This is a genomic window from Mobiluncus sp., from assembly GCF_985070215.1.
Map to the genome: position 1 here is coordinate 1 of NZ_CFKZQR010000014.1, position 41,912 is coordinate 41,912.

At 54.2% G+C, this 41,912-nt stretch carries 39 protein-coding genes; 31 read left to right on the forward strand and 8 right to left on the reverse strand.

The window, feature by feature from the left end:
• Positions 1 to 100 precede the first annotated feature (100 nt).
• Together AC5LBQ_RS04355 and AC5LBQ_RS04360 are read right to left on the reverse strand one after the other, a co-directional pair.
• Complete coding sequence (locus tag AC5LBQ_RS04355) at positions 101 to 994, reverse strand: FGGY family carbohydrate kinase (RefSeq protein WP_493264730.1); 894 nt, start codon at positions 992 to 994, stop codon at positions 101 to 103.
• A 64-nt stretch (positions 995 to 1,058) separates the two neighbouring features.
• The gene (locus AC5LBQ_RS04360) at positions 1,059 to 2,033 is read right to left on the reverse strand and encodes a phosphoglycerate dehydrogenase (RefSeq protein WP_491680616.1); all 975 of its coding nucleotides are present in this window, start codon (positions 2,031 to 2,033) and stop codon (positions 1,059 to 1,061) included.
• Between the two features lie 294 nt (positions 2,034 to 2,327).
• On the opposite strand from AC5LBQ_RS04360, the gene AC5LBQ_RS04365 reads away from it, so the two are divergent.
• The 4 genes from AC5LBQ_RS04365 to gnd are packed head-to-tail and all read left to right on the forward strand — an operon-like array spanning position 2,328 to position 7,041.
• Positions 2,328 to 3,734 carry a GntP family permease gene (locus AC5LBQ_RS04365; protein ID WP_295028398.1) on the forward strand — a complete coding sequence of 469 codons (1,407 nt, stop codon included), beginning with the start codon at positions 2,328 to 2,330 and terminating at the stop codon, positions 3,732 to 3,734.
• 20 nt (positions 3,735 to 3,754) lie between these two features.
• On the forward strand, positions 3,755 to 4,522 hold the full coding sequence (locus AC5LBQ_RS04370; protein ID WP_295028396.1) for an SDR family oxidoreductase: 768 nt from the start codon (positions 3,755 to 3,757) through the stop codon (positions 4,520 to 4,522).
• Between the two features lie 32 nt (positions 4,523 to 4,554).
• A complete protein-coding gene (locus AC5LBQ_RS04375) occupies positions 4,555 to 5,595 on the forward strand; it encodes a zinc-binding dehydrogenase (RefSeq protein WP_295028395.1) in 1,041 nt (346 codons plus the stop codon).
• 6 nt (positions 5,596 to 5,601) lie between these two features.
• The gene (gnd, locus tag AC5LBQ_RS04380) at positions 5,602 to 7,041 is read left to right on the forward strand and encodes an NADP-dependent phosphogluconate dehydrogenase (RefSeq protein WP_491680615.1); all 1,440 of its coding nucleotides are present in this window, start codon (positions 5,602 to 5,604) and stop codon (positions 7,039 to 7,041) included.
• Positions 7,042 to 7,105: 64 nt separating this feature from the next.
• Here the strand turns inward: gnd and AC5LBQ_RS04385 are convergent, their stop codons facing one another.
• The gene (locus tag AC5LBQ_RS04385) at positions 7,106 to 7,732 is read right to left on the reverse strand and encodes a bifunctional 4-hydroxy-2-oxoglutarate aldolase/2-dehydro-3-deoxy-phosphogluconate aldolase (RefSeq protein WP_295028391.1); all 627 of its coding nucleotides are present in this window, start codon (positions 7,730 to 7,732) and stop codon (positions 7,106 to 7,108) included.
• A gap of 1,545 nt (positions 7,733 to 9,277) precedes the next feature.
• On the opposite strand from AC5LBQ_RS04385, the gene AC5LBQ_RS04390 reads away from it, so the two are divergent.
• On the forward strand, positions 9,278 to 9,901 hold the full coding sequence (locus AC5LBQ_RS04390; RefSeq protein ID WP_493264731.1) for a DUF3800 domain-containing protein: 624 nt from the start codon (positions 9,278 to 9,280) through the stop codon (positions 9,899 to 9,901).
• Positions 9,902 to 10,151: 250 nt separating this feature from the next.
• On the opposite strand, the gene AC5LBQ_RS04395 is transcribed toward AC5LBQ_RS04390, so the two are convergent.
• The gene (locus AC5LBQ_RS04395) at positions 10,152 to 10,568 is read right to left on the reverse strand and encodes a helix-turn-helix domain-containing protein (protein ID WP_493264732.1); all 417 of its coding nucleotides are present in this window, start codon (positions 10,566 to 10,568) and stop codon (positions 10,152 to 10,154) included.
• Positions 10,569 to 10,647: 79 nt separating this feature from the next.
• Between AC5LBQ_RS04395 and AC5LBQ_RS04400 the strand changes: the two genes are divergently transcribed.
• From AC5LBQ_RS04400 to AC5LBQ_RS04495, 20 genes are all read left to right on the forward strand, one after another.
• Positions 10,648 to 10,944, forward strand: coding sequence for a helix-turn-helix domain-containing protein (locus tag AC5LBQ_RS04400; RefSeq protein ID WP_493264733.1), 297 nt, complete (start codon positions 10,648 to 10,650; stop codon positions 10,942 to 10,944).
• A 436-nt stretch (positions 10,945 to 11,380) separates the two neighbouring features.
• Complete coding sequence (locus AC5LBQ_RS04405; RefSeq protein WP_493264734.1) at positions 11,381 to 11,596, forward strand: helix-turn-helix domain-containing protein; 216 nt, start codon at positions 11,381 to 11,383, stop codon at positions 11,594 to 11,596.
• The gene (locus AC5LBQ_RS04410; protein WP_295028377.1) at positions 11,589 to 11,789 is read left to right on the forward strand and encodes a helix-turn-helix domain-containing protein; all 201 of its coding nucleotides are present in this window, start codon (positions 11,589 to 11,591) and stop codon (positions 11,787 to 11,789) included. Before AC5LBQ_RS04405 ends, AC5LBQ_RS04410 begins: the two co-directional genes overlap by 8 nt.
• Before the next feature lie 9 nt (positions 11,790 to 11,798).
• Positions 11,799 to 12,800 carry a hypothetical protein gene (locus tag AC5LBQ_RS04415; RefSeq protein ID WP_493264735.1) on the forward strand — a complete coding sequence of 334 codons (1,002 nt, stop codon included), beginning with the start codon at positions 11,799 to 11,801 and terminating at the stop codon, positions 12,798 to 12,800.
• Entirely contained in the window at positions 12,775 to 13,854 is a 1,080-nt protein-coding gene (locus AC5LBQ_RS04420; protein ID WP_493264736.1) for a bifunctional DNA primase/polymerase, read from the forward strand. Before AC5LBQ_RS04415 ends, AC5LBQ_RS04420 begins: the two co-directional genes overlap by 26 nt.
• A gap of 91 nt (positions 13,855 to 13,945) precedes the next feature.
• On the forward strand, positions 13,946 to 14,710 hold the full coding sequence (locus AC5LBQ_RS04425; protein ID WP_493264737.1) for a hypothetical protein: 765 nt from the start codon (positions 13,946 to 13,948) through the stop codon (positions 14,708 to 14,710).
• 97 nt (positions 14,711 to 14,807) lie between these two features.
• Positions 14,808 to 15,434, forward strand: coding sequence for a hypothetical protein (locus tag AC5LBQ_RS04430; RefSeq protein ID WP_493264738.1), 627 nt, complete (start codon positions 14,808 to 14,810; stop codon positions 15,432 to 15,434).
• An 80-nt stretch (positions 15,435 to 15,514) separates the two neighbouring features.
• Positions 15,515 to 16,462 (forward strand): LAPAL motif-containing putative phage structural protein, encoded by a 948-nt coding sequence (locus tag AC5LBQ_RS04435; RefSeq protein WP_493264739.1) that lies wholly within the window; start codon positions 15,515 to 15,517, stop codon positions 16,460 to 16,462.
• A gap of 327 nt (positions 16,463 to 16,789) precedes the next feature.
• Positions 16,790 to 17,110 (forward strand): hypothetical protein, encoded by a 321-nt coding sequence (locus AC5LBQ_RS04440; RefSeq protein WP_493264740.1) that lies wholly within the window; start codon positions 16,790 to 16,792, stop codon positions 17,108 to 17,110.
• Positions 17,111 to 17,121: 11 nt separating this feature from the next.
• A complete protein-coding gene (locus AC5LBQ_RS04445) occupies positions 17,122 to 17,562 on the forward strand; it encodes a hypothetical protein (protein WP_493264741.1) in 441 nt (146 codons plus the stop codon).
• 306 nt (positions 17,563 to 17,868) lie between these two features.
• The gene (locus AC5LBQ_RS04450; RefSeq protein ID WP_493264742.1) at positions 17,869 to 19,419 is read left to right on the forward strand and encodes a cell wall-binding repeat-containing protein; all 1,551 of its coding nucleotides are present in this window, start codon (positions 17,869 to 17,871) and stop codon (positions 19,417 to 19,419) included.
• Positions 19,420 to 19,726: 307 nt separating this feature from the next.
• Complete coding sequence (locus AC5LBQ_RS04455; RefSeq protein ID WP_493264743.1) at positions 19,727 to 24,397, forward strand: hypothetical protein; 4,671 nt, start codon at positions 19,727 to 19,729, stop codon at positions 24,395 to 24,397.
• Between the two features lie 422 nt (positions 24,398 to 24,819).
• Positions 24,820 to 26,067 (forward strand): M23 family metallopeptidase, encoded by a 1,248-nt coding sequence (locus AC5LBQ_RS04460; protein ID WP_295026379.1) that lies wholly within the window; start codon positions 24,820 to 24,822, stop codon positions 26,065 to 26,067.
• Positions 26,068 to 26,121: 54 nt separating this feature from the next.
• Entirely contained in the window at positions 26,122 to 27,003 is an 882-nt protein-coding gene (locus tag AC5LBQ_RS04465; protein ID WP_295026377.1) for a hypothetical protein, read from the forward strand.
• A 12-nt stretch (positions 27,004 to 27,015) separates the two neighbouring features.
• Entirely contained in the window at positions 27,016 to 28,542 is a 1,527-nt protein-coding gene (locus AC5LBQ_RS04470; RefSeq protein ID WP_295026375.1) for a hypothetical protein, read from the forward strand.
• Entirely contained in the window at positions 28,539 to 28,820 is a 282-nt protein-coding gene (locus tag AC5LBQ_RS04475) for a hypothetical protein (RefSeq protein WP_295026373.1), read from the forward strand. The genes AC5LBQ_RS04470 and AC5LBQ_RS04475 overlap by 4 nt, the downstream gene beginning before the upstream one ends.
• 97 nt (positions 28,821 to 28,917) lie before the next feature.
• Entirely contained in the window at positions 28,918 to 29,289 is a 372-nt protein-coding gene (locus AC5LBQ_RS04480; RefSeq protein ID WP_295026371.1) for a DUF6112 family protein, read from the forward strand.
• Complete coding sequence (locus AC5LBQ_RS04485; protein ID WP_366125154.1) at positions 29,282 to 30,754, forward strand: SCO6880 family protein; 1,473 nt, start codon at positions 29,282 to 29,284, stop codon at positions 30,752 to 30,754. The genes AC5LBQ_RS04480 and AC5LBQ_RS04485 overlap by 8 nt, the downstream gene beginning before the upstream one ends.
• A gap of 11 nt (positions 30,755 to 30,765) precedes the next feature.
• Positions 30,766 to 32,319 carry a putative type IV secretion/conjugal transfer ATPase gene (locus tag AC5LBQ_RS04490; protein WP_493264744.1) on the forward strand — a complete coding sequence of 518 codons (1,554 nt, stop codon included), beginning with the start codon at positions 30,766 to 30,768 and terminating at the stop codon, positions 32,317 to 32,319.
• A complete protein-coding gene (locus AC5LBQ_RS04495) occupies positions 32,316 to 34,034 on the forward strand; it encodes a type IV secretory system conjugative DNA transfer family protein (protein WP_493264745.1) in 1,719 nt (572 codons plus the stop codon). The genes AC5LBQ_RS04490 and AC5LBQ_RS04495 overlap by 4 nt, the downstream gene beginning before the upstream one ends.
• A gap of 54 nt (positions 34,035 to 34,088) precedes the next feature.
• Here the strand turns inward: AC5LBQ_RS04495 and relB are convergent, their stop codons facing one another.
• The gene (gene relB / locus AC5LBQ_RS04500) at positions 34,089 to 34,337 is read right to left on the reverse strand and encodes a type II toxin-antitoxin system RelB family antitoxin (protein ID WP_493264746.1); all 249 of its coding nucleotides are present in this window, start codon (positions 34,335 to 34,337) and stop codon (positions 34,089 to 34,091) included.
• Positions 34,338 to 34,468: 131 nt separating this feature from the next.
• Between relB and AC5LBQ_RS04505 the strand changes: the two genes are divergently transcribed.
• The 6 genes from AC5LBQ_RS04505 (at position 34,469) to AC5LBQ_RS04530 (ending at position 39,154) form a co-directional block, all read left to right on the forward strand.
• Positions 34,469 to 34,765 carry a glutaredoxin family protein gene (locus tag AC5LBQ_RS04505; RefSeq protein WP_493264747.1) on the forward strand — a complete coding sequence of 99 codons (297 nt, stop codon included), beginning with the start codon at positions 34,469 to 34,471 and terminating at the stop codon, positions 34,763 to 34,765.
• Positions 34,762 to 35,142: a toxin-antitoxin system YwqK family antitoxin gene (locus tag AC5LBQ_RS04510; RefSeq protein WP_295026361.1), complete on the forward strand. Its 381-nt coding sequence runs from the start codon at positions 34,762 to 34,764 to the stop codon at positions 35,140 to 35,142. Before AC5LBQ_RS04505 ends, AC5LBQ_RS04510 begins: the two co-directional genes overlap by 4 nt.
• 98 nt (positions 35,143 to 35,240) lie before the next feature.
• The gene (locus tag AC5LBQ_RS04515; RefSeq protein ID WP_493264748.1) at positions 35,241 to 36,779 is read left to right on the forward strand and encodes an ArdC-like ssDNA-binding domain-containing protein; all 1,539 of its coding nucleotides are present in this window, start codon (positions 35,241 to 35,243) and stop codon (positions 36,777 to 36,779) included.
• A 145-nt stretch (positions 36,780 to 36,924) separates the two neighbouring features.
• Positions 36,925 to 37,614 carry a hypothetical protein gene (locus AC5LBQ_RS04520; protein ID WP_493264749.1) on the forward strand — a complete coding sequence of 230 codons (690 nt, stop codon included), beginning with the start codon at positions 36,925 to 36,927 and terminating at the stop codon, positions 37,612 to 37,614.
• 119 nt (positions 37,615 to 37,733) lie between these two features.
• Complete coding sequence (locus AC5LBQ_RS04525; protein WP_295026355.1) at positions 37,734 to 38,306, forward strand: DNA-binding protein; 573 nt, start codon at positions 37,734 to 37,736, stop codon at positions 38,304 to 38,306.
• On the forward strand, positions 38,303 to 39,154 hold the full coding sequence (locus AC5LBQ_RS04530) for a Fic family protein (protein ID WP_295026353.1): 852 nt from the start codon (positions 38,303 to 38,305) through the stop codon (positions 39,152 to 39,154). Before AC5LBQ_RS04525 ends, AC5LBQ_RS04530 begins: the two co-directional genes overlap by 4 nt.
• Before the next feature lie 104 nt (positions 39,155 to 39,258).
• Here AC5LBQ_RS04530 and AC5LBQ_RS04535 read toward each other — a convergent pair whose 3' ends face one another.
• From AC5LBQ_RS04535 to AC5LBQ_RS04545, 3 genes are all read right to left on the reverse strand, one after another.
• Positions 39,259 to 40,062, reverse strand: coding sequence for a hypothetical protein (locus AC5LBQ_RS04535; protein WP_493264750.1), 804 nt, complete (start codon positions 40,060 to 40,062; stop codon positions 39,259 to 39,261).
• A 464-nt stretch (positions 40,063 to 40,526) separates the two neighbouring features.
• Positions 40,527 to 41,312, reverse strand: coding sequence for a DUF2637 domain-containing protein (locus AC5LBQ_RS04540; RefSeq protein WP_295026349.1), 786 nt, complete (start codon positions 41,310 to 41,312; stop codon positions 40,527 to 40,529).
• A 210-nt stretch (positions 41,313 to 41,522) separates the two neighbouring features.
• Positions 41,523 to 41,729: a hypothetical protein gene (locus AC5LBQ_RS04545; protein ID WP_493264751.1), complete on the reverse strand. Its 207-nt coding sequence runs from the start codon at positions 41,727 to 41,729 to the stop codon at positions 41,523 to 41,525.
• Positions 41,730 to 41,912 lie beyond the last annotated feature (183 nt).

Consider the following 41,912-nt stretch of genomic DNA (forward strand, 5'->3'; position numbering starts at 1 on the left):
TTCGTCCCCAAAAAATGAAAGGAAAAAAGACCGGAGTATCGGCAGCGTAACCCACCCCCGTTTGGAGTTCTTCGTAAGTGGGGGGGCCCAGCGACAACCTTTAAAACCAACCCCCCGTATTGCAGGCCCCCGCCGTTGCAGCCCCGGAAATCCAACTCTTGGGTCCGATGTAGCACCAAGTAGACATATCCGGGTGGAACTGCGGCTGCGGGGACGTGACCCGCAAAGCACCGGACGTGCCCACCGACAGTGTCATTTGCCCTTCGCGCAAGGCTCCCGAGCCGAGCTGATTGAGCGACCCATCGGACATGGCGGGAACCACGGGGATTCCAGCTGGCAACCCCAAACTGGCTGCAGCCTGGGCGGAAAGCGGCGCCTGATAGCTATTATCGACAATTTCCGGAAGCTGAGAAGGTTCGAGATTAATCACCTCTAACAGCTTGGGGTCGTATTCGCCGGTGGTGATATTCACCAATCCGGAACCGGACGCCATACAGCGAGAAACTTTGATGTTCCCGGTCAAGCGATAAAAGTTGTAAGTTGCCTGCCCCATGGCGATGTAGGAAGAAATGTTGTATCCCTCTTCTTTGAGGAAGGCAAGTTTAAAGAATGGATAGATAGCGTTGGGATAACCGCCCGTGAGGTTATAGTATTCCCTGGTCAGTTGGGGTTTGCTGCGGAAAGCCTCAGCTTGGTCGGAAGCCTTGGTATTGGACCACTGCATGATGGGGGTCACCGGGTCCATGTTCGGGTTGAACAATCCGATGGAATGCCACACCCCGGAAAGCACGATGATGTCGATGTTTTTTCGACCTCGCAACAGTGTCTTGGCCGCCGCCAAGCTCGCTTCGTAAACCACCATGGGATCATGCTGGGTCAAATCATTACCCATGGGCGGATAGAAAGCATTTTCAACCGTAAAATCGTTCTTGACCGTGTCATAGATCATCGCTTTGGCTGAACTGGTTGATGATTCGATAACTAAAACATTCATCGCGCACTCCTAAAGGTCACGGCTGATTTCAGTATATCTGCAGCGACTTGCGCGGTGTTCAGATTCAGACTTCTGGGTCAGAAGCCAGATTCGTTACCGGTTCGCCCGCTAGGGCGCGCAACAGATTGTCTACCGCGCCCTTTGCCATGCGGATGCGGCTTTGGACAGTTTGGGCACCGCTGTGCGGGGTGGCGATGACATTGGGGAAACGGAAAAGTTCGTGGTCGGGCGCGGGCGGTTCTTGCTCGTAAGCGTCCAAAGCGAGACCGGCGAGCTGACCGGCGTCCAGGGCCGCGGCGGCGGCGGACTCATCGATAATCCCCCCTCGTGAAGTGTTAATCAAAAACGTGCCGGGAGACATGAGACGGAACATCGAGGCATCAAATAAATGTTCGGTCTGCGGCGTGAGCGGCAGATGCAAAGAGATGAAATTGCTCTCTCGCACCAGGTCGGGCAGGTCTACGCCCTGAACCGTCGGGTCGGTATCGGGGTTGAAAAACGGGTCGTAAACCAGCACTTTCATTTCCAGACCCGTGACCAGCTGCCGCAAAGCCCGCCCGATTGAGCCGTATCCCACAATCCCCAAAGTGGCTTGCGACAACTCGGTGCCCACCACGCGCAACCATTGTCCCTGCCGAGTCGTTTCATTCAACCAGGCGATGTGGCGCGCCAGGGCAAACATACTGGTCAAGGCCATTTCAGCGACGGCGATGGAATTCGCTCCCGGAGTGTTGGTCACCACGACTCCATTGCGGCGAGCAGTCTGCAAATCGACCCGATCCACCCCCACGCCGTAACGCGAAATGACCCGCAGGCCAGGGAGCTGATCCAAAACCGCAGCTGAAAAATCGTCCAAACCCGCCAAAATCCCTAAGCAATCGCGAGCGGCTGCGACTAACGAATCGGCGTCTAAGGGCTTGCCTGACTGGTTATAGGCGATTTCATAGCCGCTGTCTTGCAAGAGATCGCGGGCAAACTCCAGCTCCGCAGAGGTAAAAGAGGTCGGCGTAACTAATATTTTTTGCGAATCTGTATTCATGGTGTTCTCCGTGGCGAGTCAATAGCCCAGTCCCGGGCGGCGTCCAAAACCATCCTAGTTCCATATCGTTCATCGTGGCTGGCCCGCGCAACTCCTCTGGGTGAATTGCATAAAAATCTCATTGTCTGCATCTGCACAGCTATTCCAACCAAAAGCGCGGCGCGTTCCAGTAGACTTTGGGTACACATCGACCGCTAAGCGCTGGCCAACTGGGTTCTTGATGAGGACTTTTGGGGTGTTTCGGCGGCCAACAATACAAGTGAGAGTTTGCTCTATGTTCAAAGGAGAGTTTAGATGCAACCATTTGAGATAGAGGGATGGACCCAGACTATGGGGACATTACCGCTGCTCGGCATTGCTTTAGCTGCAATTGCTGCGATTTTGGTCCTGGTTATTGTATTCAGGCTCCATGCTTTTCTGACCTTGGTTTTGGTCAGCTTCCTCACGGCCTTAGCCACTGGTTTGCCCATTGAATCAATCGTGGGGGCGATGAAAGATGGCTTTGGAGGCACCCTCGCCTCGGTCGCGCTGCTCGTTGGCTTAGGTGCCATGCTCGGCAAGATGGTCGAGCAATCCGGGGGCGCGAAGGTTCTGGCAGATGCCATGATTAATCTCTTCGGTGAGAAGCGTGCCCCCCTAGCTTTGGGTGTGGCATCCCTGATTCTGGGCTTCCCCATCTTCTTTGATGCGGGCTTGATTGTGATGCTGCCGATCGTTTTCGCAGTGGCGAAGCGTCTAAAGGGTTCCATCGTTCTCTACGCGATTCCTACTGCGGCCGCTTTCTCGGTCATGCACGTTTTCCTCCCGCCCCACCCCGGCCCTGTTGCCGCAGCCGACTACTTCCACGCCAATGTGGGTTTGGTGATGCTACAAGGTTTCATCATTGCTATTCCGACCTTCATTCTCTCCGGTTATTTGTGGGCTAAATTCATTGCTCCCCGCGTCAAGGTGGAGGCTTCCCACGTGTTCGGTAACGTGTCGGATGATGAACTTCCCGATAATCCCCCTTCAGTCGGCACAATCATCGCGTTGCTGCTGCTGCCCGTACTGTTGATTTTCATGAACACCGGGTTCTCGACCCTGTCCAAGGTCGGAGTTATCAGCGGCGATGCCGGCTGGGTGAAATTACTCATCACGTTGGGTGAAACTCCCATAGCGCTGCTGATTGCGACTCTGGTTTCGATTGCGGTGCTTGGTGGCAAGATTTCTAAGGACAAAACTGTTTTGGAAAAGGTGGTTGATTCCGCTCTGGGACCAATCTGTTCCGTGGTGCTCATCACCGGCGCCGGCGGTATGTTCGGCGGGGTTTTGCGTGCTTCGGGAATCGGTGACGCGTTGGCTAAATCGATGGAAGATTTGGGCATTCCACTCCTGCTGGCTGCCTACCTGATTGCGGTGGCGCTGCGTCTCGCACAAGGATCGGCCACAGTAGCGCTGGTCACGGCCGCTTCGCTGTTGGCCCCGGCGGTCGAACAGGCGGTGGCTGCCGGTCAGCTTTCGCCGTGGGGTGTAGTCTGTATCACTATGGCTGCCTCCGCAGGTTCGGTGTTTGCTTCACACGTCAACGATTCTGGTTTCTGGCTGGTTGGTCGATTGACGGGTATGGACGTAAAGACCACTCTGAAGGTGTGGACCATGCAGCAGCTTCTCGAATCAGTCATCGGTTTCGCAATCGCGGCGCTGCTATTCATCTTTGCCTAGAGAGCGAAGTCCACGAGATTATGTGTAATTGGTTCGATATTTCTGGTCGAGCTGCCCTAGTAACCGGATCCAACCGGGGACTGGGGCTGGCTCTGGCCACTGGTTTAGCAAAAGCTGGGGCGCGCGTCACTCTGCAAGGCCGGGATGCCGAGAAAGTATCCCAAGCAGCCCAGCAGTTATCTGAGTCACTGGGGGTCCCAGTCGAACACCTGGTTTTTGATGTCACCGATGCCCAGGAGGCCGGGCGTGCCCTCAATGACTTTATGGATAGCCAAGGCACGCCGGACATCCTGGTCAACAACGCAGGTATCCAGCGTCGTCACCCCATCACCGAGTTCCCTACCGAAGAGTGGGACGCGGTCATCAGCACGAATCTCTCTTCCGTGTTCTACGTGACGAAACCGGTCGCGCAGCGCATGGTCGAACGCGGCAGCGGCAAAGTCGTCATGGTCGGTTCCGTGCAGTCTCGGCTAGCGCGGCAAACCATTGCCCCGTACTGCGCCTCTAAAGGCGGCGTAGCCATGTTTGCCCAAGGCCTCGCGGCGGATCTATCGCGCTACAACATCCAAGTCAACACGTTGTCTCCCGGATACTTTGCTACCGAGATGAACACGGATTTGTGGCAAGACCCGGAATTCGATGCTTGGCTGAAAGCCCGTACTCCGGCGGGACGATGGGGAAAGTTTGACGAGCTGATGGGGACACTCATCTATCTGTCCTCGGAAGCGTCGAATTTTGTCACCGGACAAAATATTTTAGTCGACGGAGGAATGACCAGCGTGGTCTAAGCCAGTCGGTCGAAAACTGTAGGGAGGAATGAATGACTGACATGAAACAGGTGCGTATCAACGCCAAGGAAGAAATGGAATCTAGCCGCGCGCCTCGCCCCGAGCCCGGTAAGGGCCAGGTACTGGTGAGAGTGGCTTGGGCCGGAATCTGCGGTTCGGATTTACACTACTTCTTTGACGGACAGGTTGGCGCCTTCAAACTGCGCGAACCGCTGGTACCGGGTCATGAAATAGTCGGTATCGTAGCCGAAGATCCGTCTGGGACCTACGCACCGGGAACGCCGGTAACCCCTCATCCGGCTACTTTCGGTCAGCCTCAGCCCGCCTACAGTGATTCACCGCATTTGTGGCCGGGTGGAGCCTATCTCGGATCGGCCTCCACCTGGCCCCACACCCAGGGGGGTATGAGCGAATATATCCTCTTGCGGCTTGATCAAATCAATGCTTTGCCACCGGATTTGCCGCTGAAACGGGGGGTACTGACCGAACCTCTGTGTGTCGGATTACACGCTCTGCATCGTCTCCAGGCAGCTACAGGATGGCAGAATTTGACGGGTCGGAACGTTGCGGTAATCGGGGCGGGTCCGATTGGGCTGTTGGCAGCTGGCGCGGCTCAGAGCCTGGGAGCCGAAGTCAGCTGTATTGATGTGCAGGATGCACCTCTGCAGAGAGCTCAAGCCCTGGGAATTGACCACGTGTATAACTCGACAAAGACCGAGCTGGAGGCTTCTGCATTTGACGCGGTTTTGGAATGTGCGGGCGTGTTTCCCGCCATTTCCCAAGCCTTCCAGATTTGTCGTCCTCGCGGCACGGTGGTTCAGGTGGGGATGGTTCCCGCGGTTGATGGGCCGGTCAATTTAGCGCCCTTGATTTCCAAAGAAATCACCTATTTGGGAACGTTCCGGTTCCTGGACGAAATCGACCAGGCATTAGAGATTTTGGCTAACGCCCCACAGTTGGAATCCGTCATTACGCACGAGTTCAACGCCGACGAAGCCGAAAAAGCCTTCCACACAGCCAAAGACAGTGCTGCGTCCGGCAAGGTAATAGTTAACCTGTGGTTTGAGGAGTGAAAACTAATGACAGAGAAAGCAGATGTTGCAGTAATCGGTACGGGGGTAATGGGACGTTCTTTGGCGCGCAACTTTGCACGTCATGGACACACCGTGGCCCTGTTTGATGTTGCTCCCGGACGGGCTGCTCAGGTAGCGCAAGAGCATAGTGCGGAAGGAAACTTTATCCCCACCCAGGACCCGGTGAAGCTGGCAGAGTCGATGTCAACCCCCCGGGTAGCAATTTTGCTGGTGCCTGCGGGTGAACCGACTGACAAGGCTATCGATATGCTCGGGGAAGTTTTCTCCGCCGGGGACATCATCGTAGATATGGGCAACTCTTTCTACCTTGATACGGAACGCCGGGAGAAGCTGGTTACGCAGCGCGGCCTGCACTTTGTCGGCTGTGGTATCTCAGGAGGGGAATCCGGGGCTCTCAACGGACCCGCCATCATGCCTGGTGGTGCCCAAAAGGCTTACGACAGGCTGGGGCCCCTGCTGGAATCCATTTCGGCCCATTATCAAGGTGAACCATGCTGTACCTGGGTAGGCCCGGGCGGGGCGGGACACTACGTGAAAATGGTGCATAACGGGATTGAGTATGCCGATATGGAGCTGCTCAGTGAGGCTTACCAGCTGTTACGTTACCGAAACGGAATGAGTCCCAAGGAAATCAGCGAGGTGTTTTCTCGCTGGAATGAGGGACCGCTGCATTCCTATTTGTTGGAAATATCCGCTGATATTTTGCAGCATACCGATGAAAAAACGCAGCAGCCTTTCATCGACATTATTTGTGACCAGGCCGGTCAAAAGGGTACGGGTTCGTGGACTGTGCAAAACGCGTTGACCCTTGGGGCCGGCTCCACCATCATTGCGGCGGCTACTTTCGCTAGGGCAGTGTCCTCGCAAAGTGTTCACCGAACCTTGGCTCGTGAGGTCTTAGGGGAAGGGGTTCCTGACACTGTTTCCGGCGGACCAGATTTGCTGGATAACCTAGAAAAAGCCGTCTATGGGGCAAAAATTGTGGCGTATTCTCAAGGGTTGTCGCAGATTCGAGCCGCCTGTAAGGAATACGGTTGGACAGTTGACCTAGCCAAGCTGGCGGCCATTTGGCGTGCCGGCTGCATCATCCAAGCCCGGCTCCTGCAAGACATCATGGAAACTTATAAGGATGGCGACTTTGACACCCCGCTGTTGCTGAAACCAGCCATCAGCGCGGTCATTAAAGACGCCCTGCCCGCGTTGCGCGCGGTGGTCAGCGACACCATCAAAGCCGGGATAGCCCTGCCTGCTCTCAACGCTGGCTTGGCATATCTGGATTCCTTGCGTTGCCCAGCTCTGCCAACAGCTCTGGTACAGGCCCAAAGGGACTTCTTCGGGGCACATACCTATCGCCGGCGGGACAGTGAGGGCAGTTTCCATACCCGATGGGAGAACCCACAACGTCCGGAAATATCGCTTTCCTAGCAGTAACTATAAATTAACGTGGTTCACCTAATAGGGGAGCGCCACGTTCAGCACGGTGTGGTTTTCAGCGAGTTGCCGCAATCTTCAGAGCATTGGCAGCGCGGGCGGTAATTTCGCCGAAATCACCCTGGGCGATTAACTGTCGGGTGGCAATCCAAGAACCACCACAGGCAGGAACCTGTGGGTGAGCCAGATACTGTGCCAGATTTTCCTTTGAGATACCGCCGGTCGGGACAAACTGTATCTGCGGGAAAGGACCGGAAAGCGCGGAAATCACGGGTAGCCCGCCCGAGGCTTGTGCGGGAAAGAACTTTACGTATTTCAAGCCCGAGTTGACGGCTTTCATCAGCCAAGAAGCATCGGTAGCGCCGGGCAAAACAGGCACTTGGTTAGCTTGACAGTAATCCACTAGGTCCTGATCGTAACCGGGCATGACCAGGTACTTTGCTCCCGAATCTATGGCGATTCGAGCCTGTTCCAGATTCGTAACGGTGCCCGCCCCCACCAAAATATCGCTGTACTGGGACATTTGCGCGATAGCCGCCGCTGCCGCATCGGTGCGGAAGGTAACTTCAGCTGTGCTGATGCCTCCAGCAAGCAGAGCATCAGCCAATGCCACGGCATCTTTTGCGTCGTCCAGAACTACTACCGGGATGAGGGGATTTTTCTTGATAACCGCATCCATATCCATCTTGATTCCTCCTGAGTGTCGTGAGTACTTGGCAGCAGGTAGTCTGCCTGACAATCGTGTCGGGCAGGCCTCTGACCAACGTTGCAGTATGGAACAGAGCCTCCGTGTCCATTTTATGACTTCTGACGCGGAATATGACGTTGAGTAAACGCGATTGAACCGGGCGAGGCCGGTGTGCGTTCGGGTGCGATCATAAGCCGCGGTATGCTATCATGTAAGGTGCGGCTCCTGACTGCTCGCATGATCTGGCGTTTGCTTGGTCTTTATGCGCTTTAAGAGTGTTATTGGATAGTGAGCTATTAGAGCTATTTTGATACTGTCTGGCCCTTTTGTTGGTAGAACTTTGATAATTTAGACCAACAACGTTTTACAACTATTATGCTACTGTATACATTGACTTCTTGAAGTATATAGAGTTTAGCAAGTATCCTATTGGAATTGAAGTGACTACATGTTCTTAAGGCTAATATCATTGGAAATGAGACCGATGTATATGTTATAGTCTTGTTTATCTGAATTTTGCTCAAAATTCTGAGATTAGACATAGATAGGTAGACTTTATAGAGTTTTCTATTTATATCGTCATATGCATTAGTTTTCTGCTTTTTTCTTTATCAAAGAGACTACATTCGATTAGTCAATGTTTGCTATGTTTTAATTAAAATGACATATATAAATATAGGCAGAGTATCTTAGACAGTAAGCCAGTTATCAAGCCATATTTTCCACAGATACAGTATTTACGCTTTGATGAGATTGCTAGATAGATTCTACTATTAGACAGCTATGTCACATAGTGTCTAGTAAATATTGCATATGCCTATATGGAATAGCTATTTATGCCAAAGCGACGCACATATAATGTAAATAAGATTATACAGGCATGGTTTATGTACTCTAGTTGTTGTAGCCTTAGTTAGCGTGTCGTAGCTATAAATAAATCGATTTGATGCCTACAGATAGTTATACCATCATTTAGCTAACTAAAACGGCTTCGAACTGCATAGATGTATTTCATGTGAGCGCGTGGGTGTTGTTTTGTGGTGTTTCGCCTGAAACGACCAATTGTGGTCGTTTCTTAACGGCTTCACCGTTTTCGCGGCGACTTATGCGAGCTTCGCTCGCTGCCGCCCGCGCCGGTGAACCGGGGGTTCGAATCCCTCGCGGAGGGCGAGGGACACTAACTTAGGGTAGAGAGTGCAAAGAAAAAATCCCCCGTGCAACATTTCAAACCATTGAGAACGGGTAAAACCGCAGGTTAAGTAAAGTATAATGTTGCATGTGGCGGTTTACAAGCATTGTTATGAGGAGCCTGCCGGTTTCGCCCGTATCAACCACCACTCACTGACGTTGGCGAGGACGGGGGACTATTTGAGTTCCGGTTCAAGTAACCCGCGCACACCAGAACGGAAACCAGCTCTAGTTCTTTCGTTATTGCCTGAAGTACAATGATGGGAGAGGGGGTACGATGATGACTTCACAAGTCGCAGTGACACAACTTACCCCGCTGGTGAGATAAGAGAGATATAATCACAGGTTATGCATGTGTATATTGACGATTCTGGCGATGGAGGGATGAAGTTTGGGAAAGGATCGACTCGATTTCTAGTTATGGCAGCCTGCGTATTCGATGATACACGGCAGATAGAACTCCTCGACCAGAAAGTTAGCGATTTATCACAACAGTTGCATCGAAAGACCGAGTTTAAATTTCATAAAACCAAAAAAACACACAAGAGAATGTTTTTTGAGGCAATCGAGCCAGTGAATTTTGCTGTTCGAGTACTGGTGATAGACAAAACTGTTCTCTATTCTGAGACGCTTCGCAAATCTCCGAGTAAACTGAAATCCTTCGCTATTTCGCTGCTGTTAACCCACACGTTCGACACGGTAAAAAACGCAAAAATCCTCATCGATGGACAAGACACAAAAAGCTTTGGCATCACTGACGCATCATACATCATGAAAAAAGCTAACGGTTCAGGTAAGACAGTGGTACGGAAGGTTGAGTTCGTGGACTCTAGGAACAGTGTTGGGATTCAGTTAGCAGACATGATTGCCGGAGCCATCAGACAGTACGCCGAATCAGGCGAGAAGAGTACTGAGCTTTACGATACATTCAAAACGCGCACATTCCAGCCTGAAGGCTCCTACTGGGTATTCAAATGAAGGACGACCTCACGCCCTATCTAGGAGATTACCTAGCACGCCAACCATACGGCGACTATTCGAGACGTGAGGTCTCTGCACTTCAATTATCGCCCATTAACCCCTGCTATGTCAAGACACAATATCTTGATTTTTTAGCCCTTTTCAGGCAAAAAACGTCCGGGTCTCACACTTAAACCACCACCTGAAGCTCAAGGAAAACTTGGCAACGAAAAAGCCTGACTGACCCACCCAACAGCAACGGCAGCATCTACGCCATACGAGGAAGCGCCACCTCTGCGGGAAACTCATCCCCGTCCCGGTCAGAAAACAACGGTATAGGCGCACACTTTTCACCCACCGACACACCCGTACCCCCAGGCAGCAAAGACTCAACAGCCCTCACATCATCCTCAGAAAGACCCTCAGGAGCTTCCCGATACACCAGCCACTCCGCCGCCGCGATTACAAAGGATGGGTGGGTATTCAAAGCCTCGCATAGGCGAAAAAGCTCATCTACATCAATTGCACGGAACTCAGCCCGCAAAATAATTCCCACACGATTCAGAGACAAACTCGACTTCTCGCTCAATGCACGGTAGGACAAACCACTCTGTTTGTACAGAGAATTCAAAACCTGAGCCACGCCTCGCCCAAATTTATCAACAGTCTTTTTTCGTGCAGTCACAAGGCTAATCGTAACCCGTGGGGTACAAAAAATGAAGAAAACTTGACAACGTACCGCACACGGTACATATAATCAACTTATGGAAATGAACCGTACACGGTACACGCCTGGTTTGGGCGCATTGGTGCTAAGTCGAGAGATAAAAGCCGAGATGGTGCGACGGGGCATCACAACGACAGCACTAGCTGAACGCCTCGGAGCACGAAGAGCAACACTCACGAACAAGCTCAACGGACACACCCCAATGAGCACAGCTGAATTCCTAACAATCAGCAACGAGTTAGGAATTCATGCCTCAGCTCTCATGACCCGCGCCGAACAATCAATCCCATTCATGGAGACCCACCGCACCCAAATCATTCAAAACGAAGCATAAAGAGGAGTCGCTCTATGCGTACACGTAGGACACGCTTATCCCCCTTTGCCCAACAGTGCTCTTGCACACACCCTGTCCTCGAAACGGTACGGGAAACACCGACTGGTAATGCTGGACATGGTTCGAGACTGGATGCTACGCTTGGTCATGGTGCTCAACACACCAGTACAAGCGGTTTGTCGCTTCCCCGTGAGAGCGACTTTTTTGTATCGGCTTACGGTTGTAGGCCGGGTAGCGCGTTTGCTATACAAGACCCGTCTCGGCGGGGAAAGCGGCGGGCCTGTCTTGTACCAGGTGTTGAAGTACCCGGCTCTATTACGTCCTCAACAGGCGTAGCGGGGCTGCCTCAACGAACTGTACAAGCTGAATCGAGTCCTGCCGTGAGTGGTGTTTTTCCTGTTTGCCTCCCTGATGGTTCTGGTTTGGGGGTGGCGTGATGAGGGCGCGTCCGAAGTATGTGACTGTGCAGCATGTCGCCGCCCAGTTCGCGGTGTCCCCGAAAACGGTTTATCGCTGGATTGAGAGAGGGGTTTTGCCTGCCGAAAAGGTGGGTACGCCTCGTCCGGGTGTGCGTCATGATGGCCGTCCGGTGCGTATCGCGGCGGAAGCCGTGGATGGTTTGTTGTGTAGAAAGGGGGTGAAGCATGGGTGAGCAGGCTCCGTTGGTGGTGAGTGCGGATACCCAGTTATTGACGGTGAAGCAGGCGGCACAGTTTCTTGGTGTCGCCCAGCAGACCGTGAGTCAATACATTTGGGATGGCAAGCTCGCTGCGGTACGTGTCGGGCCGCGTCTGGTGAGGATTACCCCGCAGGCGTTGGCTGATTTTATGCAGGCTGTCGAGTAGGTGTTTGTGATGGCCTGGCTAGATGATGAGGACTTGCGGGGTTTCGAGGTCCACGTGTGTAGCAGCCAGGAGCTGGTGGACTGGCTGTGGCGGGTGTGGGTGGGTGAACTCACGCCCGGTCAGGAACGTGTGGTGTGGGACGCGATTGTTTTAGAGGCGCATAAGCGGGGTCGGCGTTCAGCGGCGAGTATCGCGGCACGTTATCGGGTGGGTTATGAACAGGCTCATGCCATGTTGATAGCGTCGTGTTTTATCTATTTGAAGGGCAGTCTGGAGTCGTTTTTGTCCTCGACTCATCCGGGTTGGCCGTTGGTGTTCGCGAATGGCTTGTGGCAGGTTCATCACGATTTGGTGGGCAGCGTGAATCATCGCGCTGTCCCCTTAACTTATGTGGGGTTTGATGGTGAGAGCGAGGAAGCGGCACGGATTATTCCGGGCAGTTCCACTGTGGAGATGAGTGATATTCCCGGGTTCATGGACGGGGCTACGAGTGAACGGATTATCGAGACTCTGGTTCAGGCGGGGGTGCCGGTAGGGGGTGCTATGGACTCGATGGAGATTGTGTGGCGCACGCTGATAGAGCTGAAAACCCAACCTAACGATCGGGACCGGGGCGCGTCAGAAGTTTGGTGGGACAAGGCCTCGGGCAAGTTCAGGAATTTGTTGCGGGCGCGAGCCAGGTCTTTGACGGATGTGGCAGACCTGATTTGGGAGTTGATTACCGGACCGGTAGAGCATCGGGAGTACGGGCTGCTCGCGCGTTTGTCCACTGTGGACAGTGTGGAGGGGCTTCCCGAGGAGTCCCGCCTGTGGGTACAGACCCAGTTGTTGAAAATCAAAAACCTCATGGCCAGGGGTGCTCAGCCTACCTTGTTTGACCTGATTCCTGACGGTGGTGTGAGAGGGGATACGGGCGGTGACGGATGCGGCGCATTAAAGGGTGAGGAGCCTGAAACTGCGGCTCCAAAATGTGAGGAGGCACACGTTGAGACAAGAAAATCCCTTTGCTGAGCTAGAACTTGGCGACTCAGTTGCCGACACGGTGGGAACCCTGCTGGAACAGGGGATGAACCCGGTGCCGGTGTATCGGCCTGGGGAGCCGGGAGCGAAACGGCCTAGGCAGGCGTGGAAACAGTTACAAACCATACGCCTATCCCCGATTAGCGCCCAAAAATTGTTCCGGCTAGATCCCGTCACGGGCCGTGCACCGGGCGTGGCAGTGATTTGTGGTGCGGTCAGTGGCGGGCTGGAAATGGTTGAACTGGAAGGCCGGTCGGCTCAAATGATGACCCAGGTACGTCAAGCCGCACAGACGAAAGACTGCGGGAGCTTGATGGACAGGTTAGAGCATGGTTGGGTAGAACGGTCATATTCCGGCGGGATACATTTCTTCCTGCAATCAACTACCGGGATAGTCCTGGGCAACACCCGCCTGGCTTGTACCCGAGACAATCTGGTTTTAGCAGAAACCCGCGGGGAGGGCGGTTACACGGTTATCGCCCCGACCAGGGGGATAGACCCAGGGGACAGTGGCTGGAGCCTGCTGAGAGGCGGTCCCGCGTCCTGTCCCAAGTTCACTCCCGCCGAGATTAGCGCCTTGCATGAATGCTTTACCGTTTTGGACCAGCGTGAGCGGGTGTCTGAACCTACCCGGCGGGTAGTGAAACGGATGGAAGCCCGGCCAGACGGACAGGAACGCCCGGGAGACGTGTTTAACCGCAGCGTGGACTGGGCGGACGTTTTAGAACCTCACGGCTGGCGGTGTGTCGGACAAGACGGTGGCGGGCAACGTTTCTGGTGTCGGCCAGGTAAACAGTTCGGGGTTTCCGCCTCGACCGGGTACGGTCAAGGCGACTACCTGTACGTGTTTTCTACCTCAACCATGTTCGAGCCGGAAAAAGCGTATTCCAAGTTTTCTGCATACACCCTGCTCAATCACGGCGGAAACTATCAAGCCGCCGCACGGGCGATACGCCAATCTTTTCCCTATGGTGACCCACCAGCCGGTGAGCCACACATACCCCAACCAATAGAAGAACCCGAAATGGAAGGAATCGGACTATGAACAGCAAGAGTGAACCGATTGCCCACGCCGCAGCGGAAGCAGATATGCCTACACCGGCCGTGGAGGCTGAGCCTTACGGGATGGAGTTGTGATGGCTGGAAGTATAGGGATGGAAACCCCGGTACCCATCATCGTGGCCAGTATGGCTCGTGGGGGCTGGGGAGAACTCTCAGGCAGGCAATGGCAAGGAGTACGTTCCGTGCTCCAAGCCGTTTCTGCTCGGGCACGCGGTAAGGAAATCCTGAAATCGACTGTGTGGCAAATAGCCCAATCAGCCGGTCTGAGCGAACGCTGGACCGCGAAATGTTTACAAGTACTGGAAGGAATCGGAGCAATCAGGTGGCAACGCGGCACGATAGTGGGCGGGAAACCCGAGCCGAGCATTTTCACCATCATGAAATACACTCTGCTCGACCTGTGCCACCAAGCCTGGAACCATAACAGTGAAGCCTGGGGCCGCCACCGCGCCCAAACGTATGCCCGCCTCCGGGCTTTAAAACAAAAACTGTGGCAAAAGCGCAGTTCAGACCGTTCGGAACTCAGTGCAGACTTTAACCCCTTTAAGGGGACTGTTACAGAGTTAAGAAATAGAGAGGGGGCCACAAACTTTACGCCCACACCATCCACAGCGGATGCACCAGACTCACCTGCTGACTCACCCGCCACCCCCCAACCTCTCATGGACAGCCTGGAAATCGACGCTGACCAGCCCATATGCTACACGTGTAAGCGTCGTCATCGGCCTTTGAAAGGTCGGGAACAGTTGGAGCATTTCAAAACGTTCGCGCCCGAGTCCTACCAGTTCACGTTAGAGCTTGCCCGTAAACGGTGCGGAGACCCCAACTTCGAGTACTAAACCGGCGCTGACGGTTGTTGCGCATTAAAGGGTGAGAGAACATTTCCTACCTGTGCGGGCGGGAATGCGTGGAACTTTTTGAGTAGTTAGGATCATCATGGATAACCAGTATGCTTCCGGCGCGCTCGATGCGGGCGCTGTCGTGTTCGTGAAAAGAGATGGCCAGTTCCTGGTTCAAGGAACCACCCTGACCGAGGGTGCGCAAGTCACCGCGTTTACCGCGAAGAGGGTTGAGAAACAAGTCATCGTTGGTGAAATCATTTCCGATACTGACGGTATCAAAACCGCGACCTTCACCTGGGCAAACCCCCGACCCGACCAGTTCGACTACACGGGAGGAAAAGCCCGTATCATCCACGACAAAACCACCGGCGACTACCTGTTACGTGGTATCGGGCTAATCCCTGACCAGCCCCACCAAGTCACCCTCAGGGTAGGGACACAACGGGAAGTCATCGTAGGAACTATCCTCGACACTGACGATGACGGGGTGCAAACCGCGACCTTCCATTGGCCAGACCCACCCGTGTTAGACAAACCCGGCTTCACTCGCCTGGAAAACGGCACCTGGGCCGTGAAAGGAACCGGACTGACCCCCGGTGAAACCATCACCGTCACCACGAAAGCCGGAAAACGACAACACGTCACCATCGGCGAGATACTCACCGACTATGACGGTATCCAGACAGCCACCATCGCCGATCCCGAAAACGACCAGCAATGAACACGCCCGGCAGCCTGCCCGTTCGCGGAGTGGCGTGTGTTCATCGCAAACTGCGTTTAATCCGGGCGCATAATAGATTCATGGTTCGACGGCGAAGCATTGAGGAAGAACTGTCGTTCACCTATCACGGCATGGCAGTGAACGACGGAACCATGGACATGACCGATTTCGGTAACGCCCTCATCGGCTACGCTCAAGCAATACGGGCTACTGTAACGGAACTCGACCCGAACGCACACACACCAGATATTCGTATCACCCGCACGGAGAAAGGCTCCTTCACTGTTTATGCAAAAATCACCCAGGACATTTCTGTCCTAACTGACCTGTTCGGGCTACTCCAAACCGATAACGCGCAAGCTCTGGCCACCGGAGCAGAAATAGTCGCCGGAGCCGGAACTGTCGGGGCAGCACTTCTCGGAGCTGTGAAACTCGGAAAACACATAGCCGGTCGTACCATAGTCAAAAGGGACTCAAAAAGGGACAATCCCGATGTTGAACAACTCACGCTTTCAGATGGGGAAACAATCGAAGCCCGCCGACCCGTAGTGAACATCACGAACAACTACAACTTTAATGCGGGCATTCGGGCAGTAATACAGCCAACCCTTAACGACGGCGTGGACGGGGTACAACTCAAAGCAGGAGACCAAACCGAACAACTCCGGGAAGCACACCTCTCCGCTTTTCCCACGGAGGAATCCACCAACGACATAACAACCACGGAAACTACAGAAGCTATCCTCGCGGTTGAACGTATCGCCTTCGATGGCGGCCCCTGGCGTTTCACACGTCTCGATACAGACCAAGCCGTACCCTATGCTTTTCAAGCCGAAATGGTTGATGAAGAATTCAGACACAAAGTCGAGGAATCCAAAATTGCATTCCGTAACGGCGACCGTATCAAAGCGCAACTCGAAATCACTGACCGTAAACCCGGCAAAGGCCGCCACACGCGAAGCTGGAGAATCATCCAAGTCAATCAAATCATCCCCTACACGCCACCGTCCACACTACCCGGACTCTAGCCCCAAACAGATTGGGAACCCCTTAAGTAGCCTTTTCGTGTCCCAAGACAGACAGGTTCCTGAGCGATACCGCTAAAATAGTTGTTGTGAATGCCCCTGCTGGAACCATTGTTAAGCCCGCCATACTGAAGTGGGCTGAACAGTGTGGGGAAGGGTTTGCCCCGTCATAGTATTCCTACTTAAGCAGATTGAGCAGAACAAGAGTCAAGCTGTCGTATCACCGCAGCAACATAGGTGAAGTCGGGGGAGGATGAGTCCTCGGTAAACTGGCTCAAAACTGGTAGAATTGAATACGAGGGGAAGAACATACAACCGGAGGTGAGCGCAATGACGGATGTTGTGCCTTGGAGTTTCACAATCGAGTTTGACGCTGAGAAGGCCGCGCACAACGGTTACGATGTTGAAACTCTGTATGAATACGTGGATAAGAATGTGCAGCAGTTCGGCGTGACACGCTTGGCGCGTGGCACTTGGAAAGCCAACGAGGCTAGCCGGGTGGAATCTCAGTGCCGCTCGCTGTCGTTTCTTTCAAGGCAGAAGTGGGTTATGCAGAATGTTACCTCGCTTACTGCGTTTGAGAGATCTACAAAGCCGATTGACTACATAGGGATAGTGGAAGATTTATTCCCAGAGCGGATTTGTGCATAGGCGAGTTCGCTGTGGAGGAACAGGACTTAGAGTATCGCTTTGCGTTTAACTTTGATCTGGACGAGGGCAGACTGAAAGAGTTGTACCCGACCCAGACTGCCACAGGGTACAAGCGAGCGTGGTCAGACATTCGCTCATTTATGGAAGCAAACGGTTTTACACATACGCAATACTCCGGATACGAATCCATAGAGCATATTACTTATGCCAGGGCTTACGGTGTTTTGGAAAAGTTGCAAAGCAAATTTTCGTGGTTCTCAAGGTGCGCTCAGGCTGCAACAATTACTGAAATCGGGGAACGTTATGATGTCTTGGAGCATTTGAAGGCGCAGACAGTAGGTGGACTTGCTATTCCTCAACCAGTGGAGCAGCTTCCAATGCCTGAGCAGACTCTACAAAGTGACACACCCGGTGCTCCGCAGACCCGCAGCGATTATGGCGGAACTTGCTGAAAGAAAGTCAAAAAGTACACCAACCCCTTAAACAACATCTGGGACTAAACCACCAGACACACAATTTGTCCTTTAAGTCTAACCTGGCTGGCCAGAGATTTTGTCCTCACAAACGGGGTAATTTTCATAAAATGCTGTACAAACAGGTACAAACGCGTACAATTATATGTAGGTGGAACTTGGAATCCTTGGCGGTATGTAGGCCGTCAGCCGAGGCATCTGCGACACAAAGACAGTGTCCGCGCGCGTTTGAAAAATAACGCTCGTATCCAGATAACAGCAACCTTGGACTAAGGAGTATTCACCATGCAACCCGCCACCTCCCGTACCCGTTTTGGGTACCTAACTGTAGCTTTCACAGCCCTCATGGCTCTGACCATTTCCCTGATATTCCCAACCAGCGCCACCGCCAGTCCTGAAGATGACAACTGGCCACGCATCGCTGGGGCGGACAGGTATGAAACCAGCCTGCTGGTAGCGAAAACCGCTTACCCCCAAGCGAGCAAAGTCTACCTAGTCTCCGGGCAGAACTGGCCTGACGCACTATCCGCCGCGTCATTCAACGACGGGCCTATCCTGCTCGTACCCCCCAACGACCCGGGCAAAGCCCAACAAATGGTCGCCACCCTGGGAACACCCGCCGTAACCATCATCGGCGGACCCGGCGCATTACCAACAAACTATGACAACGCTTTCCCCGGCGCGAAACGCATCGCCGGGGCGGACCGGTATGAAACCAGCCTGCTGGTAGCGAAAACCGCCTACCCTAACCCCGATAAAGTCCATGCGGTACCCGGATGGAACTGGCCTGACGCACTATCCGCCGCGTCCTTCAACGACGGACCCATCCTGCTGATACCCTACGGTAAAACCCAAAACCAGATAGAAGATCAAATCCACGCCCACCTCGGTCCCGCACCTAAATACGTCACCCTCATCGGAGCACTCCAATCAGTGTGGAACAAACACCACAAATACGGATACGACGGCGAACCCCTCGGTCGTGAGGACAGGTACGGCACCTCTTTCAGCATTAGCATGTACGCCCAAGAAATCGGCGCACACTACCAGCATTTCCTCGTTTCCGGCACCAACTGGCCAGACGGACTCTCCGCCGCCTCATTCCCGAACGGTATCATCCACCTCGTCCAACCCGGACACCCCGAAAAATGGCGCAACTGGTACCAACTCGAACCCACCAACTCCACCATCATCGGCGGACCCGGCGCACTACCAACCACAACCACAACCGCACCACAACCGAAACCGCAACCCGCTATACAGGCACCGGGCAATAACCCGAGCCTCGGCGACTGCGGCGCAGGATCTGCCTACCCAAACGGACGCTACTGGAAAGAAGGCTGGCCCACCACCTACTACGACGAGCACCTGTGCTACAACGAACCGCTTTTCGCGTTACTCCATGATGTCTCAGCTATTGAGGATGAACATGCCCGGCTTTTGAACGAACACCGCATAAGCCTAGGACTCCCCCCACTACGCCGCGACCCCGAATTGGACGCTTTCGCCCGCAAAAACTGCGAACGAGTAGGAACAGCTACCGATGCAGATCACGATCTCGCGTTTATGCGTACAGAGCTTGGTCGTATAATCGGAGAAAACCTTACAGCCGATTTGAATGGCGGTTTGCATCGTCCAACTGGGGTAACAGGGATAACAGAGGTGACAAGACACGGAAACCCGGCAGTGACTACTCTCCAATCGCTGCTAGAATCGCCTCCACATCGAGCAAATATTGAACGCCCCTCCTACACCAGGTTTGGTGTGGGTGTAAGCGTTTACCCGAGTCCTTCTTCCGGGTTCCTTAACGTTCTGCTTTTTGAAGAGTTTGAATAGTCTCCTGACTCTTTATATCCAGGGTTGGTTTCCGGTCTGCTTGGGGGCAGGCCGGAAACATTTTTTACGGTTTTTTTGGCTTCCGGTTCTGATTTTTGTGATATTGGTCACATTTTGATGTTTTGTTGATGAAGTTTTTTTACTCATCTTTGGATTTCTTTGGACACAAAATCACACAGTAGCACGGATATTCGTTGCGGTTTAGAGGTTTTGGGGGTTTGGGGGTGTGGTGACGGATGTCGCGCATTAAAGGGTGAAAGGGCCTATCCGGGTTCTTTTTCTCTCATATGGAAGCGAGGTAATGAATATGCGTAAACGTGATGGTTTATGTGTATTGCCGCGTGGTGCCGGGTGGCGCAGGGTGTTTCGTAAGCCTTTAGCGTTGCTGGGTGCTTTAGCGGTTGTGGGGGCTGGGGTTGGTCTCAGTCCCGTGTTTTCGCCCCCGGAAGCGGGAGCAACGATTAACGTGAATCCGCCCGGGCCACAGATGTGGTATCAGGGTACGGCTCGTCCGCATGGCGGGGCACGTCCGGGGAACTATAACAATCGCAATCATGAGTATGCGTATTGTGCGTCTCAAGACCACCTGTTGGGGCCTGGACCGTCTGGCGCGAGCTATTCAGGGGCTTACGATATCACGTTTTCTGGCCTGTCCGGGACATGGAATGATGCGGGGCAGCGCCCGCACGGTTTTAGTGTCGCGGGGGGTATACAGCCGAAACAGATGGCGTATGTGATATCGCGTTACGGGCGTACAGCTGACACTGGTGAGGCGGCAGCGACCAAGATTGCTCTGTACATGATGGAGGGCGTATGGTCGGGCAACCATTTCTGGTATGGTCGCACGAGCGACGCAGTGAAAGCCCGCGCCCGTCAGATGGCTGAAGAAGCAGTGAAATGGGCAGGGGCTGACCTGGATATGCCCGCCCCGACTATTTCCGGGGCAAAGAACGTGGGCGAGTTAGGCAAGGTTGGTAACATTGGTATCCAACCACAGGGACACACAAATGCGTGGTGGCCAGCCCAGGACGTGGAAATCATTATCAAGATTACGTCTGGTAATGCCGTGTTTTATGACGGCTCTACCCAGGTTAAGACAACCGCGCAAGACCACGAGCAAAAGATTGACCTGCGCCGTACCAAGGCCGGGGATATCACTATCGAGGTAAGCACCGCGAAAGATAACGTGCCCCTGCCGCGCCTGTACAAGATGAACGCGAATGGTCACATCCAAGACCTGTATTGGGCACCACACATTTCCTTAAACAACAAAACAGGAAATCTTAATCCCAATAAACCAGTTACTCCGCCTGAGGAGCAGACTGTGGGTTTTCGGACTACGGCTTCGGCTCAGGTCGTGACTACGGGTACGGGCCTGTCGGATAGTGTGGAGGCGTTCCTGCCTAATGGTGGAGCGTGGCCGTATTATGAGACGGTTGAGGCTGACCCGGCGCATCCGGGACAGACGGTAACGGTGCGGCATCCTTTCCCGGTACGGGTACAGGTGTCGTTGTTTGGTCCGTTTACTACCCAGCTGACACCGGGTGGTCCGGAGCGTCCTGCCCAGTATTTGCGTAAACAGTTTGATTTGGTGTTTACCGGTCCGGGGCGGAAACCGACCGGGGTTTATACCCCGAAAACGGCAGGGTTTTACACGTGGACTGTGGACGCGACACTAAAGATGCAAGACCCGGTTAAGCTCGCGGCATCGAATTTAAAGAATTTGGATGTGCATTCCCCGTTGGGTGAAACTGTCGAGACTACGGTAGTGAAGATGCATCCGGTAGCGAAGTCTTCGGTACAGCATTCGTTGGGTTCGTTGCGTGACCCGGATATTACCGGGATTGATTGGCCGGTGACGCATGGGGTGGTTACCCAACCGTCCTATTCTTGCCCGGAACCGACCCCCGGCGCTGACGAGGGGCGTACCTGCCCGCCTTATCCGTATTTCAAGTTTTATAAGAACGAGAAAGAGGATCATGAGAACCAGGGTATTGACCGGATTCATGCTTATGTCGATAACGGGGCATGGTTAAAAGACGCTACGGGTGCTTATCAGCCGGTAAAGTACACAGGCCGCTTGTATTACTCGAACACGATGATACATGACATGGGCGAAGCGTTTAACAGCCTGGATTTGGTCGCGACCCGGACTATTATCGCTAATGGTCCGGGGGATTACACTATCCCCTTCGCGGAAAAGATACCGATGGAGCGTCTCGGGTTTTACACCTGGGTGTGGTCGGTAGAGGATGCTCAGCCTGGCCCGCACCCGGAATGGATTGAAACCGGGTGGAAGTCTACCCCGTTCGAGTACTCGGAGTCTGAGTATATTCGGTTCCCCCCGAATGTGGACTCGAAAGTGTATGAGCGTAACGTGAATCGTGGTGGACGCTCGATTGACTATGTGACGATTAGTCATATCGTTCCCGATCATGGGGCGTTCAAGGGTGTTGGTAATGTGCCCGGGAAAGCGGACACGTTCTGGATGGCGGATAACATGAAGCTCCACATGACTCTGTATGGGCCTTATGAGGAGCTTCCCGGAGCGTCTTTCCGTTATAAGCTGACGACTAACCCGGCGGATAACACCCAGCCGCGAGTGTGTACGATTACGGTCCCGATGAAGAACGGGCGTGTGGGCGAGCGCACCTTGCCGTCTGGTGAGAAAGTGTGGGGCGTGGGATGGTCTAACGAGCGTCCCGGTCAGGAAGGTCAGAAAGGCTTCCTGGACAAGGAATGCGTGACTGAGAAACCTGGCTACTACCGGTGGGTTGCCTCCTTTGAGGGCGACGACCGGGTAGCACCTTACATTTCACCCACGGACGATATTTATGAATGGATTACGGTAGACCGGGTAGAGCCGTCTATCTGGACTCAGGCCGATCATCGTGTCGAGAACGGTCAGCCTATGCGTGACACGGTACACGTGGTGGGGCAGCCCAAGGACTCGTGGAAAAAGGATTCCCGGTTCGTGTTCGACGTGTATGGTCCGTTCACGGCTGGGGAGGGACCGGTAGCGACCCCGGAGCATTTGTTTAAGCGAGTACCGGCTCGTGAACCATTCAAAGGGATAGGAGCCTACCCGTCACGGGATATAGTGCCCACCGATAATGGCTACTATTATTGGCAGGCACGCCTGATTCAGGGCGAGAAACAGTGTTTCCAGAACCTGGACGGGGAAGCTTCCTCGCCGGGTTCAGTCGCACCTGAAACCAAACCCGAGCAAAAGTTCACTATCCGGGTAGCCCATCCGCAGGCAGGACAACCCGCGAAGGGCACCCCACTGACGTTGATGGCTTCAATCTCGGGGGTTTACCCGAAGGGTTCCAAGATAGTGTCCAAAGTCATCGCTCCCGACGGTACCGAGACGGTTTTGGAGGAAGTGACGAACTTCCCGAAAGGCGCGTTCGAGATTGACGAGTTCACCCCGACCCAGGCCGGGGACTGGAAAGCGGAAGCGACCGTGCTTGACGCGACTTCTAAACCCGTTATTACCTCAACGTTTACGTTCACCGTGATTGAGGGAGCGGTTCCTGCCCCGGTAGGCACCACCCTTTTGACCGGTGGGCTGGGACTACCCAAGGATTTCAACCCTAACGTGGGCGACATGGTACGCCCATACGCGAACCTGGAAGGAGACGGGAAACCCGACGACTTGTTCGTCCGGTTCAAGGCATTCTCTGACCAAGGGGGGGCTTTGGAATCCGACTTGGTGAAAGTCAAAGATATTCCCTCGACTATTACCGGACCGGACTGGCTGATAGATAAGCCCGGTGAATGGACAGTCAGCATGGAACTGGTCAAACAGACCAAAGACGCGGACGGGAAACTCAAGACCGAGGTCGTAGACGTGGCTGAGGACTGGTGGGGACTGCACTTCACAGTGTCAGAAATCACCAAACCGGCAACCACCACCCCGAAGCCGGGTGGCGTGTATCCACCGGCAGGCTGCGAAGTGTTGTGGGAATCCGAGGTCGGGGAATCCGGCGAGAACACTTGGGTGTATGCGCCCGGTACTCCGCTGACCCCGGACACGCCGGTAATCCCGCCGCGTCCGGACACACCCCCAACCCCGCCAGGTCCGCCGCCTACCCCGCCTACCCCGCCGGACACTCCCGGACTGGAGGTACGCACCGAGGCTGGTATTCACAACAGTGACCCTGCCACGTTAGGTAAACTCAGCGACAAGCTGATTGTTACCGGCACGGTACCGGAAGGAGCCTACGCGGTAGTCCAGTTGTTCTATCAGGCAACCGATACGGAACCGAAAACCTGTGCGGCTCCTATCTGGACTTCTGAAAAAGTCATGCTGGCCGGGGCGGGCGAATACCGGACGAACGAATACAGCCTGGATAAAGCCGGCACTTACCATTTCCGTGAGATTGTCTACTCTAAAGACGGCAAAATCATCAAGGAAGGCAAGTGCGGGGTAAAAGAGGAAACCATCACGGTACGCCCCAACACTCCCGGCCTGAAAGTGACCACGATCGCTAAACAGGCCCCGGCTGACGGTAAAGACGGTGTGATAGCCAACATTTACGACACTCTGGAAGTTACCGGGACGGTACCGGAAGGAGCCTACGCGATTGTCGAACTGTTCTATCAAACCGACACCAACAACGGCCTGCAATGCGGTACCCCCCTGTGGACAAGCCAACGAGTCGCTTTGAACGGTCCGGGTCAATACCAGACCGACAAATATTCGGTAATCCGTAAAGGTGTCTACCATTTCCGGGAAACCGTGTTCGACAAAGACGGCAAAATCCTCACCCAGGGTGATTGCGGAGTCACGGAAGAAACCGTGAACATCACCGACGACCGTGGTGACGGTTCCGGGGACGGCTCCTCGACCGGCCTGGCTAACACCGGCGTGAACGCCTACCAGAGCATCGCTTTAGCAATGATGCTCATCACCGTAGGCGGGCTGCTCGTCCTGGTACAGGCACGCAAACGCGAGGAGGCCAAACTAAGCTAAAACCATCACGCAAAAGACGGCGCTAAATACACATAGTGTCGTCACCTCAAAAGGGTAGGGACACGGTTTTTCCGTGTCCCTACCCGATTTAAACCAAACCGTCGCCCGGCTCAACCGGCGCTGACGAATGTTGCGCATTAAAGAGTGAAGGCTCTGCTTTAGGGTGGGGTCTTTTCACTATCGGCATGGGTAGAGCCTCGGTTCTGCCCCGTTTTCTGAGGAGTTGATGATGGAAAAACAGAGAGTAGCGGCAGGATGGGGAGTTTGCGCCCTCATCGGTTTAGTGTGTTTGACCGGGTGTGTGACCCCGGTCCCGTTAATGGGCGACCAGACGTGTGAAACGATAACGCACAGCCCGGAACCTACTGGTGATACTTCGGGCGATACCGATCAAACCGGTCAGTAGGTTCAGGGGGTGGGTGATGATGAAACGTTTATTACCCCGCCTAGGGGTGTTGGGTGCGGTTCTCGCGGTATTGACGGGGTGTGTCCCGGTACCGGTTATGGGGGGTTTGTGTAGCCCTACCAGTGATGATGTGACTATGGAACAGGTGTGCGCGAACCTGGTGGCAGGGATGGGGCAATCGTCTGGTTCCTCGATAAGTAATGATCCAGACGCGAAAGGTTGGCGTGGCACGGGGGATGTGGCTCCCCCGTTGAAAGAGTTGCGTGCCTGGGTGAACCAGAATTATCCCGGCGTGGTGGTCGGAGGGGTGCGTAAGGATACGCTGCGGTTCCATCCCACCGGGCGGGCGATTGACATTATGGTTCCTGTTGGGAGCCTGAACGCCAAGCTGATACTCGACCACATATTGAATAACTGGGGCAAATATTACATATATAACGTGATTCACGGCGACTACTATTACACGCCCACGAAAAAGACAGCTGACGCGGCCCTCGCTGCCGCGCACCAAGATCATATTCATGTCGCGGTACGTGACGAGGTAGCGAACATGGATTTCGGGCAAAGCTTCCCTACCGAGACGGGACAAACCCAGGCTGCACATACGGAGAATGATGCGGACACGTCCGGTTCAACCGGCGCTGATGGAACATGGGTTGAGGTGGTTAAACATCGACCGACCACGTTCATGGATCGTAACGGGAACAGTGTCACGTTCAGTGTGGAGGAACAGGAACGTGCCGGGGACGTGTCGTTAGAGCTTTGCAAACATTACTGGGCGAGTGAACACGGCGGTGACGGAACCGGGTTCGCCCCTGACCTGTCCGGGCTGGGGGTACAGAACGTGAAAGGCCGGAAAGGGGTATTCACCCTGCCTTTAGGGAGAATGCCTGCACCTTCGTCCCGGTTTTCCCCTGCCCGGAAAAACCCGGTTGATGGAGTCGTGCGGGCACACAACGGGACAGACTATCCCGCTCCTACCGGTACCCCGATTTATGCGGTAGCTGCCGGGAGTGTCTCGCAAAGCGGGTGGCGCGGCGGGTGTGGGAACTCGGTCGTGATTGACCACGGCATGATTGACGGACACCATTACATGTCCGAGTACTGTCACATGGTTGCCCCGTCAAGCCTGCGTCGTGGGGAGCGAGTGAACGCGGGTCAGGCTATCGGGGCAGTCGGTTCTACCGGGCGTTCCACCGGACCGCATTTACATATCGGGTTGAAAATCGACGGGATTTATACCAATCCCGAACCGTGGTTTTAAACATTTGCGCATTAAAGGGTGAACGACAGTGTTCACCGATTGAAAGGAATACTCATGTCTCGTAAAGAACGTAAAGCTGCCCGTGTGGCTCGGCGTGAAGAGTTGATAAACCAGTTCGCTGCGTCTAGCGCGAAAGGCCAAATCGTGGCTACTCTCGCGGCAGGATTGTGTGCCGCAGGGCTTCTTGCCGGAATCGTGTGGGGGGTGAACGGTGTGGTAAACCAGGAACCCTCTTCACCGAAAAAGGTGGAAAAAAGTATTGATATCACCGAAAAACAGCCTCAAGAACCGTCCCAGTTCGAGGGGATTAACCCTGAGGGTGTTCCCGAAACTTTCACCGAGGCTTCCGGGGCACCCAAGGGTGTCCAGCCAGAAACGGATGCCCTGTTTTTCCCGCCCGCAGACCTATCCAATACGGAAGTGTTCGCACGCTGGTGTGTGGGGGCGTTAGGCACCTCACCAGTGCAACACAAGCTCCCGGTAGAGAAACTGACTGCCCAGTGGCAAACCCTGATGAGTGATGCTTCTACCAGCAGGCTGGAAAACTATGACTCGAAGTTCCAAAACAATGTTTTCCAGCTCATGTATTTGGGTGAAAGCAAGGAAACCAGCATAAACATCACCGGGATGAAAGAACTCGTGGGCTTGTCAAAGCAGGAAGTCAGGGACTATTGGGGTACCGATTTATGGGCGAAACATTTCCGTCCTGTCGATTTCTCAGAAGTACGGGTGTTCAAAATCGGCTACACCGCGATGCAAGACGATCCGGGTTCGCAAGAACTGTCCAGTATCGCTATCGACGAGAACGAAGTGTATGTGTATGTGTCCACCCGGTTTGAGAACGGCAAACGGGTGAACTATCTGGAAACCATGACCCAGACTCGTGACGGGCAAGCCCTGAGCCACACCTATGCTCCGAAACACAACCGGAAATAGGAAAGGACTGTCATGGAATGGATTATCACTGAAATGGCCAAAATCTGGTACGGGATTTGGCTAGACCTGGTGGCTAACATTTTGAAAACCACCATGAAAATGGTGTCCGACGTGGGTAAAACCAACCTGGACAATGCGGGACTGGTGGAATGGGTTTCCCGCGTCATGGGGGTATCCATCCCTCTCATCATCATTTTTCTGACTTTCAACGTGGTGGGCACAGCCCTGAAAATGGGGGGAGTGCCCTCACTGGGACCTGCCGTGAAAGCAGGACTTATCGCTGTGGTCGGGACCGGGCTGATGGTACCGATAGTGAAACTGTTAAACGATGTGTCCGAAGCCCTGGTAGAGGGAACCATCAAAGTCATGGGTACGGACATGAATAAAACCGTGCAAGCCGTGAAAACAGACACGTCCATAACATCTATCCCTACCATGCTGATGCTCATGCTGGTGGGGTTGTTCCTGGTGATTGTCTGTATCCTGATCCTCATCATTTTGCTGATTCGTGACGTTATCCTCTATGTCACAATCGTGGTGGGTCCTATCGCCCTGGCTGGTGCCGCGTGGGGTACCGCCTCGGCGTGGCCAAGGAAATGGATTACTTCGCTAGTGGCAGTCATTTTCACGAAATGGGCGATATTCCTGACTCTCGCGGTCGGGTTCGCGATGATGAAAACCTCACTGACAGAGGGCATCCTGGGTGACATTGGACAATTCCTGCAAATCCTGGTGCTGTTTATCGCGGCTTGTTTCGCGCCCCTGTTCACGTTCAAGTTTTTCGACTTCATGGGCGAATCCGTGGTTGCCGCCATGCAGCCTTCCGGCTATCAGGCACGCCAAGCCGCGCACGCCGGGAAACAAGCAGTCACGTCCGCCAAGAACGCGATGAGTTCCATAAAAGCTGCCATCACTAAATCCCACCCGACCACAGCCGCAGCAGGCGTGGTCGGTGGTGTAGCCACTTCTGGAGCCACAGCCGGTGCGGGTGCTGGTAGTGCTGGTGGAGCCGCCAGTACGGCGTTTACCTCAGGCTCGGGCAGTATGGGGAGGACTGGGGGTGCCGCTATGTCAGCTAAGACGAATCCTTACGCGGGACCGGTATCCGGGAAAACCTCAGCCAGTCCTGGCGGGTACAGTAGCCCGGATGTTGATATGCATTCAGAACTCTCTGGTACCAGCCCGGTATCGTCGCAAGCGGCTTTGCCGGATACGCAAACCCTTCCGGCACAAACGCCCGCCACGTTTGAGTCAGGACAGGTATCGGGTACTTCCCCACAAAACGCGACTATCAACGATAGTAACGTCAGTGGGATACCTCCTACCCAGGCACCCAACTTGAACAACACGAGGGATACTGCCCCAACCCAGGTGATTCAGGCACAATCAGGGGCGCAAACCCCGCAAACTCTGCCGACCCCGACCGGCTCCACTCACTCTAACGTCACCTCACAGCCGGTCACGAGTGAGGCACATCCAACACCAGCGGGTGGGACAACGAACACCACCAGCGGTAAACCTGTTGGAGGTAAACAATGATAGCCCACACGATTAATCCCGATTTTTCGTGGCTGCCGGATATCCTCACGAACGCTGCCGGAGGAGCGTTAACCTGGGGCATTATCGGGCTGACCGCCGCGTTTGTTATCGCGCTTGCCGCTTGGGCAATCGGTACGGGCACAGGTAACCGTGAACTCGCTACACGCGGCAAATCCACAGCTATAGCTTGCCTGATAGCTGCGCTCATCCTCGGGGTTATCCCTTTCGCGGTGCCCTGGATTACCCACGAGTTCCTCAAAGACACCACCATGCGATAACCCGCCACCCGGCTAAACCGGCGCTGACGGATGTTGCGCATTAAAGAATGAAGGGCTATCCGTTCGGATGGTTCAACCAACTATGAAGGAGTTAACAATGTTTCCTATTCCAACTCTGACCGGTTTCGTTTTGGTAAACCAGATTCTGCACGGTTCGTGGGATCCGGGGGTACGTCCCGGTAACGGCCTACCAGGTATCGCCAAACTGAAAGAACTAGTGGGTGGCGGTATGACTATCGTGATTATCCTGCTGGTTGTCGCGTTGATTGCTTCCGCTGCGGCGTGGGCAATCGGTTCTATCACCGGACGGGCAGGCATGGGCAGTGGCGGTAAAACCGGTGTGCTTGTGTCTCTTGGTGCCGCCCTGGTGGTTGGTGCAGCCACGTTCCTGATTCGCTGGTTCGCGCAAGCTGGCTCCTCGATATCCGGGGCTGGTGACGTGATGCAAGGACTGACCTCCCTTGTCTAAACCAGATGAAGGACCCCAGCCGGAATTAATCCCGGCACCGTCCACGCGCGGGTTCCTGTTCGGCCTTTCAGCCGCGCCCGCGCTGGCGGTGGTCCTTTCCGGGCTGGTGGTGATTTTAGCGTTCCAACTCATAGGCGGGATGCAGGCACTCGTCGTGTCCGCCCCTGTCTATATTCCCCTGCTGTTATCCGCTTTTATCCCTGTCGGGGATAGGAAATTATTAGAATGGATACCCATTGCGATGGCGATGATACAAAAACAAATCACCCGGCAAGACCGGTACCGAGCCAAAATTTTGGCTCCACGTCCTGACGGAACACTCGCCCTGCCAGGCCGTACCGCAGCGTTACGTCTGGTAGAGGACGCACCCTCGGGAGCCGCGTTCATACATGACCCGCACCGGCAAACCCTCGTGGCGGTAGCCAGGATAGAACACGGCGAATTCCTGCTGCTGGACGATACGGAAAAAGAGGAACGTTCCATCCTGTTTTCACGGCTGATTTCTCAAATTGCGTCAGCCGAAGGCATTACCCGCACCCAAATAATTTCCCGTTCCATCCCTGACGTGGGGGTGGGGGTGAAAACCTGGTGGGAAAAACAGCGCTCTAAAGCTGTGTCCCCGATAGCTGCGCAAGCCTATGACGAGCTAACCGAAGCGGTCACGACCGCGACGGAACGCCACGAAACCCTGATGGTGTTTTCGCTGGATTTACGAGCCACCGGGCGGGCTATCAAATCGTATGGTGGTGGGCTGGCGGGTGCGGCAGCTATCATGCGTGCCCGCATGGGCACTATCGAAGGCGCAGCCAGAACCGCGAAACTACGGGTGTCCTCCTGGCTGACTCGTGAGGAACTATCTATCATGATACGTACCGCCTATGACCCGGCAGATGCCCCGTTCCTCCAAGAACATCCGAACCTGGGGGCTAGAACAGATCAGGCCGGTCCGGTAGCGTTGCGCGAAAAATGGACGATGCTGCAAACAGATTCCGCCGTGCATAAAACCTTCCTGGTGGTCTGGCCAGGTATCAGGGTATGGCCTGGTTTCCTGCGACCCCTCGTGGTCAGGCCCGGAACCCGCATTGCGTTCACCCTCATTTTTGAACCCATACCCCGAAAAAAAGCCCTCGCAGAGGCTAAACGGGAAGTCATTAACGAAGAAATCCGGGCACACGAGAAAGCCAAGTCAGGAAAAATTTCGACCGTGCTGGATTCGATGGACTCTCAAAAAGCCTCACAGAATCTCGCCGATGTCGCCTCCGGGTTTACCGATGTGCGTTTCGCGGGGCTAATCACTGTGAGTGCGGCAGACGAACACGCCCTGGGGGAAGCCGTGGAGGACGCGAAAACCGCTGCGGCAGAGGCCAACTGTGAACTGCGGTTAATGTATGGGCAGCAAGAGTCCATGTTCCCTATCGCGGCATTGCCTCTAGCGCGCGGGCTGCGCAAGAAAATGATGATTTAGGAGGTTAGACAGTGGACGTTGTGGAGTCAATGGGCAGCCTCGTTATAGGTGAGGAAGATAAGAAAACACGAAAAGCCCGGTTGAGAGCCGAGAAAAACGCACTCGGTTTGGCAGCGAAAAGCCGCCGGAAACTCAAAGCGGAAGAACACGCGAAAGAAAAAGCGTTATGGGCTGGGGACTATGTTCCCCCAGACGGTGAACATGATGCTGAGTCCGCCCGAACTTATCTCGAATCGTGGGTAAAACCGTGGCGTGCCACGCTGCGCCCCCTCAGGGTGCTCTACCCGTTCCTCGCCGAACAAGGGTTAGGCAGCGAAGGGATGCTCATCGGGACTGACGCTTTCACCCAGGCAGCGTTCTGTTTCGACCCGTGGACCTTGTATGAGAAAGGGGTAGTTACTAACCCGAACATTGCCCTCGCCGGGGTTATCGGCACCGGTAAATCCTCCATCATGAAATGTTTAGCGCTACGCGGCATGGCAACCGGGAAACGCACCTATATACCCGGGGACGTGAAAGGCGAATGGGCTTCCCTGGCTCGCGCAGTCGGGGGAATGGTGATTTCTCCTGGAGGGGCTTCCCGGCAACGCATCAACCCTCTCGATGCGGGAACCCGGCCTTCCAGGGACGCGACCGGACACGCTATCAGCGATGACGAATGGCACGCTATGGTCACACGCGACCGGCTCTCCCTACTCACGTCCCTTATCGAAGCCATGCTGAGCCGACCGATGACCCCGCTAGAACACACGGCAGTGTCCACCGCCCTGACCCGTACAGTCAGAGCGAACACTACCCCGCTCATCACCCAAGTCGTGGAACAATTATTGGAACCCGACGTGACGGATAGTGACCTGCCGCCGGGGGTAGACGGACCGGGCACTCTAGCGGACATGGGTAAAGACCCCGGACACTCCCTGCTGAGGCTCATCTCTGGGGACCTTGCAGGCGTGTTCGATGGTCCCTCCACGGTCTCGTTCGACGCAGCCTCCCCCATGATAAGCGTGGACCTGTCAGCGTTCCCTACCGGAACCACCACCCTGCCGCTACTCATGTCTTGTACCGCAGCCTGGATGGAAGGCGCGCTACGCGACCCGGACTCGGGACAGCGCTTCATTATTTATGATGAAGCCCACCGGCTCCTCACGGAAGCCTCCCTACTGGACAGGATGAAAGACCATTGGAAACTGTCCCGCGCCTGGGGCATCTCTAACGTGCTCGTCCTGCACCGTATCTCCGACCTGGACGCTATCGGGGAGCACGATTCACGCGCCCGCGCCCTGGCTGAAGGTCTCCTGGCGGATACGTCCACCCGCATCATTTACCGGCAAGAAAAAGACCAAATCCCGGCAACAGCCCGCCTACTCGGGCTGACCTCTATCGCTTCCGAACTGGTGCCCTCCCTGCAACGCGGCACCGGCCTGTGGCTAGTCGGGCAACGCCAATTCATTGTGAACCATTTGCGTACCGAGTTCGAGCAGACCATCACAGACACGGACGCAGCCATGATTAACCGGGAAAACCAGACCCCCGACATGTACCAAAACCAGGAGGTAGCATCATGAAAGCCCCCTCTACCGGACGCGCACCCTCCACCAGCGACGACATGACCGTTAACCTGCTGCTTGGTGCGGCAGCGGCAGCGTTCACTATTGCTGCCCTGTTTTATACCCCTGCCGCGTTCTTTGCCTATCTCACCAACCAGGCACCGCCCGAGTTCAGCCTGGCCAGACTCGTCGTCCTGTTCAAAAACCCGGCACACCCGAATGTGGCGTGGCAAGTCACTAACCTTCCGACCCACATCTATTGGATCCTGTTTTGTACACTCCTAGCACTGATTTGTGTACTGGTAGCCGTCGGCGCCATGATATGGAAAAAGGCGGGACGGCCCCAATCCAAACAGTGGGACCCACACCGGCAGCCCGGTCTGGCCACTCTGCAAGACCTTTCCCAACAACTCACCGGGAAAGCCATCGTGAAAACCGGAGCCTACACCCGGCCAGGACTGAACAATCCTCGACCCGAGGACGTGGGATACGCGATAGGGAAATCCCAAGGACAAACCATCTACATGAGTATCGAGGACTCGATGATACTACTCGGACCTGCACGATCCGGGAAGGGACGCGGATTCGTTCTCCCCATGCTTAAACAGGCACCCGGTGCGGTAGTATCCACCTCTGTCCGGGCTGAAAACATGGAAAAAACCATGAAAGCCCGCACGGCGAAAGACTCACCCATAGCCGTGTTCACTACCGACCCTGCCCTGGTACCACAAGGCATGAGTGTACAAAAATGGTCACTCACCGGGGGATGTGAAAACCCGGAAACCGCGTTACGTCGTGCCGAAGCATTATGCGCGAACTCTTCCAAAGGCGTGGAAAATGCCTCGTTCTGGTCCACTCTGGGGCAAAAAATTATTGCCCCGCTACTCCATGCCGCAGCCATAGCCGGAGGAGGTACCCCGCTGCTCGCCACGTGGGCATCCTCACCCACGAACGCTCAAGCCGCTATCGAAATCCTTACTGCTTCCCCTCTCGCGGCTGACGGATGGGCCAGAAACCTGGCAGCCTCCCTGCAAGGTCAAGACCCCCGCACCCTGTCAAACGTGTGGGCGCAACTCGAAATCACGATAACGAAACCCCTCATGTCCCCAGCCATCATGAACGCTGTGTCTCCCGCACCGGGCGAAGCCCTAAACGTTGAGGACTTCATCCGTAGGCGCGGCACTCTCTACATTATTGACGATTCAGGAGGACTCGCCGCCGCGTTTATCGCCGCGCTTGTCGAGGACTTTTACCTCACCGCCCGCCAAATCGCGAACGCCTCCCCCTCTGGCAGGCTCGAACCACCCATGTTCTTCTCACTCGACGAGGTAGCCAACATTGCCACACTTCCCTCACTGGGACACATGATTAGCGCCGGTGGCGGGTCAGGCATCACCACCTGCGCTGTCCTGCAATCCCTGTCCCAAGCACGTGAAAAATGGGGCACCGACACCGGACAAGCCATCTGGCAAGCCGCGACCTCCCGCATCATCCTCGGCGGGGTCGTAGACTCCAAAGACTTGGAAGAAATCTCGAAACTGACTGGGCAACGCAACGTCACCGACCAAACCCAGCAAATCAGCGAAAAAACTAAAACCCGGTCCTATTCGGTAAAACAAGAAACTGTTCTCACCGCCGCGCAAGTCCGCGCCCTACCCTACGGAACCGCAGTACTCCTCACCCGTGCCATACCACCGGTACTCCTCGACACGTGGGCAGTCATGAAACCCTAGACGCAATACAACCCCGAACACGTCAGGGGTATGGTCTCAAGTTTTTTTGTTAATCTAATTTCCCAGACCACAATGCTGCCTTACCTCGTCCAAAGTGTAAGTTTCCAGCCTACCCGTCCGGTAGTCCTCAACCGTTTTCAAAATCCCGTACTCGTATTCCAGTTGCGCTATAGATTCTTGTAAAGCCTCAGTAAGGTAATAGGTTCGCGTACGACCAGTAGCCTTTGCCAAATTGTCATAACGCTGAATCAACTCAACAGGCAACCGTACCGCCGTAGGCGCACTCGCAACACTTTTACCCATGAAAACCTCTCAACCATCCTCATTGTACGCCTGTGCCTGTCCTTCGAGTGGTGATGGATGTCGCGCATTAAAGGGTGAAGGCTCACTCAACCGAGTGGGATTCACCACCAACCCTCATGGAAGGAAAAACAATGAGCGAAGTTAGCGTAAATGTCTATTCCCAGCCTGGATGTATGCCCTGTATGGCAACAAAACGATGGCTCGACAAGCACTGTATCGCCTACAACGATATGGACGCGCGGGAACATGTGGCATACCTCAAAGACGAACTGGGGTATTCCTCTACCCCAGTCGTGACGGTAGCCGAGGACGGTGTGATACAAAGCCACTGGTCTGGACACCGCCCGGAAAAGCTACATGCGCTTGAAGCAACACCCCCGCCACCGGTTGAAATGGGTTACGACAGAGAAGTAGTGCCCGCGCTATGAGCCGTATCAAAACAACCCACTACACGCGGGGTATCAGTGTCACCGAATGGCGAAACCCGCAAGGCGAGTATCACCGTGAACCCGGTGAGGGACCGGCGTGGGTTATGGTCAGCGCTGACGGCACCAAAATGCAAGAAGCCTACTATACACACGGCTTATGGCACCGGGAGGACGGACCAGCAGTGAGCGTGTTCTGGCCAGACGGAACCCCACTGATACGCCGCTGGTACCAGCACGGGAAACTACACCGGATTCACGGACCAGCCTATGAAATGTTCAACGAAGAAGGCACTCTCATTTACACCGAAAACTGGGTAAACGGTGTGGAGACCCCAACTTCGAGTACTAAACCGGCGGTGACGGATGTTGCGCATTAAAAAGTGAAGGCTCCTGAAGCTCTCGACTTGGACCTCTTCACGGTAGAGGCCGTGAGCCAAGCGGGGAAAGCAAGGAGCCAGTTAGGAGCGCAGTAATCATGACTGCCACAACCACTAAAGCTGATTTCAAACAGCAGCAAGCTGAATGGAACCAGCAAGTCGAACAGCTCAAACAGGAACTTGTCACCCGGTTAAACCAGGTACAAACCAAGGCCGAGTTCGCGGAAATCATGCAGATAGTCCAGCTACATCCGCACCGGTCGTTCCGTAACGCGCTACTCATCGAGGAAGCACACGCTCAAGCCGCTATTCAAGGTCGTGTACCGCAAGGCCCGACCACGAAAGTTGCCACCTATAAGGAATGGGAAAAAATCGGGCGACATGTAAACAAAGGACAAACCGGGTATGCAATCATTCAGCCGGTGAAATCCAAATTTTGGAAAGATCCCTCCGGTACCGCACACCGTGTCACCAAAGACCAGCCTGCCCCGGAAGGCTCGAACGTGTTCACCCGTACCACGGCATGGCGGCCCGGTTACGTGTTCGACTTTTCCCAAACCAGCGGGAAAGAATACACGCCCACACCAGGCGTGGAACTCCAACCCCTGGAAGGAAAAGCCGACCCGAACATTGCCCGCGCGGTAGAAAACCTGTTGAACCTCAAATACGACGGGGTACAAACCCCGCAAACCAATCAGGAACTGCGCGACTACATCACCCGGTATGCCAGTGACCTAACCAACGACCAGCCCGTGTCCGTGTACCGACCAAGCCCGGAAACCGGGAAAGGTCAAGAAAAAGTGACACTCACCGCCAACCCAGACCTCGATAACCTCCGAGCCTGGGTAGCAGCAGCTGGTATCTGTAGCGTGCTGGGAATCCCTACCCCAACAAACTGGGGAACCGACGTACTCCCAATCCCGAAAATCGATGGAGTCGAACACGGAAAACTCTTGGCCAGCCTATGCGAAGCCACGAAACGAACCATCACCACCGGGATACAACAAATCAGCACCGAAGCCGGTATTGAAAACCCCTTCACACAACCACGCCTGACACCAGGCACCCCAACCATCACCCAAGAACAGGAGAACCAAACCATGCGCGAAAATCTGTTAATTAAATCCATGTACAACGCCCACCGGAGCAGCGAGATTGAAGTAGACCAACGGCTCACACAGCCGTGGGACGAATTCCTCAAAGACTACATCGAGGTACGTCTCGACGAAATGCAAGATAACAATCAAACCGTTTACGGTTGCGACCTTGCAGACGAAATCACCATGCCCATCAACATGGACGGCACCTACTTCATATGGACAGCAAAAACGGAAGAATTCATCAAGAACCATTGGGACGAAGCAGGCGACTTCTACCAAGATTACGTAGAGCACTTCGATGAGCCTCCCGCCTCCGTTTTTACCGAGCCAGATAAATTCCACGTCCAAATGATGATTCTGGGAATCGAGCAAGTAATGGATCAATCCTCGTTCGTGCAAGAGCATTGGAATGAAGAAATCCAGCTCACCGGCGAAAACTGCCGCCAAATCCTCACCGAACTGGGAATCAAACCCAGCGAACCCGAGGCTCTACCCGCGCCACAACCCAGCATCACCCAGGAAGGACCAGAACTATAAACGAATAAAGTTCCAGGCTGGGGCATAGTTCACGAGACATGCCCCAGCCTGTTTTTATGCCAACCCTATTGCGGGATGTTGCGCATTAAAGGGTGAAAGACCCTACCAAGTAGGTAGAGCACAACCGTTGTGTAAAGGAAGGTTTGTGATGGATTCTGAAACTGAAAACTTTTCCGGCTTCGAGGCTGACCCAGCCGACGAGGCCATCTTCGAGGAAGATTTTGACGAGATAACAACTATTGCTATCCCCGCGACAGTCCCCTCAGAGGTGACTCCCGTAGAAGAGCACACCAGCCCACGCCGGGATAAAAGCTCCCGGCGGGAAAAGCGACATCCGGGTAGAGACATACATCGCGGCCTGCCCCTACCTGAAAGGGACGCACCCAATACGTCTCCTGACAGTCTCGTTGCAGCCGTTTTCAACGACGAACAAGTGAACACGGTAGACGAAAAAACCGGCGAAATCACCACCAGCCTCATCACCGCAACCGAGAAATGGGGCAACCGCATCACCGCTATTGAAAAAGCGTTACCCCTAATCTATTGCGCTTTCGGTCTGCAACCCCGGCACGTGCCGCCCTGCTGGAAAGAACATCCCCCACTGGTGATGTGTCTGTCCGCAATCGTGCATCTATGGAACGACACATACATAAAACCGGGAAAACCTGGAACCAGCGAGAACACTTTCCTCCAACAGTTACGCCTCCTACGTAGCGAACTAGAAACGCTCAACACGGGACGAACCTGTGTCACTGGTGAACACCAAGCGTGGCCGATCCCAGACTGGATTACACACGCCATCCCAGACAACATGAACCATTTCCGGGCCTGCTAACCAGCACCTCGCGGTTACATCAATAACGCTGTACACTGAGTGGTGTGAGTATCGGGATGCTTAACACAGAAGAAGTTTGCAGGTTGTATGACATCAAACCTGCAACCTGGAGGGCCTATATGGCACGCGGGCAATGCCCCGAACCTAAATATCGAGGTAAGCATCCCCAATGGAGCATCCTTGACTTGATTCTGTGGCGAAACATTGAACTGTCCTCCCAAATGAGGATTGCCCTGTACAGTGAACTCTACCGACGCAACGCACGGGAACGAGCCTGGCAAGCCCGCACCCGAGCACACCTGGTGCAAATCGGACTAACCCCTGAACAGGGCTGGCTTTTCGCCGATAACTACACCACCAAAATGAGTGTCCCAACATTCAACAAGGCTTATGAAGCGTTTGTGGAACGTAAACGATTCAGACAAGAAATCGCTAACATTCCGCCCGTCATTGACGATTTGAGCCGCGAAGAACTTAATCATCTCATCTCCAGACGAGCCAAAAGCACACACCCCACAGTGTTAATGGACAAACTGGCGAGACTGTACATAGCCAGAGGCTTTGACGAACTGTCCCCGCCCAACGAAGCCGATGAACGCTACCTATCCCAAACCCCCCGCGAGTTCGAGGAAATGCTCAACGATTGCGAACCCTTGCTGGGATTATCAATAGAGAACCAGGAAAAACCATGACTGAATACCAGGCTCTACCACCCGAAGAGCTAAAACTCGGCTCCTTCACGCATCTCGACTGGCGACCCTCACCAGTGGAACGTATCATCTACCGATACGAAAAAGCTCGACCCAAATACTTGTTCTCTACCGCGTTCCTGGAAGGAAACACTTACACCCTCCCCGAAGTGCATTCTCTGCTTGATGATCAAGTGCCGGAAGGGCACAATCCTTCTGAAACAAACCAAATCCTTAACCTTAATGCGGCATCAGTATGGCTGGTTGAACAGATTGGACAGGGCAAATTTCAAGCTGACCTGACCACTTCAAACAAGCTCAACTATCTGATAGCGCAAAACGAAGCATTGGACGCGGGGATACCGCGCGATAAATCCAGCGTAAATCGAGACGGTAGAGGTGCGACAGTCTCTCTGCTAGGCAACCACCTTTTTACCGGCTACAACAAACAACAACTTCAAGACAGCGTGCCACCAATGCTCCAAAAAATAGCGAATCTCAACGATCCGGTAACTCGCGCACTGAACTGGGCAGCCTTCGCAACCTACGCACAAATCTATATGGACGGAAACAAACGCACCGCCCGTTACATGATGGACGGCATACTCATGAGCCACGGATACGACGCAATTTCTATCAGAACCACAGACCGCAATGATTACAACCAGGCACTACACGAAATGTATACAACCGGGAACCTCGCAGCCTACGCATCATTCCTGGCCAAAATAGGTTCACGCTCATACCCGCTAGACTCTAGCCCGCTCCAGCCCGAAATAGGTGAACTAACCCCTGAATCAGCCTACAGTCTCGACGAAAACGAGCTAGACAACGGGATAGATCTCATGTAAGAGAATGGACACGTAATTCTGAGTCCAGATAGTGACGATTCCTCCCGAATCCTGTACAGGTACGTATAACCTGGCGCTAATTTCTAGGTTCTTGTAGCTTGATGCTAGTAAACGGTGATGCTGCCACTGTTCGTGAGCTGACCACAGTGTGTTGTCCACCCATAGGTTCCCGGAGCCAAACTCACCTGACCCGAACCCCCAGCAAGGGTAATGGTTTGCCCACCAATGCTGGCGGTAATGGGTGGTGGTGCCGCACCCGAGGCTTGCGCATTGAACACGACCGTTCCCCCGCTAGAACTGACCCTCGTTTGCAAATTGCTCACCGCCGGTTGAGGTGGCGGGGCTTGTGTCACGGTCACACGCGGGGCGGGAGCCTGCGTCACAGTTACTTGCGGAACAGGCGGAGCCTGGGTGACAGTCACTGTCGGCGAAGGAGGCGGCTGGGCAACACTCGGTGAAACAGTCGGACTGGGCGGAACTTGCTCGGACTGGGTAGGACTCGCATCCGGGACGGATGATTCTGTCTGAACCGGTTCTGGTGTCTCAGGCGTACCGGTAGAGGGTGCTAAAGTTACGGTCACTGTCGGTTCAGGTTTAGGAACCTGCACACTGAGCCGCGCGCTAACCAGGGGAGCAATCAACCATGCCGCAGTGAGAAACACTATTGTGGCAAGAGTGAAAGCCACGCTTCTTAGCCCCAGCCGCCACCGGTGTACATGTAGCGCACGCCGAGCTTGTTTGATGGACTTTTTATCCTGCCGTTCCATCCGTTTGTCACGTTGCAGACGCTCATTGATCTGGACAATTTGCGCTTTAGTGTCCTCGGGAGTTGTGGAGGATTGTTCGGAAGCAAGTTTTGGTTTCCTTATCACCGCCAGCGGGGCATCTCCCGAAGGAGGGCCGCTCACAGGTTCCGATAGTCCAATACCAGGAAATGCAGGTAAGGGAGGTAACTTTTGTTTCACCACTACTTGCTCAACCTCGGTCACGTCGCCTCTTCCATCCAGGAGTGGGACGGGTATCTCATTGACTTGCGGGACAGCGACAGACGAGTCTGGTTCCAGGCTAGTCTTGGTAGCACCCCACCACTGCGTGAGTTCTCTCAAAAGCTTACGGTTCTTCCGCCGTCGCGATTTCCGTTCAGCTTGCTGCTTGCGGAGTACCAAAGCAGGAGTACGGACAGGGGTTATCTTGCCATCAACCCCGAGCCTGCCCCAGGTGTCCTCAACTTTGAGATTACAAGGATGATAGAGACGACTCACAACCGCCTCGACTGAGGACCCAGAACCACACAACTCGCCATCTAAAGCATCTACAGCGGTAATTGATTCACCATTTGAAACCAATTCATAAGCAGGAATTACGATAGTGTTCATAATGCGTTTTCCTTTAACTCGTGGTCGTTCATCATTTGTCGTGCCTCGCGCAGCCTACGTTTCGCAGTAGAGTTTGACACCCCAAACTGCTGCTCAATCTGTTTGGCTCCAACCACCATTCCTGACAGTTCCCGTTCTATAATCCACTCCACCACATCACTTATAGTCTGGGAGTTATTATTCTTTACTACTCGCAGTTGAGGTTTTGCCGGGAGACTCCGGCGAGTTTCTTTTTTTGATGACACCTCATTATCCTGGTTCTGCCCGAATCCATCAGTTACTCGCTCTAGTTGAGCATCCTCGCGATTCTCATTTTCAACCTGTACAGCAACGGCATCTTCAACATTGTCAGATGTTCGGGTCACGATATGACCATCATTTGCTGATTGTAAAGCAAACTTAAAATTACGTACTACGGTGTGAATAATAAAAACCAATAGGATAGGAGGAATGCCTGCGAGTGTTAGGCGTATGGGTTGAACAATGTCCTGATTGTCTGGCATGGCATTAGCCACATTACCTAACAGGGATAATATGGAAGTCACGACCAGAAGCATCCATTCATACTTCGCATCAACCTCATAATCATGCCTCCAAAAAATGCCTAGCGTGGAAAACACCGCTAAACCATCCACCAGAATAGGATAAATCCAAGACAGTGTGCTCGGATGTCCCATACGCTGGGCTAACTCGTTCAAACTCACAAACGATAACGTAAAAGCCAGAACAGCAAATATAGCCATTCCAGAAGCAATCGCAATACCTGTGCGGGTTCTAAACATAATAATGTCCTTTCCTTCAAGGTCTGCCCTGAAATGCAGTCTCTCATCTAAATATGCGCAACATCCAGAAAATGTGAACCAGAGGGTCACAAGTTGGTCACTGGGTCAGTCACCCAGGGTCACAACAGGCCAGAATGTGGGTCGGTCAATGTGGGTCATGAAGGTCAATGGAGGGTCAAAATAGGGTCATGTCCCGGTGGGTCAAGGGGGTCACTTGACCCAAATCCGGGTCAGCAGCTCAGGGTCAGTGACCTGATTCAGGTGGGTCATGCCCCAGTGGGTCAGGGTCAAAACAGGGTCAAGGTCAAGGGGTAAGTGACGGTTTCCGAAAGGGTCAAAATGAGGGTCGCTGACCTGTCCGGGAGGGTCACATTGGCAAGTTTGCATTTTCGCCACGGTTTCGTGCCAGATGTGCATGACCTTTAAACCGGAGGGTCATCTGTTTTATGTCATTTTAGGGTCATGACCCGAGAGAACAATCTCGGGTCACGTACAGGGTCAGTAAGGGTCAAAGTGGAGGTCAGTCGATGTGGGTCATGAGGGTCAGAAGGAGGGGTCATTTTTGGAGGGTCACAAGTGGGTCATGTCCCGGTGGGTCAA

Coding starts and splice junctions, on each gene's coding strand:
- AC5LBQ_RS04505 (WP_493264747.1), top strand. CDS start 34,469: ATGAGCGAAGTTAGCGTAAATGTCTATTCCCAGCCTGGATGTATGCCC.
- AC5LBQ_RS04360 (WP_491680616.1), bottom strand. CDS start 2,033: ATGAATACAGATTCGCAAAAAATATTAGTTACGCCGACCTCTTTTACC.
- AC5LBQ_RS04415 (WP_493264735.1), top strand. CDS start 11,799: ATGGCCTGGCTAGATGATGAGGACTTGCGGGGTTTCGAGGTCCACGTG.
- AC5LBQ_RS04510 (WP_295026361.1), top strand. CDS start 34,762: ATGAGCCGTATCAAAACAACCCACTACACGCGGGGTATCAGTGTCACC.
- AC5LBQ_RS04400 (WP_493264733.1), top strand. CDS start 10,648: ATGGAAATGAACCGTACACGGTACACGCCTGGTTTGGGCGCATTGGTG.
- AC5LBQ_RS04465 (WP_295026377.1), top strand. CDS start 26,122: ATGTCTCGTAAAGAACGTAAAGCTGCCCGTGTGGCTCGGCGTGAAGAG.
- gnd (WP_491680615.1), top strand. CDS start 5,602: ATGACAGAGAAAGCAGATGTTGCAGTAATCGGTACGGGGGTAATGGGA.
- AC5LBQ_RS04430 (WP_493264738.1), top strand. CDS start 14,808: ATGGATAACCAGTATGCTTCCGGCGCGCTCGATGCGGGCGCTGTCGTG.
- AC5LBQ_RS04495 (WP_493264745.1), top strand. CDS start 32,316: ATGAAAGCCCCCTCTACCGGACGCGCACCCTCCACCAGCGACGACATG.
- AC5LBQ_RS04385 (WP_295028391.1), bottom strand. CDS start 7,732: ATGGATATGGATGCGGTTATCAAGAAAAATCCCCTCATCCCGGTAGTA.
- relB (WP_493264746.1), bottom strand. CDS start 34,337: ATGGGTAAAAGTGTTGCGAGTGCGCCTACGGCGGTACGGTTGCCTGTT.
- AC5LBQ_RS04525 (WP_295026355.1), top strand. CDS start 37,734: ATGGCACGCGGGCAATGCCCCGAACCTAAATATCGAGGTAAGCATCCC.
- AC5LBQ_RS04460 (WP_295026379.1), top strand. CDS start 24,820: ATGATGAAACGTTTATTACCCCGCCTAGGGGTGTTGGGTGCGGTTCTC.
- AC5LBQ_RS04370 (WP_295028396.1), top strand. CDS start 3,755: ATGTGTAATTGGTTCGATATTTCTGGTCGAGCTGCCCTAGTAACCGGA.
- AC5LBQ_RS04540 (WP_295026349.1), bottom strand. CDS start 41,312: ATGTTTAGAACCCGCACAGGTATTGCGATTGCTTCTGGAATGGCTATA.
- AC5LBQ_RS04530 (WP_295026353.1), top strand. CDS start 38,303: ATGACTGAATACCAGGCTCTACCACCCGAAGAGCTAAAACTCGGCTCC.
- AC5LBQ_RS04355 (WP_493264730.1), bottom strand. CDS start 994: ATGAATGTTTTAGTTATCGAATCATCAACCAGTTCAGCCAAAGCGATG.
- AC5LBQ_RS04480 (WP_295026371.1), top strand. CDS start 28,918: ATGTTTCCTATTCCAACTCTGACCGGTTTCGTTTTGGTAAACCAGATT.
- AC5LBQ_RS04440 (WP_493264740.1), top strand. CDS start 16,790: ATGACGGATGTTGTGCCTTGGAGTTTCACAATCGAGTTTGACGCTGAG.
- AC5LBQ_RS04475 (WP_295026373.1), top strand. CDS start 28,539: ATGATAGCCCACACGATTAATCCCGATTTTTCGTGGCTGCCGGATATC.
- AC5LBQ_RS04545 (WP_493264751.1), bottom strand. CDS start 41,729: ATGCACATCTGGCACGAAACCGTGGCGAAAATGCAAACTTGCCAATGT.
- AC5LBQ_RS04410 (WP_295028377.1), top strand. CDS start 11,589: ATGGGTGAGCAGGCTCCGTTGGTGGTGAGTGCGGATACCCAGTTATTG.
- AC5LBQ_RS04470 (WP_295026375.1), top strand. CDS start 27,016: ATGGAATGGATTATCACTGAAATGGCCAAAATCTGGTACGGGATTTGG.
- AC5LBQ_RS04450 (WP_493264742.1), top strand. CDS start 17,869: ATGCAACCCGCCACCTCCCGTACCCGTTTTGGGTACCTAACTGTAGCT.
- AC5LBQ_RS04405 (WP_493264734.1), top strand. CDS start 11,381: ATGAGGGCGCGTCCGAAGTATGTGACTGTGCAGCATGTCGCCGCCCAG.
- AC5LBQ_RS04365 (WP_295028398.1), top strand. CDS start 2,328: ATGCAACCATTTGAGATAGAGGGATGGACCCAGACTATGGGGACATTA.
- AC5LBQ_RS04515 (WP_493264748.1), top strand. CDS start 35,241: ATGACTGCCACAACCACTAAAGCTGATTTCAAACAGCAGCAAGCTGAA.
- AC5LBQ_RS04455 (WP_493264743.1), top strand. CDS start 19,727: ATGCGTAAACGTGATGGTTTATGTGTATTGCCGCGTGGTGCCGGGTGG.
- AC5LBQ_RS04375 (WP_295028395.1), top strand. CDS start 4,555: ATGACTGACATGAAACAGGTGCGTATCAACGCCAAGGAAGAAATGGAA.
- AC5LBQ_RS04435 (WP_493264739.1), top strand. CDS start 15,515: ATGGTTCGACGGCGAAGCATTGAGGAAGAACTGTCGTTCACCTATCAC.
- AC5LBQ_RS04425 (WP_493264737.1), top strand. CDS start 13,946: ATGGCTGGAAGTATAGGGATGGAAACCCCGGTACCCATCATCGTGGCC.